Source organism: Chenggangzhangella methanolivorans, from assembly GCF_042648545.1.
In the GTDB taxonomy this organism is placed as follows: Bacteria; Pseudomonadota; Alphaproteobacteria; order Rhizobiales; family Methylopilaceae; genus Methylopila; species Methylopila methanolivorans.
In genome coordinates, this window is sequence record NZ_JBHRXS010000004.1 from 606,071 (window position 1) to 662,647 (window position 56,577).

Genomic DNA, 56,577 nt, shown 5'->3' on the forward strand with positions numbered 1-56,577 from the left:
TCGCCGGCATCGTCGCGCGGCGGAACGAGGAGGCGGCGAACATGTTCGACGGCGAGCGCGCCGCGCAGTATCGGCGGCTGAAACTCGAGGGAATCGAGGCGGCGCCGCTCAACATCTGCGTGGTGGCGGACCGATCGCGCGGCGGACCCGTCGTGCTCGGACGCACCCACCAGGACGACGTCGACCTCTACAGCACGGTTTGCGCCGTCCAGAATTTCTGGCTCGCGGCGCGCGCCGAGGGGATCGGCGTCGGCTGGGTGTCGATCTTCGAGCCCGACGACCTGAAGCCGGCGTTCGGCCTGCCCGAGCATGTGTGCGTGGTGGCCTATCTGTGCGTCGGCCATGTCGAGCGACTGCATGTGCGCCCGGAGCTCGAGGCGCGACGCTGGGGCGAGCGGCTGCCGCTCGCCGACGTTGTCTTCGACGAGCGCTGGGGCGCGGGCGCGGAGATGTTCAATCGCTGATCGCAGCCGCTGCGCCATGCGGGCCGAACGGTGGAACCTGCTGATTTTAGAACGATTATCATCTTCGCCCGTGGCGTTGCCGGTGGCGGCTTGGATCGGTTAAGCCTGTCGCGGCCCCCGCCCGCGGAGCGCTTGCGATGACCCGACTGTTCGTCTCCGAAGCCGAAATCCGGACCGAAAACGCCGAAGCGCTCGCGGCCGAAATCACGGCCTATTGGGACGGCTACGAGGTCGAGCTCGAAACCCAGGGCTCCCGCACCACCGCCAAGCTCGGCGCGAGCCTGGGCGTGATGGAGGCGCATGGCGAGGTGCTCCGATTCCGGCTCGAATGCGCGGAGCTCGGCGTGCTCGAGATCATGCGCTCCTCGGTCACCGAAACGTTTCTGGCGCTCGGCAAGGACGAGGGCCTCAGCCTCGCCTGGCGCGGCGAGATGCCGACCGGGCGCCTGTTCGCCGATTTCCGCGAGGTGCGGCTCGTCGCCAATGTCGAGGTCGCGCCGCGCATCAGGCGCCTGACCTTCACGGGCGACGACGTCGCGCGCTTCGGCTCTGCGGCCGACATCCACGTGCGGATCTATTTTCCGCCCGACGGCCTCGCGACGCCGGAATGGCCGAGGCCGGGGCCGGACGGGCGCACGATCTGGCCGGAGGAGGCGAAACGCCCGGAGGTCCGCTACTACACGGTGCGGCGCTGGCGGCCGGAAGCCAACGAGATCGACGTCGACTTCGTGATGCATGAGGACGAGGGGCCGGGCTGCGCCTTCGCGTCCCGGGCGACGCCCGGCGCGATCGTGGGCATGGCGGGGCCGGTGGGCCGCGTCGCGCCGAAGGACGGCTGGACGCTTTACGCAGGCGACGAAACGGCGCTGCCGGCGATCGCCCGAATGCTGGAGGAGGCGCCGCGTGAGGCCGCAGGCGTCGTCTTCATCGAGGTGAACTCGCGCGCCGACGAGATTGCGCTCGATGCGCCTGCCGGCGTCGCCGTGCGCTGGCTGCACCGTCGCGGCGCGCCCGCGGGCGCGACCGATCTGCTGCATCGCGCCGTGATCGCCGCGCCGCTGCCGATGGACTCAGATCCTTTCGTGTGGGCGGCCTGCGAGGTCTCGGCCGCAAAGGCCATCCGCAAGCATCTGAAGGCGAAAGGGCTTGCGCGCGACCGCTTTCTCGTCGTCGGGTACTGGCAGCGGGAGGCGATGGACGCCGCCGCGGCCTGAGAGGTTTTGCGCGCGTGTTCGTCGACGAGATCGGAGCCCTTGTCCCCCACGGAGCGGTCGAGCGTGAGCCGACGGCCGACGGGCCGCTGTCCGGCCTGACCTTCGCGCTGAAGGATCTGTTCCATCTCGCGGGCGTCCCGACAAGCGCCGGCAATCCGGACTGGCTGAACACGCACGACGTTCCGTCCGAGACCGCCCCGGTCCCCGCCGCGCTGCTCGCCGCGGGCGCGCGGCTCGCGGGCAAGACCATCACCGACGAGATCGCCTGGAGCCTCAACGGCGAGAATTTTCACTACGGCACGCCCAAGAACCGCGCGGCGCCGGGGCGCATCCCTGGCGGTTCGTCTTCCGGCTCCGCCGCTGCGGTCGCCGCGGGGCTCGTCGATTTCGCGATCGGCACCGACACCGGCGGCTCGGTGCGGCTGCCCGCAAGCTATTGCGGGCTCATCGGCCTGAGGCCCACCCACGGCCGCATTCCGATCGACGGCGCGGTGGCGCTCGCGCCGAGCTACGACACGGTTGGTTGGTTCGCGCGCGACCTTGCGACCTTCGAGCGGGTGGGGGGCGTTCTGCTTGGCGCGCCCGAAAAGACCGTGGAGCCGGCGCGCCTGCTGGTCGCTGACGACATGTGGGCGCGCGCCCGACCCGAGACGCGAGAGGCGCTCGCGCCCGCGCTCGAGAAGCTGACGGGCCTCTTTGGCGGCGCCGACCATGTCGAGGTGTCAGGCGCGCGCGGCGCCGGCTGGCGCGACGTGTTCCGCATCATCCAGTCGGCCGAGGCCTGGTCGCTTCACGGGGACTGGGTCGAGCGCGTCCGCCCGACCTTCGGTCCCGGCGTGAAAGAGCGCTTCGAGGCCGCCTCAAGGCTCTCCGCCGACGAGATCGCAGGCGCCAAGGCCGGGCTCGAGACCATCCGCGCGGAGATGGAGGCGCTTCTGCCGCCGGGCGTGATTCTCGTGTCGCCGACCGTCCCCGGGATCGCTCCGCTGATCGGCACGCCCGAGCCTGAGCTCAACGTCTTCCGCGCCGCGGCGCTCGAGATGTTGTGCCCTGCGGGTCATGCCGGCCTGCCGCAGATCTCGCTGCCGCTGGGCGTCGTCGACGGCTGCCCGGTCGGCCTCTCCCTCGTCGCGGCGCGCGGCCAGGACGAGGCCCTGATCGCGCTGGCGGGACGGCTGCTGGGCTGAGGCTTCCGCCGAGACGTCCGTGGTGCCGCGTGCAGGGATCGAACCCGCGACCCCCTGATTACAAATCAGGTGCTCTACCAACTGAGCTAACGCGGCGCCGGCGGACGACCTTCGGGATCGGCGCATGGCGCTGTTCTTAGGGATAGCGACCGATCTTTGCAAAACGATTGCGCCGTCGTCCGGCGAAAAGAAAAAGGCCCCGCGGTTCGCCGCGGGGCCTTTTCCGTTCTCGGGCAGGCCTGAGCGGTCAGGCGTGCTCGTAGGTGGTGATGTCGCGGTCCTTGGTCTCCGGCACCAGGATGATGCCGATGATGAAGGTGAAGACCGCGAAGCAGATCGGGTACCAGAGGCCGGCGTAGATGTCGCCGGTCGAGGCCACGATCGCGAAGGAGGTCGCCGGCAAGAGGCCGCCGAACCAGCCGTTGCCGATGTGGTAGGGCAACGACATGGCGGTGTAGCGGATGCGGGTCGGGAAGAACTCGACCAGCGCCGCGGCGATCGGGCCGTACACGGCTGTCACGTACAGCACCATGATGGTCAGGATGCCGATGATCTTCAGCGCCTGCATGTTGCCGAGCGCGGCGAAGAACCCGTTGACCTTGACCTTCTCGGCGTCGTTGGCGGCCGGATAGCCGGCCGCGACGGCCGCTTCGCCGATCGTCTTGGCGAAGGTGGCGGCCTCGAACGGCACTTCCGTCCCGTTGACCGTGACCTTGGTGGGCGAGCCCGCCGGAGTCTCGACCTTGGTGTAGCGCAGCGCCTGCTGCGAGAGGGTGCGCCGCGCGACGTCGCAGGGCGCGGTGAACTTGCGGATGCCGACGGGGTCGAACAGCGTGCCGCAGGTGGCGGGATCGGCCGAGACCTCGATCTTCACGTTCTCGAGCGCCCGCTCATATTTCGGGTTGGCCACCGAGGTGAGCGCGCCGAACAGCGGGAAGTAGGTGACCGCCGCGATCAGGCAGCCGCCGAGGATGATCGGCTTGCGGCCGATCTTGTCCGACAGCGCGCCGAAGAACAGGAAGCCGCCGGTGCCGATGATGAGCGACCAGGCGATCAGCACGTTGGCGGTCAGAAGGTCGATCTTCAGAATGTTCTGGATGAAGAACAGCGCGTAGAACTGACCCGTGTACCAGACCACCGCCTGGCCGACCACCAGGCCGAACAGCGCGATGAGAACGAGGCGGGAGTTCTTCCACTGTCCGAAAGCTTCGGTGAGCGGAGCCTTCGAGCGCGTGCCTTCCTCCTTCATCTTCGTGAAGGCTGGCGACTCATGCATCTGCATGCGGATGTAGATCGAGATCGCAAGCAACAGGATCGAGGCCAGGAACGGGATGCGCCAGCCGCCCTGCAGGCCGAAGAACAGCTGGAAGTCCGTTTGGAACGCCTGCTCGCCCATCCACAGGCGCAGCGACACGATGACCGCGAGCGACAGCAACAGGCCGAGCGTGGCGGTGGTCTGGATCCAGGCGGTGTAGAAGCCGCGGCGGCCGACCGGGGCGTGCTCGGCCACATAGACCGCCGCGCCGCCGTATTCGCCGCCGAGCGCCAGGCCCTGGAGCATGCGCAGCACGATCAGGATCACCGGCGCGAGCCAGCCGATCTCGTTGTAGCTCGGCAGCAGGCCGACGAGAAAGGTTGAAGCGCCCATGATCACGATGGTGATCAGGAAGGTGTATTTGCGGCCCACGAGATCGCCGAGGCGGCCGAACACCAGCGCGCCGAACGGACGGACCAGGAAGCCCGCCGCAAACGCCAGCAGCGCGAAGATCGCCTGGGTGGACGGATCGAAGGCCGAGAAGAACTGCTTGCCGATGATCACGGCGAGCGTTCCGTAGAGATAGAAATCGTACCATTCAAAGATGGTGCCGAGGGAGGAGGCCAGGATGACCTTCTTCTCCTCGCGGGTCATTGGCCGCGTCCTTTCGGCCATGCTCGGAGCGGCTGTTGCGACTGACATGGGCGTCACCTCGGTTCTGGCGGTCGGCGCGCGTTCCCGTCGCGTCGCAGCCGTGCGCCGCCTTGTTTTCGGCGGCTTCGTTGAAACACTGGACCCGCGGCTCTTCCGGCCGTCGGTCCCACCCCCGACGAACCGCGAAGCCTTCGCCGCGATTCGCCCTGTAGCTGACGTCCTGGACGCCGGTCTTCAGCCTGACGACGGGACCGCCGCAACGCTTTCGGCGACCGCCGAAACGATCCCCGCGCTACTGGCGCGGAATGTCGCACCAACTAGATACAAGTTGTTGGAATGACTCGTCGACTGGAGGCTGAATGCGACGTTCGTCTATGCCGCTTGCGATCGTTCTCGCGCTGGCGTGCCATGCGCTGGGCGTCGGGCCCGTCGTCGCCGACGAGCGACGCCCGGGAACCTCGATCGCCGCGCCCTACGACCAGCGCCCTGGCGCGGTCACACGCCCGTCCGGACAGGCCGACCGCGACTGGCGTCGCGGGCGGCGCTCTCCCGAGATCGTGATGACGCCCCAGCGCTCCACCTACCCGCGGCAGCGCTTCGAGGCGCCGCGATATGACGCGCGGGGGCGGCGGCTGAACGTGCCGGGCCGTCCGGACACCTATGACGGCTTCGGCCGCGCGCGCGCCCTTCAGCGGCCAGGGCCCGCGATCGCGCCGAGCGGCCCGACCGTGCGGACCGACGCGGCCACCCGCATCAACCAGTACAAGCCGCGCTAGCCCGCCGGTTTCGTCCGCCGCGCGACGTGCAGCGCGATCGCCGCCGCGTTCGACACGTTGAGGCTCTTGATCGCGCCGGGCATGTCGAGCCGGGCGAGGACGTCGCAGGTCTCCCGCGTCAATTGGCGAAGGCCCTTGCCTTCGGCTCCGAGCACCAGCGCGAGGCCGCGGTCGCCGAGCTTGGCGTCGTCGAGCGGGGCGGGCCCATCCGAATCGAGCCCGATCCGCAGAAATCCCCGTTCGCCAAGATGTTGGAGCGCGCGGGCGAGATTCTGGACGAGCACCAGAGGGGCGTGTTCGAGGCCTCCGCTCGCCGATTTCGCTAGCACGCCGGTGGCTTCCGGGCTGTGGCGGGCGGTGGTGACGATGGCGTCCACCGCATAGGCGGCCGCGGTGCGCACGATCGCGCCGACATTGTGCGGGTCGGTGATCTGGTCGAGCACGAGCACGAGCCCGTCGCGCGGGATCGTCTCGAGCGTCGGGACTTTCAGCGCCTCGGCTTCGAGATAGAGGCCCTGATGGACGGCGTCGGGGGTGAGCAGGCGATCGATCTCGCCGGGGCGCACGATCTCCGGCGCGAGGCGCTCGGCGACGCCGGCCTCCGCGAGGCGGGCGAGAGCGTTCTCTGTCGTGAGAAGACGGATCGGCTTGCGCTTCGGGTTCCGCAGGGCCTCGACGACGCTGTGGAAGCCGTAGAGCACGACCGGGCCGTCGTGATCGCGCGGAAAGGCGCGCGGACCCCAGCTCTTCTGGCCGTCCTTGGCGTCGCGGCCCTGCGCGCCGGGGCGTGGCCGGCGGGGCGGTCGGGAGACGGACATTCTGGGCTCCCTTGGGGCGGAAGGTTCGAGACGGCGACGTTCGGGCCGCCAAGGCGCGGTTCTTCCACCACGACGGGCCGCTTGGCAACGCGTTCGCCCACAGCCGGGCGGCCGCCGCGCGGTTTTCCGGTTGACCGAGGGCGCGGCCTCCCCCTATAGCGAGCGCCGCGATCGCTTCTGTCCTTCGGGACCGCGGCGCTTGCGCGGCCCCCTACATATCGGGGCCGGCGTGGAGGGGTGCCCGAGTGGTTAAAGGGGACGGACTGTAAATCCGTTGGCTCAGCCTACGTTGGTTCGAATCCAACCCCCTCCACCATCCCGCATGAATGCGCTATGACGGGCGGCGCGCGGGTGTAGCTCAATGGTAGAGCAGCAGCCTTCCAAGCTGAATACCCGGGTTCGATTCCCGGTACCCGCTCCAGCCTTCCAGCCCTGAAAATTGAACGTTTTTCTGGCCTCTGGCCGCCTCATGCGGCGTGGGGGCTAGGGGAACGTAAGGCGGCCAAAAGGCCTCTTGTGGGGTGTTTCGGTGCAGAAAGTCCCCACGAAGTCCCCACGGAGGTTCGCTAGGCGTTCTCGCCGGCGTCCGAATCGGGAAGGGGGTTACGAAACAGCGAAGTAGCTCGAATCGGATTTTGCTACTTGGACGTTTCGAAAACCGGCGGCCGGGGATGTTACGTTCAGGTAGCAAAACTGAGATTTTGCTACTTCATTGTAACATGCGGGCTGCGCGGATAGGCTGCTCGCATGAGCCCTCCACCCGCTATCGACGCTATCTTCGCAGACAACAGGCTGCATCGATCCGCCGATCTGGCTGCAGCCGGGTTGTCGCGGATGGCGATCAAGCGCGCCGCCGACGCCGGTCGGATCATTCAATACGCCCGGGGCGTCTACGTAAGCGCCGAAGGCCTTGCGACCACTGGCATCAGCCTGGCCGCGACCTCCCTGCTCTTGCAGGGCGTCGTCTGCCTCGGATCCGCGGCGCAGTTCCATGGCCTGTCCGACGAGGATCCGCCAGAGATCTGGTATGCGGTCGATCGCGGAAGAAACGGCAATATGGCGGCGCCCAGCATCCGTCAGCCCCATCGCCTCGTGTGGTGGCCGGCCGAACTCTTGGAGGTCGGTGTGAACACCGTCCAGATCGCCGGCGTCGACGTTCGCTTCACGTCGCCGGCGCGGACCGTCGTCGACCTCATCCGCTATCGAGGGAAGCTTGGCGAGGAGACCGCCGCCAAGGCGCTGGCGGACTATGTGCGCAGCGGCGCGGATCTGAACGAGATCTGGGACATTGCGGAAGCGATCGGGGTGAAGGACGCGTTGACGCCATTCTTGAGGGTGGCCGAGGAACTGGCGCCCTCGATCGCGGCCCTCCGGTAGTCCCTCGATCTCAACGAAAAAGGGCCGCCGGCGCCACCACCGACGACCCAGTCCTGGGGAGGAAACGCCCAAGGGCGCTCCTGGTCACCTGGATTCGCGCGCCGGCAGGTCAAGCCGCCTGCGGATCATCCGCTCCCCGGACGGCGTCAGCGTCCATCCGGCGCCGCCGCGCGGGCCTGGAGCCTTCACTGCGAAACCATCACAGACGGCGACGCCCATCGCCTGCTCGACGTCCCAGGCCGCCGCTCCGGTCATGCGGTCGAAAGCGTTGCGCGACGCGACCATCTCGGCCTTGGAGCGCCGGACGCCCATGATGTCCCCCAACCAGTAGCGCAAGCTCCGCGCCTCGCGGCGGGCGGTCTCGGCACGGGTGACGGCGGCCTGCTTGGCTGCCTGCGAGCGCGTCAGGGGGCGATGGCGTTGGGTGAGCACCGGAGACCTCCTCTGAAAGGCTACCAGCGGGCCGGTCGCTAGGCCGGCTATCGCAGAGGGAACGGCCTGCGTCGCATCAAGGCCCTCATCCCTGCCAGCTTGCGGGAGCGCGATGCGCTGCGCGGCCCGCTCACCTACGTGTCTGCTCTCCACGCCGCCGCTGGAAGTTGGCTCGGGGTGAAAGTCTCGAACTTCCGACCTTCGGGCTCAGAACCCGCTGCGCTACCAATTGCGCCACCCCCGAAAAGGGCGCGCGCGGCCGGAGCGCGCCCCACAGTCCAGTTCGAACGGCCCGCCTGGTGCGCTTCTAGGAGAGGCGTGGCGGGCACTAAGGGCTCTGCCCCATTCCAGGCGGATATCTAGGCTGAAAATTGGATTCTGCCGGAAGCCCCGACCCGCCACAACGGTTATCTGCGGCCTGACTCAAGAAGAGGCATTGTCAACATTGCGCCCAAGAAGGCGTCATGTCCGATAACCCTGAGTTATCGGACATCATAAATCGGGCGTTCCAGCAGGCTCCGCAGGCCAAAACTATCGGTACAAGAGAAGCGAAAAGAAGGGTGCTTCTTTTCCAAAACAGCGGTCCGCCGACCCCCCGGCCGGGAACTTCGAATCGGTCGGCGAGATCGTACCGCAGCCCTATTGCGGCTTTCGAGGGCGCATGCATATCATGGCCTTGTCCCGCTCGGATGACCGAGGCGCGACGGCAGGAGGCCTAGAGAATGAACACCATCATCATCACGGACAAAGACCGACAGCTCCGCGCTGAGCTCGCTGAACGCGTGCTCGTCGCCGTGCTGGGCGAGGGTTACGACCCTATCCGCGGCGACTTCCATCCACTCGGCTGGACCCGCACGCTGGTGCAGTTCACCGGCGCGATCGACAACCCCGACGACGAAGACCCGGAGGCGACAGTCGAAATGCTGGCGCAGGTCGGCGGGATGGTTGCAGCCATAGATGCCGCCAAGCGTGCGTTCGAGGATCAGTGGGTAGAGGCTCGCCTCTCAGACGACGGCCTCACGCTCGATATCTCCGACGTCACAGGAGAGGAAGCGCTCGAGGAGGCCCAGGATCTCGCGGCGCGCTGGCTGTGCGTTTCGTCCGATAGGAGCGTCATTCCACCGTTCCCGTATCCGATTCCTCGGGTCGATCTCGACACAGAGATCGGCTGGTGACCGGCCGCCCCTGGGCCGTCGCCCTGGACATCGACGGAGACGTCGAGCTCGTCCGTGAGTTCTTCCCCACCGCAGCCGAGGCCGAGCTCTTCGGAAACGCCTGCTTCAGCCCCATGCCCTTCATCCTCGTGAGGATCGACCAGTGACCAAGCCCGACGCCGTCTCCCGCCGCCTCTTCGCCGCCGTTCTCGCGGCCCCGCTCGGCCGCAAGCCGGAAGCCAACGCCCTCCTCAATGACCTGCTCGCCCGCAATCGCCGGATCGGCGACGAGGTCGAGGCCGCGGATCCGATGACGGTGGACACCGACGCGGTCGCGGCTCAGGTGCTCGCCAACCGAAAGGCGGCGGCCGAGGCGATCGAAGCGCTCTCGGCGTGACGACACAGCACCACGACGGGTATGCTCACCCTCGCGCTGACCACGGCGCGGGGGATTCTTTATTGGCGCTGACCGAGCACGAAGTCCTCATGCACATCGTCTTTCCGGAAGGCGCTGGCGGCCGGCTCGCGCGCGTCTTCGGCGTCGACACGAGGACCGGCCAGCGCTGGAACAAGCAGGAAATGCCGATGCCGGCCGAGGTGAAGGCCTGGCTCGAGGATCAGCAAGAGAAGATCTTCACGATCGTGAACCCCTACCCGGACGCGGTCCTTCGGGCGCTCGTCCAGCGCATGCGCGACGCCGGCGTCCATGACGAGGCGATCGCAAGCTATCTCGCCGAGGCGCACGTCGAGGTCCTCGGACGAACGATCCGGTAACCAGCCAAGCAACTTCAGCTTGAAATCGCTACCGTCGATCACCTAAGGTGGTCGAGTCCACCGCTGGAATGGTCCGCGCTGGACGGTTCGAGCGAGACCAGCTTTGCCCTCCCAGAATCCGCCTTTTACCCCTCGCGCCGAGGATGTCTCGGTCGCGCGCCAACGTGCCGCGCGTAGCGCCGAGATCATGTGCGGCGACCTGCCGACGCTTGCGGACCTGCTCGTCGGCCATCCGTTCCGAAGTGGTGACTTCGAGAAGGACGTCCGCTCGTGGGCGCACACAACGCTGAACGCGCTGGTCGTCTGCCGGCCTGAGCGCGGCCGCGCCGATCTCGGGAGCGCCCTTCATGCACTCCTGGGCGAGGTCAGCCTGACCAACGTCGCTGAGGCCGGACGGGAGCTTGAGCGCGTCGGGGCGCTGGCGGCCGCCGCCGAGGAGAAGATCCGCTACGAGGGCCGGGTTCGTTGCGACCTTTATTGCGTGGCCGGTTTCGGAGCCCTGGAGCCGCGCGCCCGGCTGATCGGCGCGATCATGCTTTTGACCGGTAAGCACCACCAACACCACCTGCTCGCGATGGCGGCCGGCCTGCGGTTCCGGATGATCGTCCAGGGCGGGCGGCATCCGAAGTCCCCGGGCGACCTCCATACCGCCGGCGAGAACATCCTCCGCTCGGCATGGTCGAGGATCTCCGCCGAGCGCCGGGCGGAGGGCGACATCGAAGAGGGCATCCTCCGCAACCGGCCCGAACCCGGAGAGATGACGGACCTGCTCGACGAGGTCATGGAGGACCGCGGCGAGATCGTGCGCGCGCCGGGCGGGTTGGCTCGCCTGCGCGAGAGTCGCGTGACCGGCCTGCAGGTCGTCCCGAAGCAGCCGGCGGGCGCGGGCGATCGTCTGTGGCGGCCCTTCGCGGCGATCGCCGGCCGGCGCTTGCCGCTGGTCCGCCGCGGGGATGTGGCTGCCCACCGCCGCGCCCTGGTTCGCCGCGCGCCGCATGCCGCGGCCGCGATCGACGTGATCCTGCGCGACCTGACGGCGTCCGAGCTCGCCTGGATCAGGCCGACGCTCTTGGTCGGCCCTGCAGGCGCCGGGAAGACGTCGCTCGCACGCTCGATCGCCGAGGTCATCGGCTTGCCGGTCACGACCTACGCGGCCGGCGGGATCGCGGACGCCAGCATGATGGGGACCAGCGCGCAGTGGTCGACGTCGCGGCCGAGCGTGCCGCTGGACCTGATCAGGTCTTCAGGCGTCGCGAATCCGCTGGTCGTGCTGGACGAGGTCGAGAAGTCGCAGGCGTCCCACAACGGCTCGCTCGTGGACGCCTTGCTGGCCTTTCTCGAGCCGTCCACCGCCCGGCGCTACCGCGATCTCGCGCTCGAGATCGAGGTGGACCTATCGCGCGTGTCCTGGATCGCGACGGCGAACAAGCTCGATGACGTCCCGCGGCCGCTGCTCGATCGATTCCGGATCATCCGGGTTGAAGAGCCGACCTGGGCGCATGTCGGAGATCTCGCGCGCGGCATCCTCGACGACATCGCGGCCGAGCGCGACCTCGACAGGCGATGGCTGGACGAGCTGGCCCAGGACGAGCTTCAGGTGCTCAGACGAGCATGGAACGGCGGTTCGATCCGGCGACTGCGGCGCGCCCTTGAGGTGCTCGTCGACGGGCGTGACATGGCGATGCGGCGCGCGTGATGGAGCAAGCCCTCCTCATCGTTTCCATCGCGATCGCGCTCCGCGGCCTTCACCGAGACGGCCTGCTCGAACCAGCGCGCGCCAACGGGATCGCCGGGCGCGGCGCGGACGTCATCGAACTGCTCGGCATCGTTTCTCGTCTCGAGGATGAGGCCGAGATCCGGGAGCGTCTCGGCGAGCCCGGCGTCGCAGATCTACACGTGCGAGCGGCGGGTATGGAGCGGCTGGCGCTGGAGCTCCTCGACGCCGGCGGCTGGCTGGCCGTATTCGACGCCGCGCCCGATCATGCCCGAAACACCTGGGAAGCGCTCGCCGCCGATCTGAGTGCGGCACACGCTCAAAAGGTCAAGCCTGCACCTGATGGGATCGAGGTACAGGTCGATATGGCTCGGCGCACGATGCACGTGCGGATGTCCATGCGACCGCTACTCGACCGCTGGTGGATCGGCAGGCTCTTCGGCCCTGGCCGGCCCGGTCACCGCTGGCCGATGGTCGGCGGGAAAATCCACGGCGACCCGCGCTCGGTCGACGGGGATGAGGTGATGATCGTGGCCGTCGTTGAGGGCCAGACAGCACGCGGGCTTAGCGGGCTGGACTACGAGCTTGGGAGGCCGGCGTGAGCGCGTTCGATGCCAAAGACCCTGCGCGACGCCGAGATCGCGAGGGGCGAATGACTTCTGACGCGCTCATCCTCGCATTGGCCGCCGACGTCGCGACGGCCCATCGGACCGGCCGGATCAGCCGACCTGTCGCGACCGCGATCCTGACGCGGCCGAGCCCGATCGCTTTATCGTTGGCTGGGCTCGGAGAAATCGGAGGCCGGATCGACGCGGCCGGAGGCTGGGAGCTCGTCTACTGGTCCGCCGGCTCGGAGGCGCGCACCGCCTGGGCGGAAACCGTCGCACTGATGCTTGAGCAATTCCCGCGGCTGGATGGATGGGCGCTTGTCGGAGAGGTCGACGGCCGGACAATGGCGGCCGGAAATTTCTCGCACATCAGCGTCGGCGCCGGGTACGCGATCGGGTTTTTCGACGCCGTCCGGTTGGGCTCGCAGGCGAGGCGTGAGACCGAGATTCCGAGATCATGAGCGCGTTCGAGCCAAAGACCCTGCGCGACGCCGTCGTCGTGATCGGGCTGCTGACCCGCGCCAACGCGGATCGTGGGTTCATCGGCCGCGAGGAATCCGCGCGCCTGCTCTCCATGAGGGAGCCCGACCTGCTCTTGGTCGTTGTGGAAATCAACGGGCTCCGGCTTTCAGGCGATCACGAGGGCGCGTGGCAGCTGTTGCAGGCCTTGTCGCTTATCGTCGTGGCGGGCGGATGGCCCGCCGTTGTCGCGGACCCCGAGGCCTCGGCTCAGTGGCCTAAATTCTGGAGGCCGGGGGAATGAGGCTCTGGGTGATCTCCGACCTGCACCTGTCCAAGATCGCGGCGCAGTCCGGCTGGCAGCCTCCGCGCGTGGACGCCGACGTCGCGGTCGTGGCCGGCGACATCGTGGAGGGCGTCGGCTTCGCGCTGAACTGGCTCTGGTTGACGATCACGCGCCGGATGCCGGTCGTGTGGGTCGCCGGGAATCACGAGTTCTACGGCGAGATACTGCCCCAGGCCCGCCGGCACGCCCGGACCTACGCCGATCGCGTGCCGAACCTGCACCTGCTCGACGACAGCCAGACCGTGATCGACGGCGTCCGATTCCTCGGATCGACCCTCTGGACCGACTACAAGCTCTATGCCTTCGGCGAGCGGGCGCGCCAGGAGGGTTCCATGCGGGTCGCGGAGCGTCTGCCCGATCACGCCCAGATCTTGATGGAGGCGCCGGAGCCGGGGAAGATCGCGCGCCGGTTCTCGGCCGCCGACGCGCTGGAGCTTCACGAGACCAGCGTCGCCTGGCTGCGGTCCGCGTTCGAGATCGAGCACGACGGCCCGACAGTCGTCGTGACCCACCACGCTCCGCACCCACTCTCGGTCGCGGAGAGATGGCGTGGCCACCCCAGCACGCCGAGCTACGTCAGCGATTTGAGTTCCCTGATCGACGCCGGCCAGCCCCGGCTCTGGAACCACGGGCACACCCACGTCAGCCTCGACTACTCGATCAAGCCGATGTTTTCCGGCCTGCGGGACACGCGCATCATCTGCAACGCGAAGGGCTACGCCGGCGAAAACCCGAGCTTCGACTGGGGCCTGGTGGTCGATGTCTGATCGCCCGCGCGACCTCGGCGACGTCGTCAACGACATCGAGCGCATTCGACACGAAGCCGGCCGTCGCGCGCCCGGGCAGAAGCCCGTGGTGGAGCCGTTCTACGACAGCCGAGATCCGGACGCCGTCGAACGCGCGGCCGCCGCGATCGAGCAGTGGACTGACCCCGGCGCCCGTCGATGGTCGACCCCGCTCCGCCGGTACGCCGCAGAGCTCAGGGCGCCGCTCGCTGTGCCCACCGAAGCCGAGCTCGTACGGCGTTGCGTCACCGGCGAACACGACGTGACCACGCTCCGGGAGATACTTCAGCTCACGCTTGTCGAGACGATGGACCTGCTCATCGGCTACCGGGCCAAGCCTCGGGACGGCATGCATTGAGTCACGCTGACGCACCCTCATTTCGAGCTTGCGGCTTGCGACTTGATCTACGGGTGACCTGCCCATGACCTTTCGATAGGTCAAGAAAATACAAGCCTAAACCACTGATAAGGCTGACTAAATTGCGCTTTCGCGTGTTTTCCGACCTGCATGTGGACGCCAATGACGGGCTCGCGGTCCCGCTGGATTTGAGCGACTGCGACGCCGTGATCGTGGCCGGCGATGTGAGCGAACGGCTCTCAACTCGGGTGCTCGACTGGCTGGTCGAGAACATCGCGATTGCCGGCGCGCCGGTCGTCTACACCCCGGGCAACCACTGCTATTACGGCAAGCGTTTTCCTGCGGAGCTCGACCGGGCGGTCGCCGCGTTCGAATCCGCCGGGATCAGCCTGCTCGCGCGCGGGCAGAGCGTTCAGATCGGTGACGTTTTTGTGGTCGGCGCGACGCTCTGGACCGACTTCCGGCTGACCGGCGACCAGCGGGCGGCGATGCTTGCAGCCTCGGATCGAAGGTCGGGGATGAACGACCACCGGAAGATTCGACATGGCGCCGGCTCGCGGCCGTTCCTGCCTAGCGACGCCGTTCGGGAGCACGCGGCCGCGGTCGAGGCGATCACCCGGTCCTGCCGAAGCGCTCGTGCGGCTGCCGATTCGCTCGTGCCGGGCGGTGGCCCTGCGGATACGCTCGTGGCCTGCAAAAACGTTCGCGGGCGTGCAGAAAAGTTCGCAGATGAAGGCCGGCCTGCAAATCCGCTCGCGCGCAAAAACGCTCAGCCGATCGCAGGAACCTTCAGCGGCGACGACGACGTCGCAAATCCGTCCTGCAAAAACGATTACGAGCCTGCAAAAACGATTACGAGAGCGGCCGAGCCTGCAAATGTCGTTGTGGTCACCCACCACGCGCCGAGCCCGAGGTCGCTGCGTGGCGGCCAGGTGACCGGCCTGCTGGACGCCGCCTATGCATCCGATCTGGAGAGCCTGATCCTCGACCTGCAGCCAGCCGCCTGGATCCACGGGCACGTCCACCGATCCGTCGACTACGAGATCGGCCGCACACGGGTGGTCTCGAATCCGCTCGGCTACGTCACCCAGGTCGGGCGCGGCAAGGCGGCGCGGATGCAGCTCGAGAACCCGGAATTCGATCCGTCCTTCACGATCGTCGTCGGGCGCGAGACGCCGCCGGAGGATGAGGCGGCGATCGGGGATTTATGGCGCTGACGCCATATCCGCGTTTATGGCGCTGACGCCATATCCTACCGCTCGGGAGGAACTGGCCTCCCAGCTCCCGAATCCTCCCGAGCGGTAGGAGCTAACCGATCGGGAAGAAACCGGCTCTGAGGGCTCGAATCTTCCCGATCGGTAAGATTTCAGGCCCCTGGAAACGGTACGGGAGAAGCGAAAAGAAGGGTCCCTTATTTCCGGATCAGCGTGCCCAGACCGGTGCCCGGACGGCGTTCGCCTGGTTCGGTGCCGGCGGCTCGAAGACCAGACTGATCCTCCTGTTGCCGCAGCGCGGGCATTTAAGCAGGCTCTATAACATACTGGCCAGAAAAGATAATCCCCGCTTTCAGGCGAGGTTGCGGAGGTCGAGTTCCTCGAAGATGTCGCAGCGGCGGCTGGACGTTTTGTGGTCGACCGGGCCGCCAACGCACCGTGCCCGGACCCTCCAGCCGGCGCTCAGTGCATCCGCGATCGTTTCCACAGCCGCTATGAGAACATATAGGGAACAATTTCTGGACGGGTCAACCCGACTCGGGCACGATCGGGCGATCGGCGGAAAATAGATCACTCCGGCGGAAACGGCGTTACAGGGGGCTTACGAGATGGCTGAAACCGCTGAGGCTCTTGGGCCACAGGATTCCGCGCTCGACATCGCCACCGACCGGGCTGTCGAGGCCTGCTACGGCGATGCATGGGACGCTGTCCGAGGTCTCTTGGTCGCGAACGCTGCGCTCGAGGAGCAGATCGCCGAGCTCGAGGCTCGAGTGTCGACGGGGTACGCGCGCGGCCGCGTCAGGAGAATAGCCAGATCAGGATGACCGCGACCGCGGCCCCGCCGATCAGCGGGCCGTACCGATCCGTGCGGATCCGCCAGCGCTGGATTCTTCACCACCGAACCCAATGCCGTGATTAAGCCTGCCACCCGAAAGCGATGCCGGTCATCTTGACGACGGAGGAGGAAATCGACGTCTGGACGAGGGCGGAGTGGTCTGAAGCGAATAGGCTTCAGCGGCCTCTGCCGGACGATCAGCTCACTGTGGTAGCTCGGGGATTAAAGTGGGACGGGGCGAACTCGTAGGTACTCTGATACAGGTAACGGCCTTTTTTTGGCATTGTCATCGCTGGTTTATTGTTCTCGTATACACGACCAGTTTCGATAGTTGTACTATTGATATTTGGCCTAATATTCCTATATATTTTAATTACATCGTCTGGAAGCTCAAATCATTTTCAGACAGCGATCGATAAAGCGTCGTCTGCTGTCCAGGAACACCTCGAGACGCTGGCCCGGAAGCGGCTCGCAACAGTGAGAATAGACGAATATGGCGTCATTCATGACGCGGCTTGGCAGAAAGAATGGCGCTACTTCGTCGAGAAGGTCATCCACGCGAAGCTCAACGACAAAGAGCGCAACGCGTTCGACGCGATGCAGCGCCAGCCGTTGGCTAATTTCAAAGATACGATCATTGCCCCTATCGTGAAGAGAGCCGAAGAGATCGCGGCCAACAGCGCGATACCGGACTTCATGACCCCGACCGGCTTCGAACAGTGGTGCCAGCGGCGACTGCAGAAACAAGGCTGGATTGCAATAACTACCCAAGCCACGGGCGATCAGGGCGCTGACGTGCTGGCCGAGAAGGACGGCTTCCGTGCCGTCGTGCAATGCAAGTATTACACGTCGTCGGTAGGTAATAAGTCAGTCCAAGAGGTCTTCGCCGCTAAGCAGCACTACCGCTATGACGCTGCCGCTGTCGTCACCAACGCTGGTTACACGGCCTCGGCGCGCACGCTCGCCAGGTCAACAGGCGTCGTGCTGCTGACGATCCATGACCTCGACCGCTTTGATGAGTTGATGGACGCGCCTTGGACGAGGGTAGCGTGATGAGATTTTTGCTTTCCGGCTACGGCTACCGGTCGAAGGTCTCGGACGGATCCAAGTCATACCGCACCTTGCGCGGACGCATGGGAGCGCTCGACGAAAGTGTCGAGTTCCGGAAGAACGGCATCTCGACCGGTGCGCCGGCCTTCGTGCTTAAGGCCAAGACGTCGAAGACTAGCGAATACACCTCCGACAACGACGTTGAGATCGTGCTGTTTGACCTGAAGGAGCACGAAGTCCTCGACCTGGCAGCGAAGCTGGTCGACTACGCTACCTTTCTACACGAGCAGCGACCCGGTCACGGCTACCAAGGGGCGACAGATCGGGTTCCGGCGTGGGCGTCTGACGCTCATCGGGTCGAGTATGAGCGCGAGACCGCGAGAGCATTCGGCCGACTGCTGGCCACCACGATCACCTATGAGAAGAAGGTCAGCTATATTAACGGCATTATGGGCTACGCAGACGGAATTGTCGCGGCCCTGGCCAGGCGCGTAAGATCCGCAGGAATTTTCGAGAAACTGCGCCAAAACAATTCGCCCGAGCGCCCGCCGTCACGCGACTTCGGTCTTTGGGATGAGGCGCTGTCTCTCGCCGAACGACTCCAGGGGATGGTGCAGCCGGGCGCGATTGAGCGACGGGAAGAAAGGCCTCCGCTCAGGCTCGTTGATCCGGACTAGGCGAAGTCCAGAGGCTCGCTATAGGGCGCTTCCTGAGTGCGCCGACTAGCGGCTTCGTCAGCCATCCAATTTGCCGTCCGGACCGCAAGAACCTAAGCGAATTCGTCATAGCCGCGTGTCTTCGATCGGTCGTTAGTCAGCCCGCACATCTGCTCGGCGTCGATCAGGATGGCGGCGTTGGTGCGGATTATCGCCATGTGCGGCAGGACGGTTTTGCCTGGACCGTCATCGATGGTCTGGCCGGCCTTTTGCGCGCCAAGATGACTCTCCATCGCAGCGATGCAGATTAGTCATGTAACATATCAAAGCAGATCGTCACGCTCGACAGCTTAGTGGCGTCAGTGACTGACCCACATCGGTCGTTGGAAACGTCTGTTTGGCGAGCCTAATCTCAGCGCTGGTGTGCAACTCTAGCCGGCGCTTGGCAACGCAAGCCTTAATCCAAGTCGACGTCAGCCCTACCGTGGTCATAACGGCTGTTGAGCTGGCGCAGAAGTCTACCATGGACGTTGGAAATCTACCCTGCCGATTGCGTTGCGGCGCCAGATCGGTAGCGTGCAACCAAGAGGTGTCGGGGGAATCGGATTGCCAGAAGCATCGACCACAGCCACATGGGTGCGATTTCTGCGCAACTACGGGCCGATTCCAACAAACGACAACATGTATGACGAGTCGATTCAGCGCGCGTTGAAGCGGCACAGGATCAAGCCTATCGTGTTGCCTGCACAGTTTATGCAGGCGCTGCTTGAGAATTTCAGTGGTGCCGACCCTGTAACCCAAATCATCACCGGGACGGCGGGCGACGGAAAGACCTACCATTGCCGCGAGGTTTGGAGCGCCCTCGGCGGCGACGAGGCGACCTGGAACAAGGGCACCAAGGTCCAAACGCTAGCGGTCGGCCAACGCACCCTTGTGATCGTCAAGGACCTCAGCGAGCTTCGCGACGAAGAAAGCGCAGAGCTCATCGCCGGCGTGGCGCGCGACGTCACTCAGCCATCCTCGAACACCGTCTATCTCCTGGCCGCCAATCACGGCCAGCTCTTGGAGAAGCTGAAGGCCGCACCCGACACGCCGGAGGTGCGCCGACTCTCGGACGTGGTCGAGGACCTGCTGGTGACTGGCGGCACCGACGATCGGGAGGTCCGCCTGAACCTCAGCGATCTCAGCCGCGCGCCGGCGGCGAAGATGACGTCGTACATTATCGACGAGATTGGTGGTCACGAAGGCTGGGCGGGCTGCGACGGCTGCCCCGCGGCTCGTGACCAGGCCTGTCCAATCCTCGAAAACCGCCGGCGCCTGACCGGCGCTGACGGCCACGGGAAGTTCAGACAGCGTCTGGCGTCGCTGGTCGAACTCAGTGAGCGGAATGGCGGCCACTTTCCGGTCCGCCAGCTCCTTTCACTCGTGGCGAATGTGATCCTCGGTCACCCCGATGGTCGCGATGGCCTGATGTCCTGCGGGGACGTCCCAGACATTGTCGCCAGCGGCAGGGCCGATCTCGCCAGCGTCTACCGCAACGTTTTCGGCGAGAACCTGAAGCCTAGCCGTGCCGAGAAGACCGAGCCCTTCAAAAAGCTGAACCTGTTCGGCATCGGCGCGGAAACCAGCAATCGGGTGGATAACCTCCTGGTCTATGGTGCCGACGACCCTGCCTATTCCGAGCCCTATGACGCTCTTGTCCGGAAGGACCCGTTCTACGGGGCCACGGCGAACTACACCCAAGGTCAGAAGGCGTATCTAGAGGGCGGGGAGGGCGTCGACCGTTCCGCATTCCTTCACCTGCTCAAGGCCCAGCGCCAGCGCCTGTTCTTCACCCTGCCGGATGACCTCGTAGCGGCCTACGAGCTGTGGGACCTGACGGTCTTCCGCTTTGCGGGCGTCTACCTCGAGGTGGCCGAAAAGTTGGGCGCGAAGCAGCCCCTGCCGCGGGCCGCGCTCTCGATGATCGTGCGGGGTCTCAATCGCGTGTTCACCGGCATGCTCGTGCAGAACCAGGACGAATTGGTCCTAGCGACGTCGGGCAGCTACTCGCAGTCCAAACGAAGCCCGCTGCTCGACGAACTGATTTCTGTTCCCCGACAGGGGGGCGAGGAGGTCAGCCTGGTGCTCAATCCTCAGGGTGGCTTCGACGTCGCCGTGCGGCTCACGCGGGGCGAGATCCATCCGGCCGTGCGCCTCGAGCTCTCGCCGACCCGATTCGAATTCCTGGGCCGGGTGGCCGAGGGTGCGCTGCCGAGTAGTTTCTCGCTCGAGTGCCACGAGGACATCCTGGCCTTCAAGGCGCGCCTGCTCCGCGAGACCGAGACCCGGCGCAAGCTGGATGGTGACGACGTCGGCGAGGATGGTCAGCTGGTGCTGCGCTTTATCGAACTGACTAACGACGGGCGGGCCACGCCGCGCCGAGTGATGGTGCGGGCATAACCATGGAGGTGCTGGCGAGGCCGACGCATTTCGAGGAACGCTCCGGGCCCGAGATCTGGGTCGATGAGGCGATCTGGGGCCACCGGCTCCACGACGAGCAATCGCCCTGGCTGACGTTTCTCGAGTTCCTCAATGTCCTGTTGGCAGAAAAGGTCGCTGGCCGGGCGCTGCAGGAAACATCGCTGAACAGCTTGAGCTATCGGCCGCAGACCCAGCTTCGACTGCGCAACCTGGTGTTCAACAACCCCCACATCACGACCGTGCTGGCGGAGGACCGCTCCGACGAACTGGCCTGGACGTCCTGGTTGGAGAAAATGGCGGACACCGCCGGGGGGCTCGAGTCACCCGACTTCGCCTACCTGCGCGACCGCTTCGAGACCTTTCGCGACTTCGCGGCCGTCATCCGTTTCCTCCAGGGCTCGGCGATCGAGGGCGACAGCAACAAGCGCTGGAGTTCCAAATTCGTCTTCCCGTTCGGGCCCAACGGCCTCTACGAGGACGTCAACGTGAAGGTCAACGGCGGAGTGACGACTGACCGCCGGTTCTTCGCGCGCACCGGCGAAATCCTCTACCTCATGCTTTGCCGCAGCCAGCGCGTCGAAGAGCTACGCGAACGGCTCGTCGGGCAGTTCCTGCAGAATCCGGCGCCCTATGACGGCATGGTCCGGGCGCTTCAGGGAGAGGCTCAGCTTGCCAAGGCCGACCGCGGCGGTGCCTTCCTTCCCTGCTCATCGCATCCTGCGTTCGACCGTCTAGCCGAGGATTGGCTCGCCATCCTGTCACTGCCGATCCCGGCCTACGACGCGATCCCCCACCTCGTCGCGGTGACCGGCCTCAACCTAATCCTCTATCAGCTCGACCGGGCCGGCGAAGTCTTGGGCAGCGAGCGCGCCAGCTTGGTGTGCGAGATCGTCTCGCCCAAGAAGTCTGTGGTGCGCGATCTGTCCGCGGACTCCTACCAGTCCAACAACGCCCTGCCGCAGCAGGCGATGGAGCGCTTCATCCGGGCGACAACCGAAACGTCGCAGTGGCAAACCGCGATCACCTCCGACGACGCGGCCATCGAAGTTGCCGAGCTGCTCAAGCGGGCATTCGACTGGCCCGATCCGGACGACGACGATGAGCGCAGCATCCCGCCCGAGGAGCTGATAGACCGGCTAGTCAATAAGGCTGCGGTCCGACACAAGCAGCACGTCGGCAAGGTCCACATGACCTGGGCCCGCGCCATTGGCCTCTCTTCGCGCCGTTCGAGCCGGCGGGTGCGCTACGCCCCAACCGACAGGCTCCTCAAGACGCTTGTTGTGACCTGCGTGGCCAAACGGATGGAGTTCAAGGACTTCTTGGCTACCCTGGCAGGCCGTTACGGCCTCATCATCGGTGATCATCAGGCCCGCTCCTTCATCGACAGCGGCAATGCCGATCAAGAGGATTTCTCTGACAACGCGCGCCGGCTCGAAGAGCGCCTCGCCAGTCTCGGCCTGCTGAAGCGCCTGTCCGACTCCTGCGCTTACGTCGAAAATCCCTTCCAGCGCGGAGAAGCCGCATGAAGCCGGCCGACCTCATCGGCGCTGCCGGCGCAACCTCGATCCAGCAGCGCTTGTCGACGCTCACATCCGAGGATGGCGTAGCGCGCTACCTGCTCGACCGCCTTACCGGCGAGCAGGTAGCGGCGATAACGGCGGCCTTGCTGGCAACATCGGGTGTCGCGGCCCAGCTGAAGATCGCGATCCCACGCGCCTTAGTCGACGGTCACGGCCTGCCGGACGCGGTTGTCACTGACGATCGGACCGTCGCGGTGCGCAACGCGGAGTGCGAAAAGCCGGCGCTCCTGATGGCCAATACCGACGACGACCAGGGCGAGTCCTTGCAGGACGTGACATTGATCGGCGCCAAGCAACTCACCGAGGACGTCGCCCCCTGGGTCGAGGCCGCTAGCACTGGCCTCGGTCTGCCGGAGGGGCAGCTCGCCGCGTGGCGCGCGGCTTTGGCGGGGCTGAACGCCGCCGACGACTGGACCCTCCACCAGGTCTCCCATTTCGTCGCCCTTACGCGCCAACGCGTGGCCGAGGAGTCCAAGCCCGTCCAGGAAGCGCTCGGCTGGGCGCTGCCCGCTCTGAGGCTCCCGCGCGACAGCGGCTATTTCGTCGGGATCAAGGATAAGGATCTCGACCAGCCGCGCCGTTGGAGGAAGCTGTTCGATAAGCTGATCTCGGACCGCAAGCCGCTCATGGCGAAGATGCGGTCCAACCGCCAGACTATCGATGCGGATGAGCTGCAGGGACAGTTCGAGCAGTCGAAGGAAGACATCGCCGCCATTGCGCACGGGCCGATTGAGGTCTTCATCGCGGCGCCGCCCGGGTGGGGGGACGCTGCTCAGGCGCTCGCCGAGTTCGAGTGGGAGGCAGACAACGTTCTGCTGCTGTTCTCCGGCATCAAGCTCAAGAAAACGACGCTGGCCGAAGACACGATTAACTTCTTCGAATTCGATTTGCCGGGCCGGCTCAGCGATGCCGACGAGGAGTATCTTAAGGCACTGAAGGGGCGTTCGCTCAAAGAGACCCGCGACGACGATCGAGAGTTCTTCGAAGCCCACCGCGATGACCTCGGGCAGGACAAGCCCCTGCGCGCAAAGTGGGAGCGGTTCATCTTCGGCCGCCCGATTGAGTGCACGGACTTCCTCGCCGGCCTGCTCCTCGTGCTCGAGCGCCTGTTCGGTCAAGTCAACGCGACGGGCGGCCCGCGCAGCCTAACCATCCGCTCCGCCCGCAGGTCGCGTAGCCAGTGGCTCGACATGAACGCAGACATCGCCCTTGCGTTCGGTGTGCGCTACCGCGGCCTGCCCGCGCTGATGGGCAACGCGGTGACCTGGGACGCGCCTCACATCTTCCAGTACGAGGAGCTTCTGGAACGCGCGAAGCGCCGCAAGAAGTATCGACGCAACGAGTCGGTCTCCCGAGCGAGCCTGCAGATCAAGTTCGACGTCGAGTTGGTCGTGGGCTCTGGTGCCGGCTCGGAACGCGCCGTCGTTCAGCTCGTATGGGCGGGGCAACCCAATGCGATTGGCGCGGAACTTTCCAAGGACCTACGGCGTCTGTTGGAGCGTCCGCTGCGCCGAACAAACGTTGCCCGCCTACTGGTGAGCCGAAAGGGCGCCTTGCAATCGGTCTCGCTGTCCGATGTAGGGACCCTACAGCCGGCGTTCGGCCAGGACGCCGGCTCCTTAGTGCCTAGGACCAAGGTCGGCGAGGATGTCGCGAAACTCATCCCGCGGCGCCTTAAGGAGGCCCGCCAAGTCGGTCGGTTGACTCCCGATGCGGCGGACGCCGTGGCGGCCGCCTGGGGGACGTTCTCGGAGGTCTATGGGCGGGCGCTCCTGGCCTGGTCGGGGACCGGGTACGCCGACGCAGTGCTCTTAGAGCAGGCCGAGGCCTTTGGCGCGCTGTTGCGCTGCCTCTCCGTTCACGCGGTCGGCGACATCAACCGCCAAGGGCTGTGGGAGCAAGCGTTGGGCTTGGGCATAGTGCAGATCACCGGCGCGGCACCCTCGGCGATCATCGCGCCGTGGCACCCCATGCGCCTAGCGGCCACCGCCATCAAGATGCGATCGGTCGCCGGCTTGGCAGACTATCTCCTGTCGGACAACGACGTGAACTTCGGGGACTCGCGGCTATTCTTTTCCGACCTGCGCGAGGAGCTCGGCCACCCGCTCTACCCCGAGATCGCCGTGGGCTACGAGGGGGCGGAGCCGGTGCTGCTGGTCGAAACGGGAACCGTCAACGACTACTCCCTGTTCGAGCGGCCGGTGCGCGATCCGGCCGAGGCCGGCACCGACGTCGACCCGCAGGAGGCGGCGCGTCAGATCCGCGGGGTGCTGGAGCGCTACCTCGACTTGCAGCCGCATGAGGGATCGAACCTCAGCATCATGCTCTACAACTGCGATGCAGCTGGCCTGCCCCTCGCAACGATCAACGCCCTGAGCACGGTGCAGGACGAAGATGAGGTGCATTGCAACGTCCTCGTCCGCCACCGGGACCGCAATCGGCTCACCCAGGTCTATTCGGAGCTGCTGGAGAAGTCGGAGGGCGATCCAGACGCCATCGTGGTCAGCGAGACCTCCCGCAACTTCATGTCCAAGCTGCGCATCGGCGTGATGCTGGACGGGGGCGGCGGCCCCAAGGACGCCATCGGCCGGCGGATCGATGTCGCCTTCCTCCACGACGTGGTGTCTCGCCAGGCCAAGGAACACTGGTTTCCGGTCCCGGCTGCAGAGCGGAATCCGTCGCTACTTGAACACGTGCCGTCGCGCTGGTCCTATCGCCGGGTAACTGCCGAAGACGAGCTCAAAGCGACAAGTTATCTGACCTGTCCGCGCCAGCCCGATGCTGGCTGGGCCTATGTCGATGCGGTCGCCGGGGTGATCCGCCGGCAGTCGCATGGCACGCAGGAGCACGTCCTGCCCGCGCGGCAGATCTCCTTCCAAGATCATGGCCTGAAGTCGATGTTCGACGAGGCCCACCAGCTGGCGGAATGGGTTGCGACTTACGACGACCTGCTCGACAAGCGGCAGCTGACTGCACAGGGGATCAGCGTCATCCGCTATCGCCGTCAGCGCACCCACGGCCGCAACATGGTGGTCTCCTCGACTTCCGAACTGCGTCTGCTGCACGTCCTGGTCCGTCGGCGTCTGGGGGAATTGAACCTTGGTCTGTCCGACGCTCGGCTGTCCGAGCTGGCGCGGCGCATGATCAACGACGCCAACGCTATCTCCGGCGATATCGTGCTTCGAGCGGCCAAGCGCGGTATCTCGGCAGGTGAATTGATCGGATTGGTCATAAGTCGAGCGCTCGTCGCCGAAGAGCTCGGCGACGGCGCTGCGGTTGCCTGGTTCTTACTCGACGACTATGCGGAGTGGCTTGGGCAACGCGAGGAAGGGTTGGCGGATATCCTGGCGCTGAGCGTCGGCGTCGACGCCGATGGCACCGAGCACCTGCGCGCCGTGGTCACCGAAGCCAAATACGTCGATGCGTCCGGCCAAGCGGATGCTAGCCGCAAGTCCCGCCAACAGCTGCGCCAGACGGTCAGCCGAATGGACGACGCCTTGTTCGGCTATCCCGGCCGGCTCGACCGCGACCTTTGGCTGTCGCGGATCGCAGACCTGTTGCTCGACGGAACGGCAGCCCTCGGCCATTCGACGCTTCTGGAACGGGTGCGCGACGGAATCCGTCAGGGCAGGGTGCCCATCGACCTGCGTGGGTACTCCCACATCTTCATCTCGGGGCCGCCGAGCGATGCGAGCAGCCTTGGAGACCAGGAGTCTATCGCCGACATCAGCGGCGGCCTGCAGGAGACCTTCACGCGGGAAGGTGTTAGGGCCCTGATCAAGGCTTACGAGTCCAACGAGCCTCTAGCGCCGCAGCGTGAGGCGCTAATCGGCGTGCGTCCGTGGCAGGCCGATACGTTCAAGAGCCCGGCACCGCGCATCGACTGGACTAAGGCCATCGACCTCGACCCTAAAGCACCACTGCCCAAGCCGGTCAACGTCCAGACCTTCGACGATGACGAGGACGATGGGGATGACGACGACGGCGCACCGCCGAACGCGCCCCCGTCCCCGTCTTCCTCGCCGGAGCCCAGCCCCGCGGGTGGTGCGGCCGCCGCGCCGTTCACGCCGGCTCTATCTTCACCCGCCGAGCCTGCCCTCGAAAATGGTGGCACCGAGGTCGCGCCCGCGGCTCCTGCCGCGCAGGTCTCGCCTCCGCCCGCGTCGGAGCCAACCAGGGGGCTCGCCGAACTCGTTCGGGAGAAGGCGGAGCAGGCCCGCGAGGACACGGCCGATGACCAGGCCTGGCTCAACGCGACAGCCCAGAAGCTGCGCAGCGCGCTCCTGGGTTATTCGCTGCAGGCCAAGATCGTTGGCACACGGCTGACGCCTAACGCCGCGCTAGTGCGGTTCCAGGGGAGCGATCGGCTGCGGGTGGAGGACATTGAGGCCAAGCAGTCGGCTTTGCTGACGACCCACGGGCTCCGGCTGATCTCGATCTCGCCGCTGCCCGGCGAAATCGTCGTCGGGGTCGCGCGACCGCAGCGTCAGACCGTCTCCATGTGGGATGTCTGGGCGCGCCGTGTGCTCAACCGCAACGCAGTCGGTGTGAACACCTCCTTCGTTCTCGGCCTTAAGGAAATTGATGGGGACATCCTTTATCTGAACCTTAGCGGTCCATTCGCCGGCGGGACGCAGCACGAGCCCCATACCCTAGTCGCTGGCGCGACCGGCAGCGGCAAATCGGTGCTGATCCAGGCGTTGTTGCTGGACATCGCCGCCACCAATACTAGCCGTTTGACCCGGATCCACCTGATCGACCCCAAGATGGGCGTGGACTACGCCGCCGTCGAACGATTGCCCCACTTGCAGGGCGGGGTGGTGGTCGAACAGTCCCGTGCGACCGAGGTGATGGAAGGCTTGGTCGCTGAGATGGAGCGGCGCTACGACCTGTTCCGGCAACGGGGCGCGCGCGACATCCGCAGCTTCAACGAGAAGGCCGACGCGGCGGAGCAACTGCCTTGGACCTTCCTCGTCCACGACGAGTTCGCCGAATGGATGCTCAGCGACGACTACAAGGAGGCCGTCACCGCCAATGTCTCGCGCCTCGGGGTCAAGGCCCGCGCGGCCGGCATCCACCTGATCTTCGCCGCCCAGCGGCCTGACGCCAACGTCATGCCGATGCAGCTGCGCGATAACCTCGGCAACCGCCTGATCCTCAAGGTGGCCAGCGTCGGGACCTCGGAGATCGCCTTAGGGGTAAAGGGCGCCGAGCAGCTGCTAGGGCTTGGCCACCTGGCGGCCCGTCTCAGCGGCGAGCCTGCCATCATCTACGCCCAGGCGCCGTTTCTCTTGGACGACGACATCGACCTGGCCGTGAACGCCATCATTGCCGGCGACGCTGGCGCCTAGGCGCTCCACCTACTTGTGGCAGATGACGCAGCCACCGTCGGCTTCATCGACACCGTAGACGTCATCGATCGTCTCATCGGTGCGGGCGGACAGCGGATTAACGGGTCGATTGCGCCTTAGGCGGTCACGTCGGCGCTCATAGTCGGCCTTGATTTGGGCGACCCTGCCGGGCGCGAGCAGATCGACGAGGCGTTCCCCGTGGCTCCAGGTGAAGGGCGAGCCATCGTCCATGGCCGTCTTTTCGTAGGCGATCGCTTCGGCGAAGCGCTGCGGATGGTTCTCCGCGAGCCGCACCCACTCGATCTTCTGCTGGAAGAAACAGAAGGTGCAGCCGGACCTGGAGCGCCAGCGATAGTATGCTGGCTCGCCGACATCGGCTTGATCGAGGATCTCGACCACCCCAGCGCGGTCAATCCCCGCTTCCCGCAGCGGTAGGTGCACCTTCATGTTGGGATGCGTTGCCTGATAGCCCTCGCGACTGGGTTCGTCGGACCGGATCGCAACATAGGAGTGGACAGTGACGCCGTCGTCGAGGTCCTTACGGAGCCAATGCTCCAGCGGCCGCAGCTTCAACTGGCGAGTGCACCAGCGTGTCCGCGGCGAGGGCAGGAAGTTGTTGTACTCTTGCAGCCAGAAATCGAAGTCCCGGTCCGGGTTCAGGCGCGCGATCTGACGGCCGAGGAATCCCTCCAGGCGATCTAGGAACGAATAGACCTCCGGCAGCTCCTTCCCAGTGTCGGTGAAGAAGTATTCGATTTGCAGCTCTGGGAAATGCTGGCGCATATAAACGGCCAGCGCCGCGCTGTCGCGGCCGCCCGAAAGTCCCAGGATGTGCCGTTCGATCACGCTGCCTCCACTTCGCTTTCGGCCGCCAATGCCGCGATGGCGCGCGCCAAGGCCGCGAGCTTTAGGCGCCTGCCATCCGGGTCGGTCTGCAACACCTTGAGGACGTGGTCGGCCAGGCAGGCGGCCGCCTGCTTCTCGCTGTCCGTCAGTTCGAAGCTGCGCAGCAGAGGCGGGGTCAGGGGATCAAGCCCCACGACAAGGGCCAAGGTTTCAGTGTGGGACCGGCGGTCGCGCACCACGGCGAGCGCCTCGAGCTCCCGGAAACGGCGCCCGTACCGCGCCACCTCGGTGAGTGCTTGTTCGCGATCGCGGTCCGACCATCCGTGGGCCGGGCGGTGGAGCAAAACGCTGAGTGCGCCCTCAAGGTCGCCGTGGCCCTCCAGAGAAGCGACCCGGTCGGCGAACGCCTCGAACGCATAGTCGTTGGTGAGTCCCTTAATCGCCGCCGCGCGCTCCGTCAGGCCGGCGAAGGTGTTCGGGACCACGCCCAGCGCCCGGGCGATGGCTTGGCGCATCTCGGCCAGCAGCGCCGGATAGGTCGCTTCGCATTCGAGCAGCGCGTTGTGGACGGTTTCGGCGGCGAGGTCGTCACCGAGCGCCTCAGGGAGCGCGTCGAACAACAGTGCTTCCGGGTCCCGCGACTTCAGGACCGTCCGACGCACCGTTTGGGCCAGGGCGCTCACCCGGGTTGTTCGGGCCGCGTGCACTGGCAGCGCCTCGAACCTCTGGAACAGGGCCTGTGCGACCGGCAGCGAAGTTGACGCGTCCTCCACGCCCAACTGCGACGCCAAGCTGCCTAGGAACGCGGTCTCGCGGACAGTGCGATCAATTATCCTGAACTTGAAGTCGGCTGGACGCTGCAGGAGCCGATCGACGGTTACGTCGTCGATGCCCGTTTGGAAGACGCCGTCGGCATAGACCGCGACGGTCTCCCGGTACGCCAGCATGTAGGCGAGGGCGAGCGCGGGCATGACGCCAGCCTTGATGCCGAAGGGCGGGGCCGCCCAAACCTTGAAGACCTCACCGAGGCCTCCGTCGCCAGATTCCTCCAACACCCGCCAGGCCGGCCACAGAGTTTTGCCCGGGCCCTCGGGCGAGGGCTCGCAAAAGTCGAACCGGCCATCCGCGTCCTCGCGATGCAGCCCGAACGGCTTGATGACCGTCAGATAGAGGCCGAGTTCAGCGGGAAAGCCTGTAATGCCGAGGTTGGCCTGGTCGCCTCGAGACACCATCGCGTGGCAGAGCTCGCGGAGCGCCGCCATTGAGTTTGACGATGGCCGGTCGCGTTGCAACAGCTCGCTCTTGAGCACCGGCGCGGCGGGATAGCCGGCGTCCGCCAAGGCGCTGGCCACGATCGGCAAGGTCTCCCGCATCGGCTTGAATGGCTCGGGAGCGAGCCACCATTTGGCCTCGTCTAACGAGGTTTCGAGAGCGCGATGCAGGCGATCGACGCAAGTGGAATGCCGGGCCGCCAGTTCGCGCCGCGCTATTCGATCTCCCTCAAGCTGCGGATGGTCGCGCAGCACGCGCTCGACGGCCGCGAGTTCAGCCGCGCTGTCGCGCAAGGCATAGCCGTTCGCAGCCGCACCAAGCGCCACGACCAGACCCGACTTCTTCAGCCCCTTGGCGGCTGCCTTGCAGACCGCCTCAACGGCCGATTGCTCGACGCTTCCATCGCCCAGCACCAACGCAAGGTGACCACTGCCCCGGGCGGCCCTGGCGGTGACGCCGGCGGCCAGCTCATCGGCGGTGTCATCAGCCCCGACCAGGTACAGCGAAATCGCGAAAGTGCGCAGGGTGCCTGTGACGAAGTAATGGCGTTTGGCCGTGGCGAACCCGAAGCCAACGCGCTGCGGCAAGCCCTCCAACAACGCGGCATCGACCGGGCTCGTCGCTCGGGCGATGGCCTCCTCCAGGTCGAAGTCGCTGCCCGCGAACAGGGCGTAGCCTCCGAGCCGCGGCTGTCTGATTAGGACCGCCCATTCGAGTAGGTCGGCGATGGCGCGGCTCCGCTCAGCGTCCTCCAGCCCTGGAAGCGAGAGCGCCAAGAAATCTTCCGCCAAAGCGAGCCCGGACCCGTTTCGGAAGAATTCAAGCGCCGCCGCCGTCTTCGTCAGCGCGACGTGGGCCGGGCTGCCCTTTGCGCCGGCGCGTTCGATCGCCTCGAAGGCCAAGCTGAACCGGCCACTGTCGTGTCCTGCGGCGAGCGCCATGCCGAAGTTCGACGCTAGGTAGTCCCACAAGCGATCTGGCCCGTAGGTCGCAGCGTCCCCTTCCGTCGTGGCCAAGAATTCTTGGAAACCAGCCGGCTCGCCAGAACTCAAGAAACCGAAGACGCTACGTTCGTTCTGCGCGAACCGGGCCCGGGAAACCGGCCCGAGAAGGAGAGCGGTGACCGGGTTGAGCGGCCACGTCGCCGCCAGGGCTCCGGTTAGGACTTCAACCTCAGTCGGCCGGCGCCGGGCGACAGCTTGCGCGGTGGCTTCGGCGAGCCCGTGGAATTCGGTGGGTGGGGTGGGGCTGGAGATTGCGCGCCCAAGGAGCGCGACGGTTTCGTCCGCGCCGCTCAGAAACGCGATGTCGTGGAACCGGCCCTGAACCTTAGCCCATTCCTGGCGTGCGTCGCGAGCGGCCCGAGCTGCGTATTGATCGAACGCCTGGTGCAGAATCCCGATGACGACCAGCCGGCCTTTGCTGCGCGTCGCGTGCTCAGCTAGATCCTGCAGGAGATGGATATCGCCGCCGCCAAGCGCTTCGTGCTCCAATAGTTTGCCCAACTCGTCGAGCACGATGAGAGTCCCGCTCGATTTCGAGGATCCCGCACGTTGGATCGCGCTGATCAGCGCATTGTCACTCTCGTTCGCCGCGGCAGCCTGCTGGTCCGTCCAGCCGAAAGTCGTCGCGGCAGCGCCCGCAACGGTGTCGCGTAGACCGACCCGACTGCCGGTGACCGCCACCACCTTCCATGGTCCGCTATCTTCCGGGAACGCCTTGGCGTAGGCCGTCGCCAGTTCCTTGCCGGCGATTTTGGTTGCGATCGCGCGGTTGCCCTTTTGCCCGGCGACCAGGTTCGCCAAGAGCAGGGCTGCGCTGGACTTTCCGCCGCCGTAGGGGCCTGTCCAGGTGTACGCGCCCTGACGGTGCTCGCTTTGGCTTACGGCAAGACCCATGAGTGACTTGCGGACGCTGGCCTGAAGCACATAGCCCACCAAAGGCGGCGTGCCGTTGAGATCAGCGTCGATCCGAGCAGAACGTGCAAACCGGCGATCGATTTCGACGATGTCGGAGAGGCGCATCATGCCGCGACGCCAACAAGCGGTCGGGACGGATAGGCGGCCGCCACGAGGCTGAGGGGGTCGATGTCCCCGCGCTTCTGAACCTGACGAAGGCCGGCCGTGTCGGTCCACTGCCAGGCGTTGTCGGTCAGCTCCGCCAGGTGCATCAAGCGCGTGATCACGCTGTCTTCGTCGAGCTTGAAAACGCGTCCAGGCGAGCCGGGGGCGTAGCAGATCTGTTCAGCGGCGAGCGTGCTGGTGCCGCCTTGGCGCTGCCAAAAATCGGCGAGGCCGTAGGCAAAAACGCCGTCCGGCAGATTGGGTTTTGGGCCCCGAACAAACTCGTACCATCCGCCGAGCCGGGCCTCTCGCACCAAGCCAAGCTCTGCGAGCAGCGGCTCGGCCGCGTCCTCGTTCCGAACATCGCCTTTGCGCACGTAGCTGCGCAGAAAGACCTCCACGTCGCGCTTGATCGTGCCGCGGGTGGCCCGCCAGCCCTTCGCTGTCACCATCTCGAAGAGATCGTCGATCAATGTCGCGGAATCGAATTCGATTGCGTTTAGTGCGTTGAAGGCGTGGAAGGCAGTCGTCGTAACCTCGGGGGTCGCCGCGATGTGCAAGTGACAAAGCCAAACGGTGGCGGGCCGTTCTAGGTAGGGATCTAACCCGCCGTCGGAGAGTAGGAGGCGGCCCAGCGACGTCGGCGAGAGCTGACGATCAGTTTCCTCAAAGAATCCAGAGGCTAAGGCCCAATGACGCATCGAGACCGCCATGTTGCGCCCTACGCCAAAGCGTGCGATAGCGTCTTGTTCTTGGAACGTTCCGGATGGCGCGCCGTCTTTGACGGCATCGAAGGCCTTTTTTAGCCACAGGAGCCGCAGCGGGAACGTCTCGTGCCCTGCGAACTGAACCTTGGAATCGGCGTAGATTGCTTCCTGTCGCATGGAGAGGAGGCTACTGGCGAAGTTCTCCAGTGGCAAGGCGGCAGCGCTCGGCTGCGGCAACAAATTCGTCAGCAGCTAGCACAACATGCACTTCGTCTAAGTAACGGTTAAAGTATACTCTGACAACTTGCTTGGCGGATTTGGCGGAAAAGCCCATTGCTGCAAGGACATGGGAAGTTGTGAGCTGGCCTGACGTGCAAGCGGATCCGGTAGAAATCGCCACTGTCTTCGCCAACGCGACGCACAGAGCGTCTCCGTCGACGCCAGGAATACTTAGGGCGATGCCGCCCGGAACCGTGGGATGGCCGTCCGTCACCCGATGATGGCGAAGTTGTCGATGGGACAAACACTCCAGGAAGCTCTCCAGCAGCACGTCTTCGCGATGGTCTGCCCGGGCGAGTTCAGCGGCGGCAACGGCGGCGGCCGCGCCGAACCCCGCGATCAAGGCTACGGGTTCGGTGCCCGGGCGTAGTCCGCGCTCTTGGCGACCGCCATGCAGGAGGGGGTGGGGCGCCGGCGCGCTTGAAGCACGGTAGAGCGCACCGATCCCCATCGGTCCGTAGCACTTGTGACTAGAGATGCTGAGATAGTCGACGTCGAGCTCGACGACATTGACTGGGATTTTCCCGATCGCCTGAGCGGCGTCGGTGTGAAACAAGCCGCCGACACGGTGGGCTAAGGCGGCCGCCTCGGCGATCGGTTGAATCGCGCCGGTCTCGTTGTTGACGAGCATGATAGACGCCAGAAGGAGTCGTTCGTCCGCCAGTTCGGCGAAGGCTGCAACATTGAGGCGCCCGGTCTTGTCGACGGGGCAGCGAATGACCTCAATGCCCTCGCTTCGCAAGGTATCAGCCGTTTCGAGCACCGACTTGTGCTCGACAGCCGAGACGATAACCCGCGATCGCGAGTGGCAGGCCCGGTGGACCGCCCGCAGAACGCCAGCCAGCGCTAGGTTGTTCGCCTCCGTCGCGCCCGAAGTGAAGGTGATCTCGCCGGGCGAGGCACCGATGAGACTGGCGACGGCGGCGCGTCCCGTAGCTACGAGCGCCGCAGCCTGCTCGCCGGCGGCATTCGGCGATCCCGCGTTTCCCGGACGATCCCACGCCGAAAGCATCGCTGTTCTGGCCTCGGGCGCCAAAGGCTGAGTTGCGAATCCGTCCAGATAGATCGGTCGCGCGATCATGGCGCGGGACCAACTTCGGCCTGCGGCGCTTCGGGCTCCGCAGCGACCGGGCCCCGCTGCACCGCATCTTTCCGACTGGGCGCATCCTCGACTTGTCGATCGTGCACGTGGATAAGTAGACCCGAGCGCCAAGCATCCCCCGGGTTTAGCTTGGCTCCGACGTTCGGCGCATTCTTGGCGGTGAAAGCCATCCCGCTCAGACCCTCTGCCGCCGTTTCGATCGTGCTCCACAGCGCGCCGACACTGTCGAAGCTCGACCCCCTCGAGGCCGTCTCGCTTAGCTCTGAACTTGCCTTCACATGCTCACAGGCAGGTCGTGCTATGGCAAAGACCGTATCGACATCGGCTGTGACGGCCTCCTCGACACCGTCCCAGGCGCTCTCCGTCCCGGCGTCGTTTTCATTTTCGATCAGCTTATAGAACGCGATGATGTCCGAGCTGATGAGGACGGGATCTAATTCAAGCACCATCCGGGCGGTGATTCGGAACAAGCGGACGGATTCTCCGTAAACGCCAAAGGTAGGGGTGGGGAACCGCGTCGCCAAGGGGCACCACAGAAGTTGCATCCTGGTCCGTTTGCGACGCGGTCTCCTCGTCGAGCACGCAGCTGCGTCGAGGCTGGCAGGTGAGGGGACCTTGCTGGTGGGCTGGGATGCGACTGCGCCTTGGCCCGCGGCTGCAGCAAAGCTTGGCGCCGCGATGCAGGTCCTGGCGCTCAGCGTCGGCAAATGACCCTTTGCGGCTGTCTGAGGCGTCTGCTTTCGAAACAGACAGGCGGCCGATCTACGCGGGAGACCGGACTGGAGGATCGGCCGCTCTGATCGCGCGAAGGAGCTCCGCGCGAAGACTACGCTGTCGCGCTCAGTCGCCGTACTGCTCATCCGTAACCTTCTCCATCCACTCGACGACCTTGCCGTCGAGGGCTTCCTGAATGGCGACATGCGTCATCGCGGCCTTCGGGGCGGCGCCGTGCCAGTGCTTCACGCCCGCAGGGATCCAGACGACGTCGCCCGGCATGATCTCCTGAACGGCTGCCCCCTCCTGCTGGACCCGGCCGAGGCCTGACATGACCAGCAGGGTCTGGCCGAGCGGATGCGTGTGCCAGGCCGTGCGCGCGCCGGGCTCGAACGCGACGGTCGCGCCCGTGACCCGCGCTGTCCCGTACCCCTGAAGGGCTGGTCAACCCTGACGGTCCCAGTGAACCAGTCCGCGAGGCCGACCTGCGAGGCCTGCGATCCCGGGCGCTGGATCGTCACCCGGACCTCTTCGGCCGCCGCCGGGGCGCCCATCGCGACCGTGGAGGCCGCGGCGGCCATGATGGCCTGTCTCATGTCGTTTCTCCTACTTAGGCGACCGCCGCGGACAAGCGGACGACCGGGACGTGAAGACGACGAGGACCGCGGCCGCGACCAGCATCGCGGCGCTCGCCGTGAACGTCGCCTGGTAGCCGTCGGCGTCATAGAGAACGCCGCCGACCGTCGCGCCGGCGGTGATCGCGAGTTGGACGATGGCGACCATCAGGCCGCCCCCGGTCTCCGCGTCGTCCGGCAGGGCGCGGGCGAGCCAGGTCCACCAGCCGACGGGCGCGGAAGTCGCGAGCAGGCCCCAGGCGCCGAGCATGACGCCAGTCGCGCCCGTCCAGCCGCCGAGCGTCATGAGGGCGAGCGAAAGGACCGCCATCAGCGCCGGGATCAGCCCGAGCGTCCGATAGAGCCCCTTGGTCAGGAGCCCACCGATCAGCAGCGTTCCGACGAAGCCGGAAACCCCCATCACCAGCAGCATGACCGACAGCGTTGGCACGTCGACATGCGTGACCGTCTCGAGGAACGGCCGCAGATAGGTGAACAGCGTGAACTGGCCCATGAAGAAGAAGGCCGCCGCAGCCATGCCGAGCGCGACCATGGGCTGGCGAAGAAGCCGGAACACCGATCCCTTCCCACTCCGGGCGTCGGCCCTCATCGAGGGCAGGCTCAGGACCTGCCAGATCAGCACGATGACGGCGACGGGGACCACGAAGAAGAACGCCCCGCGCCAGCCGATCAGGCCGCCGAGGAAGCTGCCGAGCGGGGCCGCGACGACTGTCGCGAGCGCGTTGCCGCCATTGAAGATGGCGAGCGCCTTCGGGACCTGGTCGCTCGGCACGAGGCGCATCGCAGTCGCGGCCGACATAGACCAGAAGCCGCCGAGCGCGACGCCGATCAGCGCACGGCCGATCATGAAGACGACGTAGTTGGGCGCAGCCGCGACGACCGCTCCCGAAACGATTGTCAGGGCGGTGAGCGCCAGCAGCAGCGTCTTGCGGTCGAGACCGCCTGCGACGGAAGAGATGGAGAGGCTGGTCAAGACCGCGAAGGCGCCTGAGACCGCGATCGCCTGTCCGGCCTGGCCCTCGGTGACGCCGAGGTCTTGCGCGATCGGGGTGAGCAGGCTGACGGGCATGAACTCCGAGGCGACGAGGCCGAACGCGCAAAGCGACAGGGCGAAGACCGCGCCCCAGGACGCGGAGGGGCTTTCGTCAACGGATGGGGCTGCTGTGACTTGCATTGCGTCTGTCCCGAATGCTTTCCGCTCGACGGAGGCGTGCGTCTGCCTTGCGCGCGGCGTCAGCCTCGCGGTGCGGTCGTGTCCAGTGACGGTGTCTGGAGCGGAAGCTAAGGCCGTGGCTGTGTGCCCGGCACCCGGTCAGTTCCGCATGCGACTATGAGAAAGGCTCATCAATCAGCGGACACACGAGGCAGCGCCACCGAGACGACGCTTCCATTTGTTCGGGTCAGGTCTGCGCCGCCAGCTTCTGTTCGAAGAAGGCGAGATCGAACTCGTTCGGGTCCGGACCGCCTCGCGCGCCGCGGTCGAGACCGTCCAGCGCCGCCATGTCGTCGTCGGAGAGAGCGAAGTCGAAGACGGCGATGTTTCCGGCGATGCGCTCGGGATTGACCGACTTCGGTATCGGGGAGAGCCCATGTTGCAGGTGCCAGCGCAGGACGACCTGAGCAGGCGTCCTGCCAAGTCGCGTCGCCATCCCGGTTATGACCGGGTAATCGAGCAAGCGCGTGGCTGTGTCGGGGTCGTTCGCGTCATAGACGAGCACGCCCCCGATCGGCGACCAGGACTGTGTGGCTATTCCCAGCCTGGCGTGGGTCTCCCTCATCTCCCGTTGGCTGAAGAAGGGATGTAGCTCGACCTGATTGACCGCCGGGACGACGGACGACTCCGCCGCGAGCCTCTCCAGGTGACCGGCCCTGAAGTTGCTGACGCCGATGGCCCGCACCCTTCCTTCGCCGAGTAGCATCTCGGCCGCCTGATAGGCCTCAACGGTCCGGTCGAAGCTCGATGGCACCGGAAAATGCAGGAGGTAGAGGTCGAGGACGTCGAGACCGAGCTTCTCCATACTGATGTCGAAGGCGCGCAGCGCTTCATCGCGGCCGAAGTCCGAGATCCAGAGCTTGGTGGTGACGAACACGTCCGAGCGCGGGAGCCCGCTCCCGGCGATGGCCTCGCCGACCTCGCGCTCGTTGCCGTAGACGGTCGCAGTATCGATCAGGCGGTAGCCAGCGCGCAGAGCATGGACGATGGCGTCGACGGTTTCTTCCGGGGCGCTGCGATAGACGCCCAGTCCCACTGCGGGCATGACCACCCCGTTGTTGAGGGTGATTCCCTCCACGCCATCGACCATGACGGTGTCCTTTGCCTTGCGCTCGGACCCAAGAGGGGTCCGGGGGTGGATCTACCGGTGGGAGTACAGTGTCGCGGCCTTCGCAAAGGCCTTGGACCTGAAGATCGTCGACCCGCGGCCACCGTCGCCGTCGTTGGTGACGATGAACAATTCGTCTGACCCCGTGCGGATCGCCATGCTGGTGGAGCGGAGGTTGTGCCCTTCCTCACGTCCCGGCAGCAGCACTTGGCCGATCGGGATGCCTTGGGGGTTGAATGCGAGGACCCGTCCTTGGCCGTACATCGCGACGTAGACGTTCCCGTCGCCGTCGACCCGCATCGAGTCGGGAGCCGGCCCGACGAAGTGATAGGCGACCGCCGTCCCGAAGGGAGTCGGGGTCGTCGCGTCAGCCAGCTCGATCCGGTGCAGCAGGTTTCGACTGAATTCGGTCACCCAGAGGGTCCGGCCGTCCGGGCTCAGCGCGACGCCGTTAGCCATGGCGAGGTTCGGGACAACCGGAACGACAGTCTTTCTGTCAGGCGCAACGTAGTAGACGCCCCCCTTCGGATCAGTCGACGAGCCCCTGAAGTCGGTGAAGTAGAAGCCGCCGAGCCTGTCGAACACGAGGTCGTTCGGGACATACCCGGCGTCCAGTGACACGACAGTCGCCATGTCCGACCCATCGGCGGCGACCGAAACAATTGAGCCCCTACGGAAGTCTCCGGCGCCGGCCGCGTAGATGCGGCCATCCTTATGCACCGCCAGTCCGCCCAGGCCGAGCGCGTTCTCAGGCACGACCGTCGTGAGCCGCCGCTCGGCAGTGACGCGCAGGATGCGCCCGCTCCCCGCATCCGCGAAAATTAAGTCGCCGATCCGGTCGAACGCCGGGCCCTCCAGCGGCACGCCGACGTCTGCGACCTTGAACCACTCGTCGGCGACCGCCGTCTGGAGCATGCGCTCGGCCGGCGGGATTGGGGCAGGCCCGCGCGTCAGCTCATCATATGCAAGCGGTCTCGGGATATCTCCGGCCTGCACGAGGAGAGAGAGCCCTGGCCATCCGATCGCCGCGACGACCAGAGCGCCTCCGAGCACGCGCCGCGCGTGCGGCCCGATCGGTGCGAGCGTCGAACCGTCAGGGGTCACGGCGTCGCCTCGCCTGTATCGCTTCGATCGTGACGGCGACCGGATCCGAGCCGCGGAACGCGTCCGGAATCTGCTTCAGCCGGCCGAGGCGTACCAGTCCCTTGGAGTACGGGAACTCCTTGTAGAAGACCGCGAGGTTTCCCCAGGGCGCGTAGTAGGCGATGTCGCCCGCAACGGGGGTGAAACCTTCGCGAGCCCCGGCGGTCGGCAGCTTGCGCGGGAGGTCGCTGATCTTCTCCGTGGCGTTGTAGTCGGTCAGCTTCAGCGTCATCCACACAAGCGCCCCGAATGCTCGGGCGGCCTCTCCGTCCTCGAGGGTCGCCTCGACGGTCTCGCCGCTCCCCGCGATGCGGAACTGGATCTCGTTCATCGGACGTCTCGCGGAGCTCTCGACTTCAACAGGCCAGGCGACGGAAGTCGTCGCCAGGAAGGCCGCGGCGATAGCCGTCGCTCGCGACCGATGGTTTCCGACGCCCGGCATCAGTGCGCCGTGTAGCCGCCGTCGACCGGAAGGGCGACACCCAGCACGAAGCTAGCCGCGTCGCTACAGAGCCACAGAACGGCAGCTCCAACCTCGTCCGGCTTTCCAAGGCGGCCAATTGGCTGCTTCTTAAGGATCTCAGCCATGGCCTCGGGGCGCTCCTCGATCATTTTGGCGACCATCGGCGTGTCGATCGTCGCGGGACACACCGCGTTGATGCGGATGCCGCGAGCGGCGTTCTCGAGGGCGGCGGCCTGGGTAAGGCCGATCACGCCGTACTTGGTGCCGTGATATGCTGTGAGGAACGGGTTACCGACCAGCCCGCCGATGGACGAGCAGTTGACGATCGCGCCGCTTCCCTGCGCCTGCATCTGGCGCAGCTCCGCCTTCATGCAGTTCCAGACGCCACGCAGGTTGACCGCGACCACGCGTTCGAAGTCGGCGCTCGGAACGTCCACGACGTCCGCCGGAGGAATCTGGATCCCGGCGTTGTTAAAGGCCACGTCGAGGCGGCCGAACCTCTCGACCGTCTGCCGGACCATCGCTTCGACCTGATGCTCGTCCGTCACGTCGCAAGGCACGCCGAGCACCGTGCGCCCCGCCGCCGTCAGATCGTCGGTCGCCTTCCGGAGGGCCTCGGGGTTGAAGTCTGCGAGCACCACCGACGCGCCGGCCTCGGCGAAGAGCCTGGCGGTCGCCAGTCCCATGCCCATCGCGGCGCCCGTCACGAGCGCAACCTTGTTCTCGAACCCAAGCTTCATGATGCGGACCCTCCTGCGTTCCGAAGCTTCGCGCTCATGCGCGGCGTGTTTCCATCGACGGGTCCTCAAAGGTCGTTAGTCGGTGCCGTCGCGCGAGCCGACCACGGTCCCCGCCTGTCCCGCGACCTGCAGCGCGGATGAGCCGTAGTTAGACCCTAGGCATTCCCGCCATTAGCCGCCTGCGCCTCATTGCTTTCATCGACGCGGCTCATCAATCGAGGTGGAAACGTATCGGGGGCTTCTTCAGGTCCTGTGGCGGAGCGCCTCGAGCAGCTTCACGAACGCCGGGGAAGTATGCCGACGGCTGGGATAATAGAGGTAGTAGCCGTCCCAGACCGGACAGAATGGCTCCAGGACGCGGGTGAGACGTCCGGACTCAATGTGCGTCATCGCGATGTCTTCCGGCATGTAGGCGAGCCCGAACCCGGCGAGCGCAGCCTCGAGCACATCGTAGATGTGGTTGAAGGCGAGCTGACCGTCGACCCGGATCCTCAACTCGCGGCCGTCCTCCTCGAACTCCCAGGCCCAGAACCCTCCATACGTCGGCAGGCGGATGTTGATGCAGGTGTGCTGGACGAGGTCCTGCGGATGCGCGGGTTCCAGGCGCGAGGAGAAGTAGGACGGAGCCGCCACGACCGCGAACCGCAGATCGGGGCCGATGCGCGCGGAGATCATGTCTTTGGCTAGTTGCTCACCGAGCCGCACGCCCGCGTCGACGCGCTCGGTGACGATGTCGGTTAGGCCGTTGTCGAGCACCAGCTCGACCTTAATGTCAGGGAAATGAGGAAGGAAAAGGCCCAGCTTCGGCCAGAGTGCGCTCCGGATTGCATGGTCCGAAGCCGTAATGCGAATCGATCCGGCGGGCTTGTCCCGCAGCTCGCTGAGGGCGTCGATCTGGGCGTTAATCTCATCGAAGTGCGGGCCGACGCCGTTCAGAAGCCGCACCCCCGCCTCGGTCGGCGTCACCGCGCGGGTAGTCCGCGTCAGCAGCCTCAAACCAAGCCGGGTTTCGAGCTGGCGGATGGTGTGACTGAGCGCTGACTGCGAGACGCCGACCTTGGCTGCCGCCCGGGTGAAGCTGCGCTCCCGGGCGACCGCCAGGAAAGCGAGAATGTCGCTGACGTTCTCGCGGGGCACCCATAAACTCCCTTCATGTCCGCATGCCGATTGTACCGGCTAATCGCGGGGCATGACAGAGCTCAGATCGAGGCAGCCGCGGCCGTCAGGCAAGGCGCGGAGAACGACGCTTCGGATGGGCACCGGGTTGGTCCGCGAGGCGCGCGGAAGCACCGGGCCCAGAGAGCCCAGCACGCCGGAGGCGACCCGCTCCACAGGGTCTACTCTTGCAGCGCTCTCCGCCGATCAGGCCAGGACGGACGAAGGAGCGAGGTGAAGCCGACAGTCGCGAGATCTCGTCCAGCTCGCCCTTAATACGGCTGTAGAAGAAGCGCGAACCGACGTCGGCCCCGAGCGGGGTTCAGCGCGAAGGTCTCGGCGCCCCTGCCGTTCGGCAGCCGGGATCCTGAGCGGATAATCGTAATCGTGCGGCGGAGCGCATCATTCGAACTCGCTTTCCGGATCGTGGTTCCGAGCGCGCAGATGAGCAGCATCGACGCTCCGAACGGCGCTCCCGCGAGAAGGTTCTCGTAGTCCAGCAACCGGCGCCGACAGCTTCGGATGCCCGGGCAGTGCGCGTTGGAGCGGTGCCGTCACCGCGGCGACGCGCCGGTCTTCTACGCGAGCTTCGACGGCGATGCCGGGGTATCGCTAAGCGAGGCCGCGACGGTGCCATCTCACGGTCTCGAAGCAGGGCGACAGGACACCGACGCTCGAGATCGACAACAATCGATCCATAACGGCAGCTGTGTCGGAACGCCTAGCCGTCACGCGGCGACGCAGCGGCGCATCCGGCCGCATCGTGCGTCTCCGCACGACCCCCAGCAGCGTGTCGTTGCTGATCGGCAGCACGAGGCGTGCGTCAAGGCGAAGGGGATCTGCTCGTCCGGATACCGTTGCGCTTAGCGGGATTCCCCTCCGGCAGGGGTGACGACGCCCGAAAAAGCCGCGGTCAAATCGCACCAGCCGGAGGATCAGGGCAGGACCACCTCTCAGGCGACAGACCAACTTGACAGTAGCGCTTCTTACCAGCTAGTCTTCGATCGTCGGCTATCCCCGCATCAAGGTCGACCAAATAAACCAACAAGTACGTCTAGGGATGACGCTATGGAAACCGATAAAAAAACCGGAACGTCCCGCAGATCATTTGTGAAGGCTGCTGGAACCGGCGCAATAGGAATAGCGACGCTGCCGCTTTCGACTGCAACTGCTTTCGCGGAAACTGACAACGTGGAGCTTGCCCAATCGAAGCGGAAGGTTGTCCTTGCTGAACAAGGCAGTTTCTACATCGGGGGCAGAACAGTAACCGGGCCTGGAAAATTCGATCCGTCAAAGCCGGTAATTCGAGCTTCCAACGAAGGTGCCACGTTTTATATCAATCAAATGTACGTAAACTTTCAAGCTCCTGTGCGCCCTCGTGGGCTGCCTCTAGTCTTTTGGCATGGGGGCGGACTAACCGGCCATATCTGGGAATCTACCCCAGACGGCCGCCCCGGATTTCAGACCCTCTTTGTTCAAGATCGGCATACGGTCTACACGATTGATCAGCCAGGGCGCGGAAGGGGCAATATTCCTACCTTTAATGGCCCTTTTGGGCAGTTGGAAGAAGAGTCGATTGTTAACACTGTTACCGCAAACGTCAGTAAAGAAAGAGCGTGGGTTAGAGATCGACTAGGGCCCGCTCCCGGCCAGTTTTTTGAGAACAGCCAATTCCCACGTGGTTATGAAGACAACTACTTCAAGGAGATGGGGTTCAGTCCGTCGATCTCATCAGATGAGATAGTCGACGCTGTTGTTAAACTAGTAACTCACATAGGTCCTTGTGTTCTGGTGACCCATTCGGCTTCCGGAGTACTGGGCATGCGAGTCGCGACACACGCCAAGAACGTGAGGGGGATCGTTGCTTATGAGCCTGCGACAAGTATCTTTCCCAAAGGAAAAGTGCCTGAGATACCGCCTCTCGCCGATAAAAAGTCGCAAATTTTCCCGCCGTTCGAGATCCAGGAGTCTTACTTTAAGAAGCTCGCGAAGATACCCATTCAGTTTGTCTTCGGAGATAATATCCCCAAGAACCCTAAATCCGCCTATTGGTTCTTGGACTGGTGGAGAGTCACTCGCTACGCTCACAGCTTGTCACTCGAGGCTATCAATAAGCTCGGTGGTCAAGCGTCTCTTTTGGATTTGCCGACTGCGGGACTTCGCGGCAACACGCATTTTCCATTCACCGACCGGAATAACGTGCAGGTCGCTTCTCTGTTATCTGATTTCCTCGGAAAGCACGGCTTAGATCAGAACGAAAGCTGAAGCCGCAAGTCCTAGAGGCTGCATTCTGACATCATCCCTCCACTTTAACGAGTGGAGGGCTTTTCCATGTTGACGACCTGTTCAGTCCTTGCTCTGCTAGGGCTGAACGCAGCAGTCATTTCTATTTTCTTCCGTTTTGGAGGTCTGGATTATGACGATGACGGCCTCTTCCGCTCAGTCGCCTCTCCTCGATGTCGTGCGCTTCTTAGCGTCAGAAGGTCTGGTCATACAGCAATCAGCGCAAATAGAGGACTCCACTAGCGCTTGCGTAAGTTATGATCAGTATACATTTGTCGACGGCGCGTGCAAGAAGTGCCAAAGCGATTATTTCGGGATATCAATCAAGGTTAAAGGCCCGCCGGTTCGTCGGGTTGACTTTCGAGCCAAGCCGGACTTCGCTGTAGGGAAGGCTGGTATGACAATCATGATCCCGCCCGATGATGAAGGGCATTTCGAGGGGGTCGGCTCGTTCGAATCGTTAAATTTTTTCATTGCCTCGAGCGCTGTTGAAAGGTTGTCACTTGAAGTCTTTGATAAGCCTCTTGCTAATCTAGAGTTTCAGCAGGGGCATTTCCGTTATGATGCGACGATGATGCAAATCGGAGGTATCGTACTAGAGAGACTATTTAGCGGTGATCTTGTCACGGCTTTAGAAATGGACGCCTGGGCTCAGATTGTTGCGTTGCATATACTTCGTAAATACAACCTGAGCGACGGCCTGAAAAGAGGATTATCGGGCGGTAGGAAAGAGGTTCTTTCAGGAGTTGCTCTTAGCCGGGCTAAGGCGTACATAAATTCTCATTTGAGTATCGGCCCTCTGTTCCTCCGGGATATTGCTTCATCGGTGGGCGTTAGCGAGCGGAGATTTGCAAGGGCGTTTCAGGAAGGGACGGGATCCAGCGTTCACGAATATGTCTTGCAGGTGAAATTATCGCGAGCCTGCGAAATGCTTCGGAACAGTAACATGCCGCTCCTAGAGATCTCGGTGTTGTCAGGCTTCGCTTCCCAGAGCCATATGACAAACGTTTTTCGGCGTAGACTTAGGATGACTCCGCGAGAATTTCGCAATGCATTGTTGTAGGGACGCGTTCAGCTGAACGCAGAAAGCTTGGGGCGGCAAGATTGTAAAGCATGCGAGCTGTTACGCTGACTTCCGCCCTATCCGGCAGTCTCCGCAGCGCTCGCGACAGATTCCACGGAAAGGAACAGTACCGGGTGTTGACGCTGATGGCTATTAGAGCCTTGAACTGTTTGAGACGAGCGTCTTGAGCTACTTGGAGTAGCTGTAGGCAAGCAGTCAGCCCCTGACATGGCAAAGCAAGAGGTTGGTGGCGAACTTAGTCAAATGCAAAGACGGTCGACATCCCAGCTTTACAATGTCACTGAATCCTGTAAAGATGAACCCAATTAGCAAAGCCGTCTATATTTGGAAGGACTGAGGCCCGTTAGCTTTCGAAAGATGCGAGAGAAATGCGTATGACTTGAAAAACCAAGCGTCACTGCAATATCAACCAAATCCCGTTCCGGGTTTCTCATAATGATCTTCGCTTTTTCAACCCGTTGCAAGAGCACAAACTGATACGGACCGGTCCCAAAAGTGGTCTTGAACACCCTAGAGAAGTGGTCGGGGCTTAGCTGAACCAGATCTGCGAGCCGCGTCACCGACAAGTTATCGGATAAATGTTCTGATATATAGTCTAAAATTCTTTCGGTCTCTTTAGGAGAGAGCGAACGATGGTCAACAATCGGCGGGCAGGTCGCAGAGTATTTCGCCCTTAAAAGGCCAACGAGCGCGATAGAGAGCGACTCCGCATACAAAGGGCCGTTTGGACAACCGGCCTTAATCTCAGCCCGCATCAACCGAACGATGTCAGCGACTTGACGATTTTGACTGAAGACTGTCGGCACTAAGCCCTGCGACTCTCCAACGCCCGTCATTGGGTATAACTTAGTTAATCTATCGGTATCTAAAAGCAACCCAGTGCGATTATACGCCTGAGTCCTACTCACCTCGACGATTTCTACGCCCGCCCTTAGCAGAAATATCGCTCCAGCCGACATCCGTTCATGGTGAGATGAACCTCGAAAAAACCATCGTACTTCACCATGCTGCTTTCCGCCAACGACGAGCACCGTTTTTATCGCCATCGCCCGCTTGGTGGGTTCTAACGTTCCGGCACCCTCTTCGAGCGGAAAGCCAGCCCATGCCGGGGTGGCTGCACTCAAGAAATGCTCTGAGCCGGGCACAAACGTCTGAATTTCGCCATTGCGAAAAATTGCGACGCGCCGCTGAACAGCGGCTGGAATCAGTTCGGTGGAGGGCATGGCGATCACAAAGTCCCCTCCTCAGCCAAACACTCTTCACACGGGACAGAGAAGCTTGACGAATTGCACATTCGTTCGCCGGAGAGGGGTGTGTCTCTGCGAGAGCGCGCGGAAGCCCTTTATAAGCTCAGTGTCTGCTGCCGTCAATTATGGCTGTGTTCACCTCTTCTGATGGTCTAACATCTTACTTTGGCGATGGACCGCGGCGGCATCCTTGTTCAGCAATGATGCGCCAATCTTGCTGCAGGACGCTACAAGTGGTATGCTAGGGTTTGGAGCGGCGCTTGCGCCCTAGGTAAATCACGCGCGCCGTGCCAAGCCCGTCGCCGCACGCGTACTCCCAGCGCTTCTCCTACTGCGCCATCTAGGCGTTCAGTCCTAGGGCCCGGACCCATTAACGGCTTTGCGGATTGAGCGAAGCGTGATTCAGAGGCGTCCTCGTGGAGGAGGACGCCGATGGGATCGGACTACTTCTGGCTGACGGACGAGCAGTTCGGCCGTCTCGGGCCACACCTTCCGACGAAGACGCGGGCATGCCGCGGGTCGACGACCGTCGGATGATCAGCGGCATCGTGCATGTGCTGAGGTCGGGCGGCCGATAGGCCGGCGCGCCTGCCGTCTGTGGTCCGAGCAAGACCCTCTACAATCGCTATGTGCGCTGGGCCGTGAAGGGTGTCTGGTGCAAACTGTTCGACGCGCTCGCCGCTGAGGCCGGGCCCCGCTCTCACGTCCTGATCGACAGTTCCGCAGTAACAGCTCATCGCTCGGCGGCCGGCCGCAAAGGGGCGAGCGCAGCCAGGCGGTCGGCCGATCGCGCGGCGGACGCACCACCAAGATCCACGCGCTCACGGACGGAAAGAGCCGGCCGATCGCCTTCCTGCTGACCGGCGGGCAGGTCGCAGACTGCGCGGCCGGCGCGACGCTGCTGGCGGAGCTTCCCGCCGCCCGCATGCTTCATGGCGACAAAGGCTACTACAGCGACGCGATCCGGCGTCAGGTCGGGGCCGCAGGCGGCACGCCCAACATCCCGCCGAAGGAGAACAGGCGCTGGAAGCCGTGCTTCTCGCCAGCGCTCTACCGCGATCGCAACGCCATCGAGCGCATGTTCTGGCCGCCTCAAGGACTTCAGGCGCGTCCCGACGCGCTACGACCGCCTCGCCTCGAGCTTCCTCGCCGCCGTCCACATCACCGCGATCGTCAGCTGGTTATGAGTCCGGGCCCTAGCGTGTCCTGGCTTGGCTGGCGAGTAGACAGAGCTCCGGCTTTTCGACGCCGACGGCTTTGAGGGCCTCGAGCGACGTTCTGAACCGGAGCCTCGATCTTCCAGCATTCGATCAGTTATTCGAGTGGCTGATGCGTATGCCCGTCGACCTAAAGAGTTGGCTGCCGTCGATCGATCAAGGTTGACAGATCGGAGACGAAGGCAGGCGTGAGAGCGTCACCTGCGAAGGGCTGGCTTACCGACTCCGGGTGCGGGCGCGGTGGTGACAACGATGGTCAGACCGTGGTCCGTTGCGGGCGAGAGCCCGATCGAGAAACGCGGCGCTTCGCGTCGTGCATCCGATCCGGCCGCCGATCGCCGCCAGGCTCTCCGCGCCTTGCGGAAGTCTACCGCCGCGTCGCCACCAGAACCCAGACCGAGCCGGACGGGCCGATCACGCCCCGGCCTTCAACGCCCGGATCACCGTCGCTACGGTACTTGCGTCCGCACCGCCGCACCGTCGACCTCACGCCCGATCGACGCTGTCTTCAAAGACGAACGCCGCAGCCGACGAGGCCTTGGCCTGGCCGATACCTCCGGCTCCGCCGTCACGACTACCGGAACGAACGACGCCGCCTTCTCCGCCTCAGCCCTGTACGTCCGCCGCCATGCAAAAAGCTGAGGCGGCGTCAGCCCATGCCGTCGCGAAACTGCGCGCACCGTCGCGCCGGGGCTCCGCGCTTTCGGCGACGATCGCCGCCTTCTCCTCGGCCAACCAGACCCGCCGCCGCCCGCGCCGATGAACACCTCAAGCCGCCGGGCAGGCTCCGACATAGGCTTAAGCTCTAAAACCGACATATGCCGAAGCCCTAAATCAGGCTCCGAACATCACCCCGCACCGCCCCGGCAGTAGGTGGCGGTGGAACAGCGCTTACCTTGGAATCACACCATGCTGCCGTTAACATAGCAGGGCACAGGTACTATGTTCGTCTGCACGACCACAGCATCAGGAGTAACGCACCAAGATAACAGGAAGCCGCAATGTTAAGGGCGAATGTAAAACTGAATTGCTTCGAAAGCGCAACGGATAGCGCGGACCCAAGTACCGACGCCGAGCCATTGATCGCCCATAGAATAGGAATATCAATGGAATGAGCTTTATGACCGGCCAGCCTCAACGCTGTAGGAAAAAAGCAGCCCAACGAAATACTTAGCGGAAAAATCATGGCTCCCGTTAGGATTATCCGCCCACCCGTCGAAAGATAAAAAAACTTGCTCGTTACTAAGGGACCTAGATAGTTCACCATCAGAACTGCCGGAACAGAAAACATACATGTGACCAGCAAGATCTGCCACTTTTCACGATTGATAAAAAAGTGCGAAAGCAAACTGCCTAGGCCCGCCCCCACCAGCATGGAGAAGAGCACCACAGAAAGAGTGATGGTAGGAAATCCCAAAAATAACATGTATCGCTGAACAATGATATTCTGGACAACCATAAATCCTACGCCTATTAAAGCGACTAGGATAGCTAAAATGGATAGCTTCGGAGTCGCTTCTCTAAAGTTCCTACCCGACGCAAACGCCCATACCAGCACAATAAATGTTACTGAGGCCGAAATCACAAGTAGCCCTCTTACCATTATGGGAAGCTCAAAAGATAAATCGAAAAAAAACGGGCTATCGTCACTCACTGGTCTTAAATTTACCTCAGGGAGCTTATATGCTTCCGATGACGAAGCGAGTTGCTTTAATAGCGGAGAGCCCGTATCAGGAGCTAGATAACTAAGCGCAAATCCGCGCGCCTCCGTGACGAACTTCAGTCTTGCTGTTTCCTCAGCGGTCAATGGAGATCGTTTGATGATGAGGAGATGATTATAGGGTGCATTGTTTTTATTAGGCGCGCTCACCACAGCGAGATGAGCGGCGGCTTTCGCTATACTCTGCCCTTCCGAATAAAGAATCGAAAGTGCTGTTACGAAGGCACGCGCAAGAAATGCATCCTGATCAAATATAAGTACAAGGGCACCACTTGGCGTTAAACGTGCAACAGCGTCTTGTAAGCCTTCACGGGTCTGAATGTAACTTTCAGCCAGAGCAAGGCCCTGACCGGTCGCGGTCGCCGTTTGCGTCAGAGAGAGATATATTAAGTCATACGCACCTGTATCTCGAGCTAAGAAGTGTCGTCCTTCCTGTATAAAAAGTTTCGTACCCGGTTTGTTATACAAGTCGCCATAAAATTCGCGAAACTGTTCGAGCATCGCCGGTAGGGCGGGATTTATATCAATTGCCGTGATGTCTCTGACGCCAGCGAACTGTCCGAAAAGTACGTCCAGCCCCCCACCGGCCCCAATCGTTAACATCCGATCGGACTGACGCGGCCGCCAGACATCAAGCGGGACGTGTCCGATGTGCGAGCGCAGAGCCGTGGGATCAGTTTCCCGGCTGTGCATCCGCACCATTGGGGCGGGCGTGTCACCGTCTGTGAATATCGAGATTAGATCTTTGTTCAATCCCATGACGGCGTCAGTTCGAGCATATGCATCCCACCTCGTGGCTAGAACGGTCCAATTATTTGGGTCCCTTTGCATTCTAACTATCATCGGCTTTGAGTTAGCCGGGTCGACAGCGACCCTGCCAACCGTCAGCCGATTCAGTGGAACGCTCACGCTAAAAGCGAAGCAGGCGATCAACAACGGTAGCGCTAGGAATGTTGCTGCTCTAAGTCGCCGTTCGCGCTCGCATCCCAGCGCAAAAATCAAACCTGCCAGCGACGTGAGCGTAGCAGTAGCGGAGATTGTAGAGACCGGTCCAAGGAGATTCAAAAGGAAAATACCTACAAAGCATCCAGTTCCCGCTCCTATTAGATCAGCTGCATAGAGTTTACCTGCTCTGTCCGGCCAGCGCGTGAAAATTGATCCCACACACCATCCGCTAAAGATAAATGCGGGGATCAAGACGATCGAAACGGCGGCGAGAGGCGGGAGCAGTGAGAGGGCGGGTGTGGTGAAGATCATTATCATCGGCGTGACGTTCAGGATCGCGGCGGCAATGGAGGCTGCTACAATGTAGGCATCACCGTTGCGCCAACGCGCCAGCAAAGCTCCCAGCCCCAGCCCCAGAATACTGAAGGAAACAACCGCGAAGACGAAATGATATCGAAATATGGCCGAAAATATTCGGATAATGCTTATCTGAAAAACCAACGATGATAAGCATAGAACGAACGTAGAGGCGTAAAGGGCCGTTGAACGTGTCATCAAGCTCGACATCAAACCTGAGCCTTGGGAAAGCTACCTTGGCATAACGCGGCTCTTCGCGCGTGCTGGCCGACAGGCGTGCTCTGTCGGCCAGACTGATGAAAGTCTTCTATTAATCGGCGTCGAATTGGGAACTTCCGCGGCTTGTATCCAGGACTTTATCTTCTATCCAATTCAGAATGACGCCCGCCACTTCGTCACTATTACGTTCCGACATCATCTGATGGCTGTTGCCGTGGATATCAAAGTCCGGGAGGAAGGCATTGGACGCTTTACCTCCTTTCGCCTTTATCGCCCTGACTAATGGACGGCAGTGCTCTTTACCGTGACCGGACCAGATACCGTGACCGGCTTCACTATTGAGGTTGAGCAGAGGAACTTTGGTGTCTGCATAGACGGATACGAGTTTCGGATCGACCGGCTTCTGTGGCTGCGGGCTGTCAAAATCCGTCGAATTAAGAGGCAAGGTCGTACAATTGGCAGCTTCGACGGAAACAACAGCCTTAAACAAATCGGGCCGTTGCATCATGAGCTCGTTTCCTAAGACAGCACCTCCTGACCATCCGACATAGATAACCGGGCCATATTCCTCTTTTATACGTTCCATGGCTGCGATAAAGCTCTCATGTACGTCGCCTCCGCTTGGACCGCCCGGGATTAACTGTCCAAGGAACTGCCTCCGAGCTTCTTTGTCAGTGGCCATCTGGTTTCCGAAATTATGGCCATCACCTAGCTCCCCGAATTTCGGCCCAACGTCGTACCATCTCCATGCGAAGCTGGTCTGCAGGAAGAACGGGCTGTTAGCCAGCGGATCGCCCTTCCCTGTGGCGGCCTTATTGATTGCGTCGACCACGAAGCCCGCGCGTCCAGTGCCTGGCGGATCAATGACGTAGACGGGAAAGCCGCGCCTTGCAAAGTATTTATCCCAGCCTTCCCGCCCGTCGACTGTCGTTTGCCAGACCATCCCGTTCAGGCCGCTGTGCGCGAAAATGATAGGTGCCGCGCCGGCTCGTAGTTCCTTAGGTATCAGGTATTCGACATAAGCTTGACCAACAAGGTTCTTCATTGTATTCAGAGGCGGGAGGCCCGGCGCCAACAAATCAGAAGACTTCCTTTTCATGATCTTGCCGCCCGCAAAGAAATGTCCCATCGTCCTCAGGGTCAAATCGGGCATCTTCTTAGCCTCTGCCAAAGCACCGGAAATATTCGCGGCGAGCAAAGTTCCCGCTATTGCAGCTGCCAGCTTGATTTTGTTCGTTGACTCCCGGGGGCCCTTTACATCTTTTCTGATCACGTTTCTCTCCCTGACCTTATTGTCTATACCACTACCGCCACCACTACGATGAAGGGTTCGGCACAGGCATATTGGAGAGACTTTTCCGGTCCCGCTCCCACCTTTGCGCGCTTTTTAGTATCATTCCGCGGTCCCGAACCATCGCAGTGGATAGGTGCCCCGCCCGCCAGCGAGAAAGCCGACTCTACCGTTTATAGTGTCCGCCGATGTCGCCGGTAAAATCTTACCAGCTAAATCCGTAGGGACGGGAAGCGTCGCGCGCGACCTATCGGCGCTAAGCAGCGGCAGGCGAGAACGTCCGTAGCGCAATTGTACTGGTGGCCTTTTGCCACTTTCGCCACCAGTTGCGAGGTCGGTTGGGCGCCATAGGACTAAACCGCTCTCGCGGTAGACGCGGCCGGCGTTTGGCGGCGGCGTAGAGGGCGCAGGCCGAAAATCGACGTCGAATAGTAAATGGAGAACGCATCGTCGAACGTCAGCCGCAGTTCGCTATAGGTTTTGCCGATGGATATCATTATCACGGACATGAGCTATTGAATGTACTACCTGAGATGGTGCGAGCGTGTGAGGCAACTTTGAAGATTTTAATCAAAGCGAAGCTCGGTTCATAAGTCGAGTTGTGCCGATCCATAACATGGCGGTCTTCTGCGATTGCTAGAAGCGACGAAAGCGCCCCGCCGGCCGGAGCCGAGCGGGGCGCGCTAATATCTGGCGGACACAGCTGGTCAGCCGCTATCGTCCTGGAGGGTTGCTGCGGGTGGATCGGTCAGAGTCGCCCTTAGGCTGTACGGAAAACGCCGGTCGATCTCGATCCTGTTTTCTCGAAAAGGGCCGCTGCCGTCTTCCCGGCGGCCCTCCATCCGCTCGAGGAGCCGATCCAGCTTCCGCTCGAAGCCTTCGACCCGCTGGGTCAGTAGCGCAAGGCCCTTGTCGGTCCCGGCCTGACGTTCGCGGGCGTCGTCGATCTGCCGCTGTCGCTCCCCGCGCCCGTCGTCGAGGTTCTTCGCCACCCGCTCGAGGCTGCCCTGTTGCTGCTTTAGTTGATCGCGTATCAGCGGGATGTCCTCGACCCTTGAGGCCATCTCGTCGAGCTTCGAATTCACGAAGGTGCGCCGGGACGCGATGTCGGAGACGACGTTGTCGACGCGCGTGTTCACGCTGCGGTCGTTGTTCGCGATCTTGTTGTTGATGTCCGTCATGGACGCCGTGAACTGGCCCCATGCGATGAAGGCCGTCCCCGCCATCGCCGCGATCGTCAGCAGGTTCCCGACCGAGATTTCTGCATTGAAGCGTGGTCTACCGTAGCCGTTCGCATGCGGCGCTGGCTGGACCGGAGGAGGCGCGGGCGGCGGCATGTGGTGGTCATGACGATTCTTCAGATCCGCCACCTCAGACCGAAGTGCTTCAAAGGCCTGTCTCACGATTTCCTCGAAGGTCGCTTCGTTTCGGAGCCTAGCGACCTCTTCCGGATCGCCCTCTGCGTATGTTCCCACAATGCCGCCTTACTGCGCGGCCCGCTCGCTCTTTGCCGCGTCCTCCGTCACCGCGATCGAGCTGTTCGTCGTCACCACGTCGTTCTGCACGCCCGGCAGCTTGGCGATGATCTTGGTGCGGAGCGTGTCGTCGCTCTGCTTGAGCGCCGCGACCGCCTTGGGATTGTCGCGCTTCACGATCTCGATCGCGTCGTTGATGAGGCCGGCCGGAAGCCCTTCGAGCTTGCCGCCGCGCGCCGCGAGCGTGGTCACGAGCGCCCGCAGCGTGTTGTCGATGGTGCGATAGAGGCTCTGCGCGAGCTCGCCGTCCTTCTGGACCTTGAGCGCTTCGACGATCTTCGCCGTCAGCCATGTCGCGAGCACGGGTACGAGGCCGGCGATGAACAGGAGCAGTCCCGGCCGGACGGCCTCCCAGACGTCGTTCAAGAAGGCTTCCATGGCTCAGGTCTTTCCGATGGCGTTGCGGATGTCCGCACATTGGAGAGTTCTTGAGGTCCGGTTGTGGCGCATCACGGCTGTGCATCTTAGGCGCGAACGACCTTTTGCCGACATACGTGGCGTCCGGTTCTGGGCTGCCGATAACCGTAGATTGCCAAGCCCGCTCTTTTTTCGGCCGCGATATTACAATTGACAGAAAATAAGATAGCTACCGATACTTTTTTATTTATCAGGTATTGATCCAGTATCTGAATTGAATGTCAGCAAATTTTCTTTCTGAGACGGTCTGAGCGCAACGTAAATTTGAGATAAAAAGTGCATGCCGGCAGGCGTTATTTCGATGCTGTACACTCTGCCTTGCCCGCCCTTTTTTTTAAGAAGACCTAATCCCTCACGCCCTCCTACTCCTGCTCCTAGCAGATCTGTATGTCGAGCGAGTGTCGAGTAAGGCACACCAAGGTCACGGGCGATTTTCGGAAGCGTCAAAGAACCAGCGTCGATCTGCTTCTGCCGACGGGAAATATAGATGAGGGTTTCGAGCGCGCCTACCGTGAGTTGAGGGAAGCGAGACCGCGACTCTGCGAGCGCGCGCTCTACCGGAAGCCACGCCTTATCAGCCAGCAGCCTCTCAAGGTCCAAAAACCAAAAGAACATCTCGAGATCCCGTTTACCTTACGCGATCATATAATGATTGTTTGGAGCCGGCGTGTCGATAGCAGCCTTGACAGCAAGGCGTTTGTGCCTCAGAACATTACGCAATCGCGTAAACTTTATGCGTTCCAAAAAGGAGTTAGCGCATTGGTTTTGAACAATTTTTTCTTTTCTCGCCCCGTCGCTATCGACGCAGGTTCCGTTCTTTCCAAGGCCCACGAGGGGCGTCAGCTGTCGGACGGAGAGGATGCTTTGTTGGATCTTCTCGCAGGTCTTCCGACCTACCCGGAGGCGCATGCCTCCGAACACGCCCGCGAGATGAAGCTGGGGATCGACAACGGCGTCGTCGATTTTCTGGCCACGACGGCAAACGAGGTCGAGGCCGCGGGCTTCGAGCTTTCCCTGATTGCGATAGGACCTGCACCGGACGAGCAGGGCTTCAACCTAATCGCTTCTCTAATACTTCCTGAAGTCATTCAGAAGGCGAAGTCCCGTGGAAGCGAGAATCAGTGGAACGCGCAGATCATAATCGCTCGCATCCAGTGCTCGATCGATTATGATTCAGGTGGTGGGCTCAGTGTCGAAGGGTATCCACTCTACGGTGGCTTCGACGCTCATGCGCGCGTCGAAATGGTCCTTCGCTGGCTCACTGCAGCCGTAAAGACGCGACTTTAAAACGGGCTGTTATCAACTGGAGTATGGCGCGCCTCGTAGGAGACGGGGCGCGCATGTACAACGGTGCCTCCGTTGTTGAATTCAAGAGTTCTGTAAAGCGGCTCGATCTCAACCAGCTTCATTGCGGGCTCCCATCCGAACGTGCTGCGACTACCACACTCTGAGACCGTCCGCGTTCTTCTCGAAGCACGTCGTTCGCTGGCAATGGCCTCGAGACGGCGAGCCTCCCGATCCAGCCGCGCCAACGCCTCAAGCCGCTCATCGTTTCAAAGCTTCGCCTTTGAGAATGCAGACTTCGAAACTCCGATGGTCTCGTCATAGACGCGCGTAGGCACCGGGAGTGGATGCCAGTCCCTGCAACCGTGGGCGAACGAGAACCGAGCGAGGTCGCCGAAGCGACACGGAGCGCCGTGGACGACCTCGGCTACCAACGCCAAGGCACGCACAGTTCGAGCCCCAATGCCTGGCGTCGCGAGCACATCCGCAAAATCCTCAGGCCCCCGTTTCGTCGCAGCGGCGATTGCCCCAAGAAACGCCGTGCAATCACATCGCTCGCATGGACCTTGTGATGCGCCGGGATAGACAGGTGCGGCAGCGTCATCAGGGTGGTGGACTTGGCCTCCTTCTCTGCGCGCGGTTCGAGCCTGAGGGGCCCGGTCGCGATCCTGTCGGGCGACGTCGTGCGAAGAAGGTCGAGCTGAGCGTCCCGCGACGCCGTAGCGTGGTCAGCGAAATTCAGGATCGAGCTGCCTGTTTCGCCGTCGATCGCCGCGTGCGGATCGTCGAGGTCGAGACTTCAGGTTCAGCCCTCAGCGCCTCGATGTCGGATAGGCGCTGAGCAAGAGAGCCGTGCGTGAATTACGTAGTGGCAGACCTGTGGAGCGGACGGTCGGCCCGAACGTGCCGCCGCGCAGTTTCAGAACCAAGTGGTGCTCGGACTGGCGCGCCGTCGGCGGGACCAGTCGCTGGCAGAGCGCGTTGCGCGGCGCCTCGTTGGCAGCGGCCTCAATTTTTTCGAGCTCCGCCTGAAGGCGCTTCGCGCGGCTCATGGATCCTGTCGGTCAGTCATTGTCCTAGAGCCTCTGGACTTCAGCGACCTAGCGCCCTCGCGATTGAATTGAAGCCGCAGCGTTACCCACAGCAGATCGCGTCTTGACTCAAGCGTAGCGGGATTAGAACAAAGAGAGAACGATGATGCCGCCCGACTTCGGAGGACGACGACCACGTGCAGCCACAGCCTGCGATCGACGCTTTGCGCGCGCAGATCGAACGGATCGAAGGTCGTTCGAAGCGCGCGAGATCGGCGCTCCCGTTCGGGATCGCCGAAGTCGATGCGCGTCTACCTGGAGGGGGACTCGCATTCGGCGCGCTGCATGAGGTCGCTGGCGGCGGCAACGGCGCCATCGATGGGGCGGCGGCAGCCTTGTTCAGCGCAGGAGTCGCGGCTCGCACGAGGGGCAAGGTCCTCTGGTGCGTCACGCGGCCAGATCTGTTCGCGCCGGCGATCGCGCAGGCGGGGCTCGTCGCGGACCGAGTGATCTATGTCGAGGCCGGCGACGACAAGACCGTGCTTGCATGTATGGAGGAAGGCCTTCGCCATGGCGGGCTCGGCGCTGTTATCGGCGAGCTTGCACGCCTCGCCATGACGGCTTCCCGCCGCCTTCAGCTTGCAGCAGAAGGCACGGGCTCGATCGGGATCGCGCTTCGTCGATGGCGACGACAGGCGGAGGCGATGGACTTCGGCCAACCGACCGCGGCGACGACCCGATGGCGGATTTCGGTGATCCCGTCCGCTCCGCTGCCCGTCCCGGGCGTCGGAAGACACCGATGGCTCGTCGAGCTGATCCGGGCCCGGGCGGGCGAAAGCGCTGATTTCGAATTGGAGGCGTGCGATGGCACGGGTCGTCTCGCTCTTCCTTCCGACCTGGCCGACGGATCGCTTTCGGCGACAGGCCGGCTACGTCGCGCCGCCGGCTGAGACGCCGCTCGTCCTTGTCGGCCGTCAGGGCAA

General features: G+C 63.5%; 53 protein-coding genes, 4 tRNA genes and 3 pseudogenes (2 of these 60 only partly in view). 32 read left to right on the forward strand and 28 right to left on the reverse strand.

Features of this window, described 5'->3' with window-relative positions:
* The 3 genes from bluB to ACFOWB_RS08290 all read left to right on the forward strand — a co-directional run.
* Positions 1-464 carry the 3' portion of a 5,6-dimethylbenzimidazole synthase gene (gene bluB / locus ACFOWB_RS08280; RefSeq protein WP_261403774.1) on the forward strand. It extends 262 nt beyond the left edge of the window, so 464 of the gene's 726 nt are visible here — the last part of the coding sequence; its start codon lies off the left edge, out of view; it ends in the stop codon at positions 462-464.
* A 137-nt stretch (positions 465-601) separates the two neighbouring features.
* Positions 602-1,678: a siderophore-interacting protein gene (locus tag ACFOWB_RS08285; RefSeq protein WP_261403773.1), complete on the forward strand. Its 1,077-nt coding sequence runs from the start codon at positions 602-604 to the stop codon at positions 1,676-1,678.
* A gap of 14 nt (positions 1,679-1,692) precedes the next feature.
* Complete coding sequence (locus tag ACFOWB_RS08290; RefSeq protein WP_261403772.1) at positions 1,693-2,865, forward strand: amidase; 1,173 nt, start codon at positions 1,693-1,695, stop codon at positions 2,863-2,865.
* Positions 2,866-2,885: 20 nt separating this feature from the next.
* On the opposite strand, the gene ACFOWB_RS08295 is transcribed toward ACFOWB_RS08290, so the two are convergent.
* Together ACFOWB_RS08295 and ACFOWB_RS08300 are read right to left on the reverse strand one after the other, a co-directional pair.
* A tRNA-Thr gene (locus ACFOWB_RS08295) sits at positions 2,886-2,961 on the reverse strand.
* 151 nt (positions 2,962-3,112) lie between these two features.
* Positions 3,113-4,822: an MFS transporter gene (locus ACFOWB_RS08300; protein ID WP_378146708.1), complete on the reverse strand. Its 1,710-nt coding sequence runs from the start codon at positions 4,820-4,822 to the stop codon at positions 3,113-3,115.
* Between ACFOWB_RS08300 and ACFOWB_RS08305 the strand changes: the two genes are divergently transcribed.
* Together ACFOWB_RS08305 and ACFOWB_RS08310 are read left to right on the forward strand one after the other, a co-directional pair.
* Complete coding sequence (locus tag ACFOWB_RS08305) at positions 4,749-5,114, forward strand: hypothetical protein (RefSeq protein ID WP_261405905.1); 366 nt, start codon at positions 4,749-4,751, stop codon at positions 5,112-5,114. The two genes, ACFOWB_RS08300 and ACFOWB_RS08305, sit on opposite strands and share 74 nt — an antisense overlap.
* A gap of 19 nt (positions 5,115-5,133) precedes the next feature.
* Entirely contained in the window at positions 5,134-5,550 is a 417-nt protein-coding gene (locus ACFOWB_RS08310) for a hypothetical protein (RefSeq protein ID WP_261403771.1), read from the forward strand.
* Here the strand turns inward: ACFOWB_RS08310 and ACFOWB_RS08315 are convergent.
* Positions 5,547-6,368, reverse strand: coding sequence for a TrmH family RNA methyltransferase (locus tag ACFOWB_RS08315; protein WP_378146710.1), 822 nt, complete (start codon positions 6,366-6,368; stop codon positions 5,547-5,549). The two genes, ACFOWB_RS08310 and ACFOWB_RS08315, sit on opposite strands and share 4 nt — an antisense overlap.
* A 231-nt stretch (positions 6,369-6,599) precedes the next feature.
* Between ACFOWB_RS08315 and ACFOWB_RS08320 the strand changes: the two genes are divergently transcribed.
* From ACFOWB_RS08320 to ACFOWB_RS08330, 3 genes are all read left to right on the forward strand, one after another.
* Positions 6,600-6,684, forward strand: a tRNA-Tyr gene (locus tag ACFOWB_RS08320).
* 31 nt (positions 6,685-6,715) lie between these two features.
* Positions 6,716-6,789 (forward strand) — tRNA-Gly (locus ACFOWB_RS08325).
* Positions 6,790-7,115: 326 nt separating this feature from the next.
* Complete coding sequence (locus tag ACFOWB_RS08330; protein ID WP_128778767.1) at positions 7,116-7,745, forward strand: type IV toxin-antitoxin system AbiEi family antitoxin domain-containing protein; 630 nt, start codon at positions 7,116-7,118, stop codon at positions 7,743-7,745.
* A gap of 84 nt (positions 7,746-7,829) precedes the next feature.
* On the opposite strand, the gene ACFOWB_RS08335 is transcribed toward ACFOWB_RS08330, so the two are convergent.
* Complete coding sequence (locus tag ACFOWB_RS08335) at positions 7,830-8,177, reverse strand: hypothetical protein (protein WP_128778768.1); 348 nt, start codon at positions 8,175-8,177, stop codon at positions 7,830-7,832.
* A gap of 168 nt (positions 8,178-8,345) precedes the next feature.
* A tRNA-Gln gene (locus tag ACFOWB_RS08340) sits at positions 8,346-8,421 on the reverse strand.
* A 478-nt stretch (positions 8,422-8,899) separates the two neighbouring features.
* Here ACFOWB_RS08340 and ACFOWB_RS08345 point away from each other — a divergent pair.
* From ACFOWB_RS08345 to ACFOWB_RS08415, 15 genes and pseudogenes are all read left to right on the forward strand, one after another.
* Positions 8,900-9,352, forward strand: a complete 453-nt coding sequence (locus tag ACFOWB_RS08345) for a hypothetical protein (protein WP_128778769.1) — start codon at positions 8,900-8,902, stop codon at positions 9,350-9,352.
* Positions 9,349-9,498 (forward strand): hypothetical protein, encoded by a 150-nt coding sequence (locus ACFOWB_RS08350; protein WP_164919661.1) that lies wholly within the window; start codon positions 9,349-9,351, stop codon positions 9,496-9,498. Before ACFOWB_RS08345 ends, ACFOWB_RS08350 begins: the two co-directional genes overlap by 4 nt.
* Entirely contained in the window at positions 9,495-9,728 is a 234-nt protein-coding gene (locus tag ACFOWB_RS08355; protein WP_128778770.1) for a hypothetical protein, read from the forward strand. Before ACFOWB_RS08350 ends, ACFOWB_RS08355 begins: the two co-directional genes overlap by 4 nt.
* Positions 9,729-9,790: 62 nt before the next feature.
* Entirely contained in the window at positions 9,791-10,105 is a 315-nt protein-coding gene (locus ACFOWB_RS08360) for a hypothetical protein (protein ID WP_128778771.1), read from the forward strand.
* A 187-nt stretch (positions 10,106-10,292) separates the two neighbouring features.
* Positions 10,293-11,801 carry an AAA family ATPase gene (locus ACFOWB_RS08365; RefSeq protein ID WP_128778772.1) on the forward strand — a complete coding sequence of 503 codons (1,509 nt, stop codon included), beginning with the start codon at positions 10,293-10,295 and terminating at the stop codon, positions 11,799-11,801.
* A complete protein-coding gene (locus ACFOWB_RS08370) occupies positions 11,801-12,421 on the forward strand; it encodes a hypothetical protein (protein ID WP_128778773.1) in 621 nt (206 codons plus the stop codon). The genes ACFOWB_RS08365 and ACFOWB_RS08370 overlap by 1 nt, the downstream gene beginning before the upstream one ends.
* A complete protein-coding gene (locus tag ACFOWB_RS08375) occupies positions 12,418-12,888 on the forward strand; it encodes a hypothetical protein (RefSeq protein ID WP_378146716.1) in 471 nt (156 codons plus the stop codon). The genes ACFOWB_RS08370 and ACFOWB_RS08375 overlap by 4 nt, the downstream gene beginning before the upstream one ends.
* Positions 12,885-13,190 carry a hypothetical protein gene (locus ACFOWB_RS08380; protein WP_128778775.1) on the forward strand — a complete coding sequence of 102 codons (306 nt, stop codon included), beginning with the start codon at positions 12,885-12,887 and terminating at the stop codon, positions 13,188-13,190. Before ACFOWB_RS08375 ends, ACFOWB_RS08380 begins: the two co-directional genes overlap by 4 nt.
* Positions 13,187-13,999, forward strand: coding sequence for a metallophosphoesterase (locus ACFOWB_RS08385; protein WP_128778776.1), 813 nt, complete (start codon positions 13,187-13,189; stop codon positions 13,997-13,999). The genes ACFOWB_RS08380 and ACFOWB_RS08385 overlap by 4 nt, the downstream gene beginning before the upstream one ends.
* Positions 13,992-14,375: a hypothetical protein gene (locus ACFOWB_RS08390; RefSeq protein ID WP_128778777.1), complete on the forward strand. Its 384-nt coding sequence runs from the start codon at positions 13,992-13,994 to the stop codon at positions 14,373-14,375. Before ACFOWB_RS08385 ends, ACFOWB_RS08390 begins: the two co-directional genes overlap by 8 nt.
* Positions 14,376-14,497: 122 nt before the next feature.
* Positions 14,498-15,592 carry a metallophosphoesterase gene (locus ACFOWB_RS08395; RefSeq protein ID WP_128778778.1) on the forward strand — a complete coding sequence of 365 codons (1,095 nt, stop codon included), beginning with the start codon at positions 14,498-14,500 and terminating at the stop codon, positions 15,590-15,592.
* Between the two features lie 605 nt (positions 15,593-16,197).
* Complete coding sequence (locus tag ACFOWB_RS08400) at positions 16,198-16,413, forward strand: hypothetical protein (RefSeq protein WP_128778779.1); 216 nt, start codon at positions 16,198-16,200, stop codon at positions 16,411-16,413.
* 63 nt (positions 16,414-16,476) lie between these two features.
* Positions 16,477-16,673: pseudogene (locus ACFOWB_RS08405) on the forward strand (SOS response-associated peptidase); the annotation flags it as partial.
* 228 nt (positions 16,674-16,901) lie between these two features.
* The gene (locus ACFOWB_RS08410) at positions 16,902-17,477 is read left to right on the forward strand and encodes a restriction endonuclease (RefSeq protein WP_128778780.1); all 576 of its coding nucleotides are present in this window, start codon (positions 16,902-16,904) and stop codon (positions 17,475-17,477) included.
* On the forward strand, positions 17,477-18,151 hold the full coding sequence (locus tag ACFOWB_RS08415; RefSeq protein ID WP_128778781.1) for a hypothetical protein: 675 nt from the start codon (positions 17,477-17,479) through the stop codon (positions 18,149-18,151). The genes ACFOWB_RS08410 and ACFOWB_RS08415 overlap by 1 nt, the downstream gene beginning before the upstream one ends.
* A 92-nt stretch (positions 18,152-18,243) precedes the next feature.
* Here the strand turns inward: ACFOWB_RS08415 and ACFOWB_RS08420 are convergent, their stop codons facing one another.
* A complete protein-coding gene (locus ACFOWB_RS08420) occupies positions 18,244-18,423 on the reverse strand; it encodes a hypothetical protein (protein WP_128778782.1) in 180 nt (59 codons plus the stop codon).
* A gap of 388 nt (positions 18,424-18,811) precedes the next feature.
* Here ACFOWB_RS08420 and ACFOWB_RS08425 point away from each other — a divergent pair, with 388 nt between their 5' ends.
* From ACFOWB_RS08425 to ACFOWB_RS08435, 3 genes are read left to right on the forward strand one after another with little or no spacing between them, the layout of a single operon-like run.
* A complete protein-coding gene (locus tag ACFOWB_RS08425; protein ID WP_128778825.1) occupies positions 18,812-20,572 on the forward strand; it encodes a hypothetical protein in 1,761 nt (586 codons plus the stop codon).
* A 2-nt stretch (positions 20,573-20,574) separates the two neighbouring features.
* Entirely contained in the window at positions 20,575-22,119 is a 1,545-nt protein-coding gene (locus ACFOWB_RS08430) for a hypothetical protein (RefSeq protein WP_128778783.1), read from the forward strand.
* The gene (locus ACFOWB_RS08435; protein WP_128778784.1) at positions 22,116-27,524 is read left to right on the forward strand and encodes an FtsK/SpoIIIE domain-containing protein; all 5,409 of its coding nucleotides are present in this window, start codon (positions 22,116-22,118) and stop codon (positions 27,522-27,524) included. The genes ACFOWB_RS08430 and ACFOWB_RS08435 overlap by 4 nt, the downstream gene beginning before the upstream one ends.
* 9 nt (positions 27,525-27,533) lie before the next feature.
* Here ACFOWB_RS08435 and ACFOWB_RS08440 read toward each other — a convergent pair whose 3' ends face one another.
* The 12 genes and pseudogenes from ACFOWB_RS08440 to ACFOWB_RS08495 form a co-directional block, all read right to left on the reverse strand.
* On the reverse strand, positions 27,534-28,370 hold the full coding sequence (locus ACFOWB_RS08440) for a phosphoadenosine phosphosulfate reductase domain-containing protein (RefSeq protein ID WP_128778785.1): 837 nt from the start codon (positions 28,368-28,370) through the stop codon (positions 27,534-27,536).
* Entirely contained in the window at positions 28,367-31,669 is a 3,303-nt protein-coding gene (locus ACFOWB_RS08445; RefSeq protein WP_206659577.1) for a hypothetical protein, read from the reverse strand. The genes ACFOWB_RS08440 and ACFOWB_RS08445 overlap by 4 nt, the downstream gene beginning before the upstream one ends.
* Positions 31,666-32,589 carry a DUF4007 family protein gene (locus ACFOWB_RS08450; protein WP_128778827.1) on the reverse strand — a complete coding sequence of 308 codons (924 nt, stop codon included), beginning with the start codon at positions 32,587-32,589 and terminating at the stop codon, positions 31,666-31,668. Before ACFOWB_RS08450 ends, ACFOWB_RS08445 begins: the two co-directional genes overlap by 4 nt.
* Before the next feature lie 10 nt (positions 32,590-32,599).
* Positions 32,600-33,772, reverse strand: coding sequence for a cysteine desulfurase family protein (locus tag ACFOWB_RS08455; protein ID WP_128778786.1), 1,173 nt, complete (start codon positions 33,770-33,772; stop codon positions 32,600-32,602).
* Positions 33,769-34,263, reverse strand: a complete 495-nt coding sequence (locus ACFOWB_RS08460) for a hypothetical protein (RefSeq protein ID WP_128778787.1) — start codon at positions 34,261-34,263, stop codon at positions 33,769-33,771. Before ACFOWB_RS08460 ends, ACFOWB_RS08455 begins: the two co-directional genes overlap by 4 nt.
* Positions 34,264-34,633: 370 nt before the next feature.
* Positions 34,634-35,028: pseudogene (locus ACFOWB_RS08465) on the reverse strand ((R)-mandelonitrile lyase).
* Between the two features lie 85 nt (positions 35,029-35,113).
* Positions 35,114-36,316: an MFS transporter gene (locus ACFOWB_RS08470; protein ID WP_128778788.1), complete on the reverse strand. Its 1,203-nt coding sequence runs from the start codon at positions 36,314-36,316 to the stop codon at positions 35,114-35,116.
* A 226-nt stretch (positions 36,317-36,542) separates the two neighbouring features.
* On the reverse strand, positions 36,543-37,445 hold the full coding sequence (locus tag ACFOWB_RS08475; protein WP_128778789.1) for an aldo/keto reductase: 903 nt from the start codon (positions 37,443-37,445) through the stop codon (positions 36,543-36,545).
* A 51-nt stretch (positions 37,446-37,496) separates the two neighbouring features.
* A complete protein-coding gene (locus tag ACFOWB_RS08480) occupies positions 37,497-38,567 on the reverse strand; it encodes an SMP-30/gluconolactonase/LRE family protein (protein ID WP_245479771.1) in 1,071 nt (356 codons plus the stop codon).
* Positions 38,557-38,937 carry a cyclophilin-like fold protein gene (locus ACFOWB_RS08485; RefSeq protein WP_128778791.1) on the reverse strand — a complete coding sequence of 127 codons (381 nt, stop codon included), beginning with the start codon at positions 38,935-38,937 and terminating at the stop codon, positions 38,557-38,559. The genes ACFOWB_RS08480 and ACFOWB_RS08485 overlap by 11 nt, the downstream gene beginning before the upstream one ends.
* A 110-nt stretch (positions 38,938-39,047) precedes the next feature.
* Positions 39,048-39,809 (reverse strand): SDR family NAD(P)-dependent oxidoreductase, encoded by a 762-nt coding sequence (locus tag ACFOWB_RS08490; protein ID WP_128778792.1) that lies wholly within the window; start codon positions 39,807-39,809, stop codon positions 39,048-39,050.
* Positions 39,810-40,052: 243 nt separating this feature from the next.
* On the reverse strand, positions 40,053-40,946 hold the full coding sequence (locus ACFOWB_RS08495) for a LysR family transcriptional regulator (protein ID WP_128778793.1): 894 nt from the start codon (positions 40,944-40,946) through the stop codon (positions 40,053-40,055).
* Positions 40,947-42,032: 1,086 nt separating this feature from the next.
* Here ACFOWB_RS08495 and ACFOWB_RS08500 point away from each other — a divergent pair.
* Both ACFOWB_RS08500 and ACFOWB_RS08505 read left to right on the forward strand, forming a co-directional pair.
* On the forward strand, positions 42,033-43,229 hold the full coding sequence (locus ACFOWB_RS08500; protein ID WP_261403757.1) for an alpha/beta hydrolase: 1,197 nt from the start codon (positions 42,033-42,035) through the stop codon (positions 43,227-43,229).
* A gap of 151 nt (positions 43,230-43,380) precedes the next feature.
* Entirely contained in the window at positions 43,381-44,310 is a 930-nt protein-coding gene (locus tag ACFOWB_RS08505) for an AraC family transcriptional regulator (RefSeq protein ID WP_128778795.1), read from the forward strand.
* Between the two features lie 326 nt (positions 44,311-44,636).
* Here ACFOWB_RS08505 and ACFOWB_RS08510 read toward each other — a convergent pair whose 3' ends face one another.
* Positions 44,637-45,554 (reverse strand): helix-turn-helix transcriptional regulator, encoded by a 918-nt coding sequence (locus ACFOWB_RS08510; RefSeq protein WP_245479774.1) that lies wholly within the window; start codon positions 45,552-45,554, stop codon positions 44,637-44,639.
* A 456-nt stretch (positions 45,555-46,010) separates the two neighbouring features.
* Here ACFOWB_RS08510 and ACFOWB_RS08515 point away from each other — a divergent pair.
* Positions 46,011-46,765 (forward strand): annotated as a pseudogene (locus tag ACFOWB_RS08515) (IS5 family transposase).
* Between the two features lie 479 nt (positions 46,766-47,244).
* Here the strand turns inward: ACFOWB_RS08515 and ACFOWB_RS08520 are convergent.
* From ACFOWB_RS08520 to ACFOWB_RS08550, 7 genes are all read right to left on the reverse strand, one after another.
* On the reverse strand, positions 47,245-47,448 hold the full coding sequence (locus ACFOWB_RS08520) for a hypothetical protein (protein WP_378146906.1): 204 nt from the start codon (positions 47,446-47,448) through the stop codon (positions 47,245-47,247).
* The gene (locus ACFOWB_RS08525; protein ID WP_378146918.1) at positions 47,402-47,530 is read right to left on the reverse strand and encodes a hypothetical protein; all 129 of its coding nucleotides are present in this window, start codon (positions 47,528-47,530) and stop codon (positions 47,402-47,404) included. Before ACFOWB_RS08525 ends, ACFOWB_RS08520 begins: the two co-directional genes overlap by 47 nt.
* Positions 47,531-47,735: 205 nt before the next feature.
* Entirely contained in the window at positions 47,736-50,027 is a 2,292-nt protein-coding gene (locus ACFOWB_RS08530; RefSeq protein ID WP_128778797.1) for a hypothetical protein, read from the reverse strand.
* Between the two features lie 100 nt (positions 50,028-50,127).
* Positions 50,128-51,309 (reverse strand): hypothetical protein, encoded by a 1,182-nt coding sequence (locus ACFOWB_RS08535; RefSeq protein WP_378146728.1) that lies wholly within the window; start codon positions 51,307-51,309, stop codon positions 50,128-50,130.
* Positions 51,310-52,034: 725 nt separating this feature from the next.
* On the reverse strand, positions 52,035-52,802 hold the full coding sequence (locus ACFOWB_RS08540) for a hypothetical protein (protein WP_378146730.1): 768 nt from the start codon (positions 52,800-52,802) through the stop codon (positions 52,035-52,037).
* A gap of 9 nt (positions 52,803-52,811) precedes the next feature.
* A complete protein-coding gene (locus ACFOWB_RS08545) occupies positions 52,812-53,240 on the reverse strand; it encodes a hypothetical protein (RefSeq protein WP_128778800.1) in 429 nt (142 codons plus the stop codon).
* Positions 53,241-53,462: 222 nt separating this feature from the next.
* On the reverse strand, positions 53,463-53,894 hold the full coding sequence (locus ACFOWB_RS08550; RefSeq protein WP_128778801.1) for a hypothetical protein: 432 nt from the start codon (positions 53,892-53,894) through the stop codon (positions 53,463-53,465).
* A 144-nt stretch (positions 53,895-54,038) separates the two neighbouring features.
* On the opposite strand from ACFOWB_RS08550, the gene ACFOWB_RS08555 reads away from it, so the two are divergent.
* Entirely contained in the window at positions 54,039-54,566 is a 528-nt protein-coding gene (locus ACFOWB_RS08555; RefSeq protein ID WP_378146733.1) for a hypothetical protein, read from the forward strand.
* 266 nt (positions 54,567-54,832) lie between these two features.
* On the opposite strand, the gene ACFOWB_RS08560 is transcribed toward ACFOWB_RS08555, so the two are convergent.
* Both ACFOWB_RS08560 and ACFOWB_RS08565 read right to left on the reverse strand, forming a co-directional pair.
* Complete coding sequence (locus ACFOWB_RS08560) at positions 54,833-55,045, reverse strand: DUF763 domain-containing protein (protein ID WP_245479772.1); 213 nt, start codon at positions 55,043-55,045, stop codon at positions 54,833-54,835.
* A gap of 330 nt (positions 55,046-55,375) precedes the next feature.
* Complete coding sequence (locus ACFOWB_RS08565) at positions 55,376-55,615, reverse strand: hypothetical protein (protein ID WP_128778803.1); 240 nt, start codon at positions 55,613-55,615, stop codon at positions 55,376-55,378.
* A gap of 176 nt (positions 55,616-55,791) precedes the next feature.
* Between ACFOWB_RS08565 and ACFOWB_RS08570 the strand changes: the two genes are divergently transcribed.
* Positions 55,792-56,544 carry an ImuA family protein gene (locus tag ACFOWB_RS08570; RefSeq protein ID WP_128778804.1) on the forward strand — a complete coding sequence of 251 codons (753 nt, stop codon included), beginning with the start codon at positions 55,792-55,794 and terminating at the stop codon, positions 56,542-56,544.
* Positions 56,459-56,577, forward strand: the 5' portion of a protein-coding gene (locus ACFOWB_RS08575; RefSeq protein WP_128778805.1) for a DUF6504 family protein. 1,402 nt of this gene lie beyond the right edge of the window; only the first 119 of its 1,521 coding nucleotides appear in the window; the start codon lies at positions 56,459-56,461; its stop codon lies beyond the right edge, outside the window. Before ACFOWB_RS08570 ends, ACFOWB_RS08575 begins: the two co-directional genes overlap by 86 nt.

Excerpts from the sequence above, each read along its gene's own strand:
- ACFOWB_RS08565 (WP_128778803.1), bottom strand. The coding sequence starts at position 55,615 with ATGAGCCGCGCGAAGCGCCTTCAGGCGGAGCTCGAAAAAATTGAGGCC.
- ACFOWB_RS08390 (WP_128778777.1), top strand. The coding sequence starts at position 13,992 with ATGTCTGATCGCCCGCGCGACCTCGGCGACGTCGTCAACGACATCGAG.
- ACFOWB_RS08435 (WP_128778784.1), top strand. The coding sequence starts at position 22,116 with ATGAAGCCGGCCGACCTCATCGGCGCTGCCGGCGCAACCTCGATCCAG.
- ACFOWB_RS08300 (WP_378146708.1), bottom strand. The coding sequence starts at position 4,822 with ATGTCAGTCGCAACAGCCGCTCCGAGCATGGCCGAAAGGACGCGGCCA.
- ACFOWB_RS08500 (WP_261403757.1), top strand. The coding sequence starts at position 42,033 with ATGGAAACCGATAAAAAAACCGGAACGTCCCGCAGATCATTTGTGAAG.
- ACFOWB_RS08370 (WP_128778773.1), top strand. The coding sequence starts at position 11,801 with ATGGAGCAAGCCCTCCTCATCGTTTCCATCGCGATCGCGCTCCGCGGC.
- ACFOWB_RS08315 (WP_378146710.1), bottom strand. The coding sequence starts at position 6,368 with ATGTCCGTCTCCCGACCGCCCCGCCGGCCACGCCCCGGCGCGCAGGGC.
- ACFOWB_RS08470 (WP_128778788.1), bottom strand. The coding sequence starts at position 36,316 with ATGCAAGTCACAGCAGCCCCATCCGTTGACGAAAGCCCCTCCGCGTCC.
- ACFOWB_RS08450 (WP_128778827.1), bottom strand. The coding sequence starts at position 32,589 with ATGCGACAGGAAGCAATCTACGCCGATTCCAAGGTTCAGTTCGCAGGG.
- ACFOWB_RS08530 (WP_128778797.1), bottom strand. The coding sequence starts at position 50,027 with ATGTCGAGCTTGATGACACGTTCAACGGCCCTTTACGCCTCTACGTTC.
- ACFOWB_RS08445 (WP_206659577.1), bottom strand. The coding sequence starts at position 31,669 with ATGATGCGCCTCTCCGACATCGTCGAAATCGATCGCCGGTTTGCACGT.
- ACFOWB_RS08425 (WP_128778825.1), top strand. The coding sequence starts at position 18,812 with ATGTATGACGAGTCGATTCAGCGCGCGTTGAAGCGGCACAGGATCAAG.
- ACFOWB_RS08505 (WP_128778795.1), top strand. The coding sequence starts at position 43,381 with ATGACGATGACGGCCTCTTCCGCTCAGTCGCCTCTCCTCGATGTCGTG.
- ACFOWB_RS08485 (WP_128778791.1), bottom strand. The coding sequence starts at position 38,937 with ATGAACGAGATCCAGTTCCGCATCGCGGGGAGCGGCGAGACCGTCGAG.
- ACFOWB_RS08490 (WP_128778792.1), bottom strand. The coding sequence starts at position 39,809 with ATGAAGCTTGGGTTCGAGAACAAGGTTGCGCTCGTGACGGGCGCCGCG.
- ACFOWB_RS08420 (WP_128778782.1), bottom strand. The coding sequence starts at position 18,423 with ATGGAGAGTCATCTTGGCGCGCAAAAGGCCGGCCAGACCATCGATGAC.
- ACFOWB_RS08400 (WP_128778779.1), top strand. The coding sequence starts at position 16,198 with ATGGCTGAAACCGCTGAGGCTCTTGGGCCACAGGATTCCGCGCTCGAC.
- ACFOWB_RS08310 (WP_261403771.1), top strand. The coding sequence starts at position 5,134 with ATGCGACGTTCGTCTATGCCGCTTGCGATCGTTCTCGCGCTGGCGTGC.
- ACFOWB_RS08545 (WP_128778800.1), bottom strand. The coding sequence starts at position 53,240 with ATGGAAGCCTTCTTGAACGACGTCTGGGAGGCCGTCCGGCCGGGACTG.
- ACFOWB_RS08385 (WP_128778776.1), top strand. The coding sequence starts at position 13,187 with ATGAGGCTCTGGGTGATCTCCGACCTGCACCTGTCCAAGATCGCGGCG.
- ACFOWB_RS08510 (WP_245479774.1), bottom strand. The coding sequence starts at position 45,554 with ATGCCCTCCACCGAACTGATTCCAGCCGCTGTTCAGCGGCGCGTCGCA.
- ACFOWB_RS08365 (WP_128778772.1), top strand. The coding sequence starts at position 10,293 with ATGTGCGGCGACCTGCCGACGCTTGCGGACCTGCTCGTCGGCCATCCG.
- ACFOWB_RS08455 (WP_128778786.1), bottom strand. The coding sequence starts at position 33,772 with ATGATCGCGCGACCGATCTATCTGGACGGATTCGCAACTCAGCCTTTG.
- ACFOWB_RS08345 (WP_128778769.1), top strand. The coding sequence starts at position 8,900 with ATGAACACCATCATCATCACGGACAAAGACCGACAGCTCCGCGCTGAG.
- ACFOWB_RS08430 (WP_128778783.1), top strand. The coding sequence starts at position 20,575 with ATGGAGGTGCTGGCGAGGCCGACGCATTTCGAGGAACGCTCCGGGCCC.
- ACFOWB_RS08550 (WP_128778801.1), bottom strand. The coding sequence starts at position 53,894 with ATGTTCTTTTGGTTTTTGGACCTTGAGAGGCTGCTGGCTGATAAGGCG.
- ACFOWB_RS08285 (WP_261403773.1), top strand. The coding sequence starts at position 602 with ATGACCCGACTGTTCGTCTCCGAAGCCGAAATCCGGACCGAAAACGCC.
- ACFOWB_RS08330 (WP_128778767.1), top strand. The coding sequence starts at position 7,116 with ATGAGCCCTCCACCCGCTATCGACGCTATCTTCGCAGACAACAGGCTG.
- ACFOWB_RS08305 (WP_261405905.1), top strand. The coding sequence starts at position 4,749 with ATGACCTTCTTCTCCTCGCGGGTCATTGGCCGCGTCCTTTCGGCCATG.
- ACFOWB_RS08415 (WP_128778781.1), top strand. The coding sequence starts at position 17,477 with ATGAGATTTTTGCTTTCCGGCTACGGCTACCGGTCGAAGGTCTCGGAC.
- ACFOWB_RS08475 (WP_128778789.1), bottom strand. The coding sequence starts at position 37,445 with ATGGTCGATGGCGTGGAGGGAATCACCCTCAACAACGGGGTGGTCATG.
- ACFOWB_RS08380 (WP_128778775.1), top strand. The coding sequence starts at position 12,885 with ATGAGCGCGTTCGAGCCAAAGACCCTGCGCGACGCCGTCGTCGTGATC.